Annotated in this window: 45 protein-coding genes; 14 read left to right on the top strand and 31 right to left on the bottom strand. The window is 64.0% G+C overall.

Annotation, left to right across the window (positions count from 1 at the left end):
* The 7 genes from ACXJL8_RS01040 to ACXJL8_RS01010 form a co-directional block, all read right to left on the bottom strand.
* Positions 1–699: hypothetical protein (locus ACXJL8_RS01040; protein ID WP_456684488.1), on the bottom strand; the 699-nt coding region annotated here is incomplete at its 3' end.
* A complete protein-coding gene (locus ACXJL8_RS01035; RefSeq protein WP_456684487.1) occupies positions 696–1,466 on the bottom strand; it encodes a class I SAM-dependent methyltransferase in 771 nt (256 codons plus the stop codon). The genes ACXJL8_RS01040 and ACXJL8_RS01035, both read right to left, overlap by 4 nt.
* Before the next feature lie 114 nt (positions 1,467–1,580).
* A complete protein-coding gene (locus ACXJL8_RS01030) occupies positions 1,581–3,104 on the bottom strand; it encodes an oligosaccharide flippase family protein (RefSeq protein ID WP_456620918.1) in 1,524 nt (507 codons plus the stop codon).
* Between the two features lie 10 nt (positions 3,105–3,114).
* Positions 3,115–3,936: an SDR family oxidoreductase gene (locus ACXJL8_RS01025; RefSeq protein ID WP_456620919.1), complete on the bottom strand. Its 822-nt coding sequence runs from the start codon at positions 3,934–3,936 to the stop codon at positions 3,115–3,117.
* Positions 3,937–3,949: 13 nt separating this feature from the next.
* Positions 3,950–4,651 (bottom strand): acylneuraminate cytidylyltransferase family protein, encoded by a 702-nt coding sequence (locus tag ACXJL8_RS01020; protein ID WP_456620920.1) that lies wholly within the window; start codon positions 4,649–4,651, stop codon positions 3,950–3,952.
* Positions 4,648–5,556 carry a Gfo/Idh/MocA family protein gene (locus ACXJL8_RS01015; protein ID WP_456620921.1) on the bottom strand — a complete coding sequence of 303 codons (909 nt, stop codon included), beginning with the start codon at positions 5,554–5,556 and terminating at the stop codon, positions 4,648–4,650. The genes ACXJL8_RS01020 and ACXJL8_RS01015 overlap by 4 nt, the downstream gene beginning before the upstream one ends.
* Entirely contained in the window at positions 5,553–6,602 is a 1,050-nt protein-coding gene (locus ACXJL8_RS01010) for a nucleotidyltransferase family protein (RefSeq protein WP_456620922.1), read from the bottom strand. Before ACXJL8_RS01010 ends, ACXJL8_RS01015 begins: the two co-directional genes overlap by 4 nt.
* Positions 6,603–6,798: 196 nt before the next feature.
* Here ACXJL8_RS01010 and ACXJL8_RS01005 point away from each other — a divergent pair, with 196 nt between their 5' ends.
* Positions 6,799–7,410, top strand: a complete 612-nt coding sequence (locus tag ACXJL8_RS01005; RefSeq protein ID WP_456620923.1) for an acetyltransferase — start codon at positions 6,799–6,801, stop codon at positions 7,408–7,410.
* On the opposite strand, the gene neuB is transcribed toward ACXJL8_RS01005, so the two are convergent.
* The 7 genes from neuB to ACXJL8_RS00970 form a co-directional block, all read right to left on the bottom strand.
* Positions 7,407–8,477, bottom strand: coding sequence for an N-acetylneuraminate synthase (gene neuB, locus ACXJL8_RS01000; RefSeq protein ID WP_456620924.1), 1,071 nt, complete (start codon positions 8,475–8,477; stop codon positions 7,407–7,409). The two genes, ACXJL8_RS01005 and neuB, sit on opposite strands and share 4 nt — an antisense overlap.
* Positions 8,474–9,652: a UDP-N-acetylglucosamine 2-epimerase gene (gene neuC / locus ACXJL8_RS00995; RefSeq protein WP_456684486.1), complete on the bottom strand. Its 1,179-nt coding sequence runs from the start codon at positions 9,650–9,652 to the stop codon at positions 8,474–8,476. The genes neuB and neuC overlap by 4 nt, the downstream gene beginning before the upstream one ends.
* Positions 9,645–10,829, bottom strand: coding sequence for a LegC family aminotransferase (locus tag ACXJL8_RS00990; protein WP_456620926.1), 1,185 nt, complete (start codon positions 10,827–10,829; stop codon positions 9,645–9,647). The genes neuC and ACXJL8_RS00990 overlap by 8 nt, the downstream gene beginning before the upstream one ends.
* Positions 10,830–10,848: 19 nt before the next feature.
* On the bottom strand, positions 10,849–11,868 hold the full coding sequence (locus ACXJL8_RS00985; protein WP_456620927.1) for an NAD-dependent 4,6-dehydratase LegB: 1,020 nt from the start codon (positions 11,866–11,868) through the stop codon (positions 10,849–10,851).
* Between the two features lie 134 nt (positions 11,869–12,002).
* A complete protein-coding gene (locus ACXJL8_RS00980) occupies positions 12,003–13,205 on the bottom strand; it encodes an HAD-IIIA family hydrolase (protein ID WP_456620928.1) in 1,203 nt (400 codons plus the stop codon).
* 84 nt (positions 13,206–13,289) lie between these two features.
* Positions 13,290–15,794 (bottom strand): hypothetical protein, encoded by a 2,505-nt coding sequence (locus tag ACXJL8_RS00975; protein WP_456684485.1) that lies wholly within the window; start codon positions 15,792–15,794, stop codon positions 13,290–13,292.
* Positions 15,795–15,845: 51 nt separating this feature from the next.
* Complete coding sequence (locus ACXJL8_RS00970) at positions 15,846–16,730, bottom strand: class I SAM-dependent methyltransferase (RefSeq protein WP_456620930.1); 885 nt, start codon at positions 16,728–16,730, stop codon at positions 15,846–15,848.
* A gap of 584 nt (positions 16,731–17,314) precedes the next feature.
* Here ACXJL8_RS00970 and ACXJL8_RS00965 point away from each other — a divergent pair.
* From ACXJL8_RS00965 to ACXJL8_RS00955, 3 genes are all read left to right on the top strand, one after another.
* A complete protein-coding gene (locus ACXJL8_RS00965; RefSeq protein WP_456620931.1) occupies positions 17,315–18,055 on the top strand; it encodes a hypothetical protein in 741 nt (246 codons plus the stop codon).
* Positions 18,056–18,147: 92 nt separating this feature from the next.
* Positions 18,148–18,990: a hypothetical protein gene (locus ACXJL8_RS00960; RefSeq protein WP_456620932.1), complete on the top strand. Its 843-nt coding sequence runs from the start codon at positions 18,148–18,150 to the stop codon at positions 18,988–18,990.
* A gap of 82 nt (positions 18,991–19,072) precedes the next feature.
* A complete protein-coding gene (locus tag ACXJL8_RS00955) occupies positions 19,073–20,212 on the top strand; it encodes a hypothetical protein (protein WP_456684484.1) in 1,140 nt (379 codons plus the stop codon).
* A gap of 74 nt (positions 20,213–20,286) precedes the next feature.
* Here the strand turns inward: ACXJL8_RS00955 and ACXJL8_RS00950 are convergent, their stop codons facing one another.
* Genes ACXJL8_RS00950 through ACXJL8_RS00915 form a run of 8 tightly spaced genes read right to left on the bottom strand, consistent with a single transcriptional unit; the run spans position 20,287 to position 29,628 of the window.
* A complete protein-coding gene (locus ACXJL8_RS00950) occupies positions 20,287–22,356 on the bottom strand; it encodes an acyltransferase family protein (protein WP_456684489.1) in 2,070 nt (689 codons plus the stop codon).
* A 51-nt stretch (positions 22,357–22,407) separates the two neighbouring features.
* Positions 22,408–23,247, bottom strand: a complete 840-nt coding sequence (locus ACXJL8_RS00945) for an SDR family oxidoreductase (RefSeq protein WP_456620934.1) — start codon at positions 23,245–23,247, stop codon at positions 22,408–22,410.
* Between the two features lie 13 nt (positions 23,248–23,260).
* Positions 23,261–24,022, bottom strand: a complete 762-nt coding sequence (locus tag ACXJL8_RS00940; RefSeq protein WP_456620935.1) for an SDR family NAD(P)-dependent oxidoreductase — start codon at positions 24,020–24,022, stop codon at positions 23,261–23,263.
* Positions 24,019–24,867, bottom strand: a complete 849-nt coding sequence (locus ACXJL8_RS00935) for a sugar phosphate isomerase/epimerase family protein (RefSeq protein WP_456684483.1) — start codon at positions 24,865–24,867, stop codon at positions 24,019–24,021. The genes ACXJL8_RS00940 and ACXJL8_RS00935 overlap by 4 nt, the downstream gene beginning before the upstream one ends.
* Positions 24,864–25,628 carry an SDR family oxidoreductase gene (locus ACXJL8_RS00930; RefSeq protein WP_456620937.1) on the bottom strand — a complete coding sequence of 255 codons (765 nt, stop codon included), beginning with the start codon at positions 25,626–25,628 and terminating at the stop codon, positions 24,864–24,866. Before ACXJL8_RS00930 ends, ACXJL8_RS00935 begins: the two co-directional genes overlap by 4 nt.
* Positions 25,621–26,310, bottom strand: coding sequence for an acylneuraminate cytidylyltransferase family protein (locus ACXJL8_RS00925; RefSeq protein ID WP_456684482.1), 690 nt, complete (start codon positions 26,308–26,310; stop codon positions 25,621–25,623). Before ACXJL8_RS00925 ends, ACXJL8_RS00930 begins: the two co-directional genes overlap by 8 nt.
* Positions 26,310–28,229 carry an N-acetylneuraminate synthase family protein gene (locus ACXJL8_RS00920; protein ID WP_456620939.1) on the bottom strand — a complete coding sequence of 640 codons (1,920 nt, stop codon included), beginning with the start codon at positions 28,227–28,229 and terminating at the stop codon, positions 26,310–26,312. The genes ACXJL8_RS00925 and ACXJL8_RS00920 overlap by 1 nt, the downstream gene beginning before the upstream one ends.
* A gap of 22 nt (positions 28,230–28,251) precedes the next feature.
* Positions 28,252–29,628: a GHMP family kinase ATP-binding protein gene (locus ACXJL8_RS00915; RefSeq protein WP_456620940.1), complete on the bottom strand. Its 1,377-nt coding sequence runs from the start codon at positions 29,626–29,628 to the stop codon at positions 28,252–28,254.
* 197 nt (positions 29,629–29,825) lie between these two features.
* On the opposite strand from ACXJL8_RS00915, the gene ACXJL8_RS00910 reads away from it, so the two are divergent.
* Together ACXJL8_RS00910 and ACXJL8_RS00905 are read left to right on the top strand one after the other, a co-directional pair.
* Entirely contained in the window at positions 29,826–31,463 is a 1,638-nt protein-coding gene (locus tag ACXJL8_RS00910) for a carbamoyltransferase family protein (RefSeq protein WP_456684481.1), read from the top strand.
* Between the two features lie 6 nt (positions 31,464–31,469).
* Entirely contained in the window at positions 31,470–33,434 is a 1,965-nt protein-coding gene (locus ACXJL8_RS00905) for an acyltransferase family protein (RefSeq protein ID WP_456620942.1), read from the top strand.
* Between the two features lie 69 nt (positions 33,435–33,503).
* On the opposite strand, the gene ACXJL8_RS00900 is transcribed toward ACXJL8_RS00905, so the two are convergent.
* On the bottom strand, positions 33,504–34,727 hold the full coding sequence (locus ACXJL8_RS00900) for a phenylacetate--CoA ligase family protein (protein ID WP_456620943.1): 1,224 nt from the start codon (positions 34,725–34,727) through the stop codon (positions 33,504–33,506).
* A gap of 80 nt (positions 34,728–34,807) precedes the next feature.
* Here ACXJL8_RS00900 and ACXJL8_RS00895 point away from each other — a divergent pair, with 80 nt between their 5' ends.
* On the top strand, positions 34,808–35,959 hold the full coding sequence (locus ACXJL8_RS00895) for an AGE family epimerase/isomerase (protein ID WP_456620944.1): 1,152 nt from the start codon (positions 34,808–34,810) through the stop codon (positions 35,957–35,959).
* A gap of 60 nt (positions 35,960–36,019) precedes the next feature.
* Here ACXJL8_RS00895 and ACXJL8_RS00890 read toward each other — a convergent pair whose 3' ends face one another.
* The 6 genes from ACXJL8_RS00890 to ACXJL8_RS00865 all read right to left on the bottom strand — a co-directional run bounded on the left by ACXJL8_RS00890 (position 36,020) and on the right by ACXJL8_RS00865 (position 43,161).
* The gene (locus tag ACXJL8_RS00890; RefSeq protein ID WP_456684480.1) at positions 36,020–36,859 is read right to left on the bottom strand and encodes an ABC transporter ATP-binding protein; all 840 of its coding nucleotides are present in this window, start codon (positions 36,857–36,859) and stop codon (positions 36,020–36,022) included.
* A gap of 133 nt (positions 36,860–36,992) precedes the next feature.
* On the bottom strand, positions 36,993–38,276 hold the full coding sequence (locus tag ACXJL8_RS00885; RefSeq protein ID WP_456620946.1) for an ABC transporter substrate-binding protein: 1,284 nt from the start codon (positions 38,274–38,276) through the stop codon (positions 36,993–36,995).
* 47 nt (positions 38,277–38,323) lie between these two features.
* Complete coding sequence (locus ACXJL8_RS00880) at positions 38,324–39,397, bottom strand: branched-chain amino acid ABC transporter permease (protein WP_456620947.1); 1,074 nt, start codon at positions 39,395–39,397, stop codon at positions 38,324–38,326.
* Between the two features lie 2 nt (positions 39,398–39,399).
* Positions 39,400–40,293 (bottom strand): branched-chain amino acid ABC transporter permease, encoded by an 894-nt coding sequence (locus ACXJL8_RS00875; RefSeq protein ID WP_456684479.1) that lies wholly within the window; start codon positions 40,291–40,293, stop codon positions 39,400–39,402.
* A gap of 118 nt (positions 40,294–40,411) precedes the next feature.
* Complete coding sequence (locus tag ACXJL8_RS00870; RefSeq protein WP_456684478.1) at positions 40,412–42,343, bottom strand: AMP-binding protein; 1,932 nt, start codon at positions 42,341–42,343, stop codon at positions 40,412–40,414.
* Positions 42,340–43,161 carry an ABC transporter ATP-binding protein gene (locus ACXJL8_RS00865; RefSeq protein ID WP_456620950.1) on the bottom strand — a complete coding sequence of 274 codons (822 nt, stop codon included), beginning with the start codon at positions 43,159–43,161 and terminating at the stop codon, positions 42,340–42,342. The genes ACXJL8_RS00870 and ACXJL8_RS00865 overlap by 4 nt, the downstream gene beginning before the upstream one ends.
* A gap of 338 nt (positions 43,162–43,499) precedes the next feature.
* Between ACXJL8_RS00865 and ACXJL8_RS00860 the strand changes: the two genes are divergently transcribed.
* A complete protein-coding gene (locus tag ACXJL8_RS00860) occupies positions 43,500–44,174 on the top strand; it encodes a Crp/Fnr family transcriptional regulator (protein WP_456620951.1) in 675 nt (224 codons plus the stop codon).
* Positions 44,175–44,348: 174 nt separating this feature from the next.
* On the opposite strand, the gene ACXJL8_RS00855 is transcribed toward ACXJL8_RS00860, so the two are convergent.
* Positions 44,349–45,191: a uroporphyrinogen-III synthase gene (locus ACXJL8_RS00855; RefSeq protein ID WP_456620952.1), complete on the bottom strand. Its 843-nt coding sequence runs from the start codon at positions 45,189–45,191 to the stop codon at positions 44,349–44,351.
* Between the two features lie 174 nt (positions 45,192–45,365).
* On the opposite strand from ACXJL8_RS00855, the gene purU reads away from it, so the two are divergent.
* Positions 45,366–46,229, top strand: a complete 864-nt coding sequence (gene purU / locus ACXJL8_RS00850) for a formyltetrahydrofolate deformylase (protein ID WP_456620953.1) — start codon at positions 45,366–45,368, stop codon at positions 46,227–46,229.
* 118 nt (positions 46,230–46,347) lie between these two features.
* On the opposite strand, the gene ACXJL8_RS00845 is transcribed toward purU, so the two are convergent.
* Positions 46,348–46,632 carry a hypothetical protein gene (locus ACXJL8_RS00845; protein ID WP_456684477.1) on the bottom strand — a complete coding sequence of 95 codons (285 nt, stop codon included), beginning with the start codon at positions 46,630–46,632 and terminating at the stop codon, positions 46,348–46,350.
* 526 nt (positions 46,633–47,158) lie between these two features.
* Here ACXJL8_RS00845 and ACXJL8_RS00840 point away from each other — a divergent pair.
* From ACXJL8_RS00840 to ACXJL8_RS00820, 5 genes are all read left to right on the top strand, one after another.
* On the top strand, positions 47,159–48,349 hold the full coding sequence (locus ACXJL8_RS00840; protein ID WP_456684476.1) for an ABC transporter substrate-binding protein: 1,191 nt from the start codon (positions 47,159–47,161) through the stop codon (positions 48,347–48,349).
* 134 nt (positions 48,350–48,483) lie between these two features.
* Positions 48,484–49,353 (top strand): branched-chain amino acid ABC transporter permease, encoded by an 870-nt coding sequence (locus ACXJL8_RS00835; protein ID WP_456620956.1) that lies wholly within the window; start codon positions 48,484–48,486, stop codon positions 49,351–49,353.
* Positions 49,354–49,361: 8 nt separating this feature from the next.
* On the top strand, positions 49,362–50,390 hold the full coding sequence (locus tag ACXJL8_RS00830; protein WP_456620957.1) for a branched-chain amino acid ABC transporter permease: 1,029 nt from the start codon (positions 49,362–49,364) through the stop codon (positions 50,388–50,390).
* On the top strand, positions 50,387–51,142 hold the full coding sequence (locus ACXJL8_RS00825; protein ID WP_456620958.1) for an ABC transporter ATP-binding protein: 756 nt from the start codon (positions 50,387–50,389) through the stop codon (positions 51,140–51,142). The genes ACXJL8_RS00830 and ACXJL8_RS00825 overlap by 4 nt, the downstream gene beginning before the upstream one ends.
* Positions 51,135–51,794, top strand: a 660-nt coding sequence (locus ACXJL8_RS00820; protein ID WP_456684475.1) for a branched-chain amino acid ABC transporter ATP-binding protein, incomplete at its 3' end; no start/stop codon positions are given. The genes ACXJL8_RS00825 and ACXJL8_RS00820, both read left to right, overlap by 8 nt.

Raw genomic sequence — 51,794 nt, 5'->3', positions numbered from 1 at the left:
CACCTGCGCGTCGCTCATGTGGCTCTTGAGAGTGTTGCGAAATGCCTTCGACGGCCCGGCCGGGATGAAAGTGAACGGACCGTCGGCGGTGTTTTGCACGTCGGTCAGATAGATGAAGAGCTTGCAGACGCGCTTGTCGTCGTGGTCGAGATGCCACAACTGGGAGAAGCTCAGCGCCTGGTTGGGCGTCGGTTGCGACAACGTCAGCACCACGTCCGACAATTGCGGCAGGTCGTGCATGAAGTCGCCGATGATGCGCAGCGCAGCCGGCTGGAGCGCGTTTCGAACGAAGGGGTGGTCGGTCGCAAAGGCGCCGTTGACGAGGTCTTCGTCGAGCAGGCTGACCCAGAACGATTTGTGCCCTTCCTTCTGACGGCCGACGAGCTCGTTGAGCCGGCTGACCTTGCCGTCGGCGAACGATGCGACGGCTTCCGCGAGACTGCGATCGACGAGCGCAGATACGTCGACATAACCGTCCTGGTCGAGCTTGCGGCTCGCCGCGGCCCATTCGGGCTTTGCGGGAAGCTGCTTCAGGAGCGCGACGCGTTTGGCGCGGGCCGGCAATTGCAGCCCGGTCAGAGCCGCCTTGAGCACCCATCCGAGGTCGGTGCGGTTAACATGCCACAGCAGGCGGCGGAACTGGCTCACCTTCGCCTTCTTGGGGGCAGGTCGATCGGCCGTCGTGTTGATGGTCGTCATGTGGGCTCCCAGCAATACAAAAAACCATCATTGTGGATCGTCGGGGCGAACGGCATCCGTTCACGGGCCAAGATGCGGACGCGGCCCTGTCGCTCGTAATCGTCCAGGGTCGAGAACAGCTGCGTCTGGTAGTCGACCGAACGGATGTAGAGGAAGCTGACGATATCCCGCGGATTTGCCAGGTTCAGGAGCTCTGTCGTCGGCTCGATGTTGATGACGCGCTTCGGCCCCGCCGCGATGATGTTGTCCACCACCTTGCGCACGTCATAAGGAATCTGCTCGATGCAGAAATAGGTGAAGACGACCTGGTCCCTGATCGCGGAATAGCTTGGATCGRCACCGTCGGTGAGGTCGATCCTGTCGAGCGAGATCCGGTCGGACAGGCCAAAGTGCGCGGCGATCTCGCGGCCCGCGGCGATCCCGTTCGGCGCGATGTCGAAGCCGCGCAGCTTCCAGTCAGGATGATTGAGGTGAAGCGACAGCAGGTTGACGCCGCAGCCTGTGCCGAGCTCGACGATCTCCGTGGCGCCGCCCGTGTGGCGCGCCAGCAGTTCGCCGAGGGCTCGAGCGCGATAGCTGTAATAGTCGTCCGCCGGGACCCTGCAGATCCGATTGTCGACCTTGCGAAGCTGTTGCGCGGAATTCTTCGGGACCAGGAATTCGCCGATGCTCGCGGCTTTCGTCCAGGGCTTTTCCGAGAGCATTCGCTGCCAGTGCGTCAGATTGTATTCGGAATCGACGACGTCAGCGGTGCGCACACGGCGCATTGCGAGACGGCCGATGCTCCTGGCCGCATCCAGTGCATACGCCGTTGCCTTGTCCGACAACGATGCCGGAGCGAAATCTGTGACGGCTTTCGTGTCTGTCGCGTGGATGTTCATTCAACTGCTTTTGGATGTCAGTCCCATCAGTTGTCCGACCGCGGGGAATACAGTCCGGTGCCGCTTCTCGAGCACCATAAAGTATTGAAGCACCCAGGTGATTAGACAGAAAACCATGGAACCGAGCGCGAGCTTTAGCACGCTGTCGAACCGAATGTAACCTGCAATTGCTGCTAGAAAAATGCTTGCCAGGACCAGGATTGCGAGCTGGGTTCCGATCGCCCGCGCGAAGCGATTGCGATCGAGATCGAGTGCGCTGCGCAGCTCTCCAAGCTGCCAGGGCAGGACGGCAATGCTGCCGATGACCTGGCCGAGAATCAGGGCGCGTTCTGCGAACAGATGCAATGTCGCGGCGGAGACGAGCGCCCAGATCAGCAGCTGGATCGCCATCAGCGTGTTGAGCCGGGCCTGCACCTCGGGCCGCGTCAGGAAGATCAGGCTGCCGATCGCCACATATTGCGCGCAGATCGGAACCAGGAAGCTCAGGCCCATCCAGAACGCGTAGGGCGCAAGAAGAGGACCGATCCAGATGTTCATGATCTCGGGCGAAAGGATCGCGGTTGCGGCAAGCGGCGGCACCACAAACATCGGCATCATGATGAGGCCGAGGTCGCCGAGGCGCTGGAACGAGGTAGTGCTGCCGCGCTCATCGAGGCGGCTGGCGACAGGCAGCAGGGCGGATGTCAGCAGGCTGACCACGACCTTGGAAACGCGCGACAATCGCACCAGCGCGTCGTAGGTGCCGACGGCCTTGGGTCCGAACAGCAGTCCGATCAGAAACGGTTGAAGCGGCCCGGAAATGCCGCCCATCAGCTTGCCCTGCAAGAGCAGCAGGCAGCGATGCAGGAGATCCCGCCGGACATCAGGGGTCCACGGCAGCAATCGCACGTGCTTGTGCCGCAGGCCGACAAACGCGGCGATCCCGATGACGATCGCGCGGGCTGCAAGCGTGCCGAGATAGACGTAGGCGACCATCTCGAAGCCTGCCGCATTCCACGATGCCGCGAATGTCAGGCCGACATAGGCCGCCGTTGACGTGACCTCCGCCACGCGGAGCAGGTTGTAGCGCTCGAAGCCTTTGACGGTCCCTTCCCACACCAGCGCCGGAACGAAGAGCAGATTCGCGAGCGCCGTGTAGTGCATGATCCGCGTGAACGTCTCCAGATGCGCGGCGTCGACCTTCATCGCACTCACGAGCAGTGGCGTCGTGAGCCAGATGACGGCGCTCAGGATCAAGGCGAGGGCAATGGAGACGATCCCCAGAAAGGTGATCTGGTGGCTCGCCTGCGTCCAGTTGCGATGCTCGCGCGCGCGCGCGACGACCTGGGTGGCGACCTCGGACAGGCCAAGGTCCAGCACCGCCATCATGCCGCCGGGCAGCAGCAGCCGCGAGATGACGATGAGGCCGAACTCGGTCACGCCCCAGGTCCGGATGATCAGCGGGATAACGAGGAGGCCCAGCAACGCGGCCACGCCGAAGGCCAGCGCCGAAATCACCGTATTTTGGACCAGGCGCTTGATCATTGGTATTTTGCTACCAGGCGCTCAGGCCGCCGTCGACGGCGATGTTCTGGCCGGTCACGTAGGACGCAGCATCCGACACCAGGAACAGCATCGTCCCCACCATCTCGTCCGCGCGGGCCATGCGGCCGAGCGGAATGCGGGCGCCGTAGCGCGCCTTGAAGGTCTCGTTCTGCCCGCTCTCCACCCCGCCCGGGGTGAGGGTATTGACGCGAACGCCTTTCGCCGCCCAGTAGGTGGCGAGGTGCTTCGTCAGTCCGATCACGCCAGCCTTCGAGGCCGTGTAGACCGCAGGCGTATTGATGGCGCGGCCGAGATATTCGGAGCCTTCGTAGATGCGCTGGTCGGGGGCCATCAGGCCGTAGATCGAGGCGGTCTGCACAATGGCGCCGTAGCCGCGCTCGGCCATTCGGCCGCCGAACACCTGCGCGACGTTGAACATGCCGTCGAGGTTGACCGCCATGATCTCCCGCCAGGTGTCCAGCGAGAACGTCTCGACCGGCGCAAAGAACGCATCGACATCGCGGGTCTTGCTCGCGGCATTGTTGAGCAGGATGGAGACCGGTCCCAGGTCGGCTTCGATCGCATCGGCCGTGTTGCGCACGGAGCTGGGCTCGGTGATGTCGCAGCCATAACCTCTGGCGCGGACGGCATGGCGTGACGTCACGTCGACTGCCGCCGCATCGGTCGAGGCCTGCTCGAGATCGACGATCGCGACATTGGCGCCGAACTCGGCGAGGCCCTCGGCGAAGCGTCGCCCGAGAATGCCGCAGCCGCCGGTGACGACGGCGGTGCGGCCGGTCAGATCGAACAGAGCCTTGAAGCTCGTGGTCATCGCTTAAGCCCCCTCAGGCCGCCTGTCGCTGGCGCAGCAGCAGCTCCACCAACGCAAAATCGAGATCCGAATCAATATCGATCGACCGCTCTTCCGGCATCTCGAACAGGCGAGTGTCCGGATAGAATACCGCGGGCTGCGCCAGGAACGGCGCGACGCGCCAGACATAGATCGACGCGTTCATGTCGAAGCAGCGCGGCGCATCCTGCCGGCGGGTGATCGGAGGCTCCGCAGGTTTGGAGAGGCCGACGCTGCCGTCGGTGCGCTGCTCGACCAGGTTGAAATAGGGCGAGCGGCGCGCCGGCGCGCCGGTAATGACATTGCGCGCGCCGCTGTCTTGCAACAACGCCACCGCGCCGGTGATATCGGAGGCGAGCCTGAGCGGCGAGGTGACGTCGAGATCGACGAAGATCTCCGGCGTCACGCCCGTTCGCGCGATGGCCTGTTCGAGACAATGGCGGATCGCCGGCAGCTTCGGCGCGGTATCGGTCGCCATCTCGTCCGGACGCTTGACCGCGATGTCGGCGCCGGCCTGCAGCGCCGCGTCGAGCAGGGCGTCCGAATCGCTGCTGAAGGCGATCGCCTGGAACAGGCCGGTTTCGCGCGCCTGCTCGATGCTCCACGCGAGCACCGGCTTGCCGAGGAGATCGCGCGCATTTTTGCCGACGACCCCCTTCGAGCCACCCCGCGCGCAGATCGTGCAGACGAGACTCATGGCGAGATCCACGTCTTGGTGCGCAACGCGCGCTCGCTGGCGTCGATCAGATGCACGACCCCGAGCGCCTCGGGCAGCGAGCAGACCGGCCTCGCGCCACGCATGGCCGCGACATGCATGTCGCGATAGCTTTGGTCGCGCTCGCTGGCGATGTCCGTCGCCTTGCCGTTGACCGCGAGGCGGCTGCCGACGAGATCGGCCTCGATGGTGTCGTCGTCGACATTGACGCGAATGCGGCGGATGCCCTGGCGGTCGAGATAGTCCATGTGGACGTGGACGGATGGCGCCCGCTGCATATCGAGCAGCAGGTCGAGATGGTCGTCGACGTCGATGTCGCGCGCGCCGGAGGCGCCGCCCAGCGCTGCGACGCGATGCCACGGCCCGAACAGCCACAAGAGATAATCCAGTTCGTGGCTGAGATCCCTCAGCACGCCGCCGCCGGCGTCGGCCGTGGCGGAGGCGGTCGCACGATGATCGCGGCCGGGCCGCCAGTCCCTGATGTCCTGGCCGACATAGGCGGCGACGGTGATCACCTCGCGCCCGCGCAATCTCTCGGCAAGTGCCGTCATCACCGGGTGGAAGCGCAGATTGTATCCGACGCTGACATGGGCGAACGGATATTTCGGTGGCGGCGCCGGTGATGCGAACAGCGGCTTCTCGACCAGGACCGTGCCGTGGAATCCGGCCTGGGCGAGCTCTTGCAGATTGTCCGCATGGCGCGCGGTCTCGGTGGCGATCACCGCGTAGTCGGGATGCGCGTCCGCGACAGCCTGTGCGATCGAACCGTAGTCGCCGCCGTCGCGGCGGCTGACGGTCGCGACCTCAAGACCGAGCTCGCGCAGGATCCGCGCATGCCGCGTTCCGATCGAGCCGAGGCCGATCACGACGGCTTTTGTCGAGGTCACAGGAAGACCTCATGAAACTCCGCGTGCGCTTGCTCGAAATCCTCCATGCGGCCGATGTCGAGCCAGTATTCGCGGATCGGGTAGACCGCGACGCGCCCGTCGCTGGCGATCACGCGCTCCAGCACGGTCGGCATGTCGATCCTGACGCCGGGCGGGACATGGCCGAACACGGAGCTGCCGATCACATAGATGCCGGCACTGACGAACCAGCTCTCGGTCGGCTTCTCGCGAATGGTCTGGAGAAACCCGTCCGAGGTGGAAACCACGCCATACGGGACATGCACCTTGTGCTCGCGCACGGCCATCGTCGCTTCCGCCGCTGTCCCGTTGTGGAAGTCGAGAAGCGAGGCGTAATTGATCGTGGTGAGGATGTCGCCGTTGGTGACGATCATCGGCAGGTCCGGCAGCGTCGGAAAGAGTCCGAGCGCGCCGGCGGTCCCGAGGCGCTCGGTTTCGTGCACATACGCGATGTTGGCGCCGAAGGCGGCACCATCGGCAAAGTGGTCCTTGATGATGTCGGCCTTGTAATTGACCGAGATGAAGATGTTGCCGAAGCCCTGCTGCACGACGTTGCGGACGATGGTTTCGAGCAGCGGCCGGCCGCCGACATTGAGCATCGGCTTCGGCACCTCGCGCGTCAGCGCGCCCAGGCGCTCGCCGAGCCCGCCCGCCATGATCAGGACTGGATTCGGATAATGGCGCGGTTCGAGCAGCTCATCGAGCGTCTCGACCACGATCAGATGGCCGCCCTCGTCGACGAGCGGGAGCTGCTTGATCGATTTCTGCCGCATCAGGTGCAGGCGGTCGTCGCGCGGCAGCGTCGCGGGCGCCGACACCGGCGTGCGGTTCATGATGTCGGTTGCAAGTCCGGCGAGCGGAATGCCGCGCAGCAGGCCCCGTCTGACGTCGCCGTCGGTGACGACGCCGAGCAGGCGATTCTGGTCGTCGAGAACGAGCGCAATCTGGATGCTGCCGCTCTCGATCGCGGCAATGGCCTCGCCCACGGTCGCCTGCGCTCCGACGATGGCCTTACGCCAGGATTTCATGGCAATCTGCCTCGTATACGCCAGATATCGGGGGCGGCCCACGGCTGAGTCTGCTATATCGCGGCTGCGAGAGGCGGCGTCAACCCCGGCCGGCCTCCCCGGGCGGGCCCGTTAACCTCAGCGTTTCGCGGCACGAATCGGTGGTTTGAAGACCCGCGGTCCGGCCGTTAGGATCGCCCGGCGCAGGGGAATCGCGATGGACGATCTCATCATCATAGGCGGCGGCGAGCATGCCTTCATGGTCTACGAGGCGGCGCTGTTGTCCGGCCAGTTCAAGCTCGTCGGCTTCCTCGATCGCCAGCCGGGAACGCTCGGCGACATCAGCTATCTCGGAACCGACGCCGCCGCGCCGAACTATCCGAATGCGGCCTTCGTCGTCGGAGTCGGAACGCTTCAGGCGGGGCCTGCGCGACGGCGGATGATCGCCCGAATGCAAGTCAACCGCTGGGCGTCGGTCATTCACCCGCATGCGTTCGTCTCTCCATCGGCGAGGATCGGTGCGGGCGTCGTCATCATGCCGGGTGCGATCGTCAATGCGCGAAGCTGGGTCGGCGATCACTGCATCGTCAACTCGGGCGTCGTCGTCGAGCATGATGTGCGGATTGGAGACTACACGCATCTGTCGCCGGGAACCGTGGTCGGCGGCGGCGCGCAGATCGGCGACGATTGCTTTATTGGTCTCGGTAGCCGGATCAGGGATCATATTTCCATCGGCAGCGAGACGCTCGTCGCGATGGGCTCCGTCGTCACCGCCTCATGCCCGCAAGGGTCCATGCTGCGCGGAATTCCGGCACGGCCACAGAGCTAGAGTGGATCGTCCGGTTCGAGCGCCCGTGGCGCCGCCGTTCCGATCAGCGACCAGTAGTCGATCGGCGGCCGGCCCGCGCCGGGCCGCTTGGCGGTGATGTCGGCCGGGCCGATGGTCTCGCCGGCCTTCAGCGCCCGCGCCGCCACGATGCTCTTGCGCGCGACCGGCACGTTCCTGATCTCGGATTCTTTCGGCGCCTTCACGCCGTCGCCGAGCGCACGTTCCACGTTGCGGATGGCCGCAACCATCTGCTTGAAGTCGTCCGGCTCGAGCGAGGCGGCGTGGTCGGGACCGGGCGCTTTGCGGTCGAGCGTCAGGTGCTTTTCGATTGTCGTGGCGCCGAGCGCAACCGCGGCCACCGAAATCTCGAAACCGTCAGTGTGATCGGAATAGCCGACTGGAAGCTGGAACGCGGATCGCATGGTCGCCATTGCGGCGAGGTTCACGTCGCCGGTCGGACAGGGATATTCGGTGGTGCAATGGAGCAGGCTGACGTGCCGCGTCAGCGCCGCGCGTGCCTCCGGATCGCGCCATGCCGCGCGGAAGGAGGCAATGCTGGCCGGATCGTTGCGCTGGCCGTAGCCATGAGCCAGTACGCCAAGCGCTTCCTCGATCTCGCCGAGCGTCGCCATGCCGGTCGACAGGATCAGCGTGGCGCCGGACCGCGCCGCCGCATGCAGCAACGGCGCATTGGTAAGGTCCCCCGATCCGATCTTGACGCGCGCCAGCTTCAGCGACCGCAGAAAGGCGAGCGAGGCGTCGTCAAACGGTGTCGACAGGAACTCGATGCCCCGCTGCTCGGCGCGCGCAATCAGGGTGTGATGCGCGGCTTGCGGCAGTTCGAGCCGTTCCAGCATGGCAAGCTGGCTCTCGGCGGCGTCCGTGGTGCGTTGCTGGTAGTCTGCCTTCTTCGCCGCGCCGCCCGCCAGCGCCTTCGCATTGAAGGTCTGGAACTTGACGATGTCGGCGCCCGCCTCGGCGGCCGCATCGACCAGCGCCAGCGCCTTCTCCAGGCTGCCGTCATGATTGACGCCGGCTTCCGCGATGATCAGCGTATTCGTCGTCATGTCAGCGCTCCACTTGCCGGAAGCTCGTAAAAGCCCTTTGCGAGAAGCGGCCTGAAATCGGGGATGCCGGCGATGATGTCGGCAAATCGCCGGCTGGATTCGCCGTCGCCGTAAGGGTTGACGGTGGCCTGCCGGCCGCGCTGGAGCGCTTGCGACATGGCGGCGGTGATCGCGCCGCGCTCGGGCGCCGCGTGAAACACCGAGGCCGCGCGCTCGCGTCCCTTCTGACGATCGCCGATGTCGACCGTGGGAACGCCGAATGACGGCGCTTCGAGGATGCCGCTCGAGGAGTTGCCGATCACCACATCGACCTGGCTCATCAGGCTGAGATAGCGGAGCTGGCCGAGCGAGGCGACTGCGATCGTGTTCGGCCGGGTCGCCGCAAAGGCTTCGATCCGGCCGTTCAGCGCACGGCCCTCGGCATCGGCATTGGCGAGCGTGAAGACCAGACCGAAGGCCGGATCGAGCGCCGACAGGGCCGCGAACAGCTCGTCCAGCTCGGCCATCGAGCGGCCGGCCTCGACCGTGACCGGGTGGAAGGTGACGAGCGCATTGCGTTCGCCGAGCGGCATCCCAACCGCGCGGCCAAGGCTGTCGCGGTCCATCAGATCGAGATGCTTGATGGCGTCGATGCCGACCGAGCCGATGGTGTGAATGCGGGACGGATGCTCGCCGAGCTGGGTCAGGCGCTGCGTCGAGCCCTGATTGMTGGTGAAATGCAGATGCGACATCTTGCTGATGGCGTGGCGCGTGGATTCGTCGACCGCGCCCTCGGTCACGTCGCCACCGAACAGATGCGCCATCGGCAGTCGCATGAACATCGCGGCCTGGGCTGCCGCAAACATCTCGAAGCGGTCGCCGAGCACGACCACGAGATCCGGTTGCAGCCGCGCGAAGGCATCGGCAAAGCCGATCACGCCGAGCCCGACCGATTTCGCGACGCCGACGCCGGTGTCGCTGCTGAGCAGCGTCTCGACGCACTCGTCGACCTCAAAACCCTCGTCGCGGATGGCGTCGAAAGTGTAGCCGAACTCCGGCGCGAAATGCATGCCGGTGGCGACGAGCTGAAGCTTCAGGCCAGGCGTCTGGCGGATCGCGCGCATCGGCCAGACCAGCAGGCCGAAGTCGGCGCGGCTGCCGGTAACAAAGCAAATCTTGCGCGCGGCATTATTCATCGCTGACCCTGATGCTGGCGCTGCTGGGCAGGTTGATCAGCCGCCGCTCGATCGATTCGGCGGTCGCAAGGTCGCCGCGCGGGCTTTGGGCGAACATCGGCAGCTTGTGCATCAAGGTCCAGACCGGACGCGCGCCGAAGCCGGCGTCGTTGAGCGCGGCGAGCAAGTCGTCGCGCCGGTCGGCATGGGTTTCGTCGAGCAGGATCGCGTTCAGCCAGTAATTGCTCGTCGTGTCCTTCGGCTCGCGCGCGAAATGGACGCCGGGAATGTCCGCAAAGGCGCGCTGATAGGCCGCAGCGACCTTGCGCTTGCTTGTGAGGAACCCGTCGAGCTGTTCGAGCTGCGCGCAACCGAGCGCGGCGTTCAGGTTCGGCAAGCGATAGTTGAAGCCGACCTCGTCGTGGATGAAGGCCCATTTGTGCGGCAGCTTCGCCGTCGTGGTCAGGTGCTTGGCGCGGCGTCCGAGCTCTTCGTCATTGGTAAGGATCGCGCCACCGCCCCCTGTGGTGACGATCTTGTTGCCATTGAAGCTGAGCGCGGCAAGGCGCGCCCGGGACCCGACCGCATGGCCCTTGTAGGTCGAGCCGAGCGATTCCGCTGCGTCTTCGACCAGCGCGATGTCCCATTCGTCGGCAAGTGCGGCGATCGCGTCCAGATCTACGGGGTGGCCGAACGTGTGCATCGGGGCGATCGCGGCGATGCGCCGGCCGGTTTCGCGGTTGATGGTGCCCGTTGCCGTCTTCTCCGCGATCGCATCGAGCCGCACCGCGAGCGCGCGCGCGTCCATGCCGAGCGTTTCGAGCGAGCTGTCAACGAAATGCGGCGTCGCGCCGCAATAGGCGATCGCGTTCGTCGTCGCGATGAAGGTCAGGGCCGGCGAAATCACCTCGTCGCCCGGCTCGACGCCGGCGAGGCGGAAGCAGGCATGCAGCGCTGCCGTGCCGTTGACGACCGCGACCGCGCGTTTGGCTCCAGTGACCTCCTCCAGCATGCGCTCGAACCGGTCGACGAACGGGCCGACCGAGGAGACGAAGGTGCTCTTGATGCATTCCTCGAGGTAGGCGATCTCGTTGCCGGCAAACACCGGTTCGTGCAGGCCGAGGATTCCGTTCGGCGTTCCCACCGCGCGCCGCACGGCATCGACGATCGTCTTCGGCTCGAAGTCTGATCTGGTCACGGGATTGTCCACCATCTCCTCAGACATTGTAGACATCAGCCTTGTAGCGGCTGAGGTTTGTGGGATTGGTGAACCAGTTCACGGTCTCGACCATGCCACGCCGCATGCCTTCGACGCCGCCGAACTCCGGGCTCCAGCCGAGCTGCTGGCGAGCCTTCGAGTTATCGGCCCAGAGCCGCTCGACCTCGCTGTTGGCGGGACGCAAGCGCGCTTCGTCGGTCTCGATCTCAATCGCCGTCCCCATGACATCGGCGATCATCTGCGCGGTCGCGCCGACCGAGATCTCAAAGCCGCTGCCGAGATTGATGGTCTGGCCGACGACCTGCTCCGCGGGCGCGGTGAGGCCCGCGATCAGGCCACGTGCGGTGTCGGTGACGAACGAGAAATCGCGCGTCGGGCTGACGGCGCCAAGGCGGATCGTCCGCTTGCCGGTTGCGATCTGGCTGATGATCGTCGGGATCACCGCGCGCGCCGACTGCCGCGGGCCGTAGGTGTTGAACGGCCTGATGACGACGACAGGCATGTCGAACGATGCGTGGAACGACAGCGCCATCTGGTCGGAGGCGATCTTCGAGGCCGAGTAGGGGGACTGTCCGACCAGCGGATGGCTCTCCTTGATCGGAACTGTCTGCGCCGTGCCGTAGACCTCGCTGGTCGAGGTCTGCACGAAGCGCCGCACGCCGGCCATGCGTGCCGCCTGAAGCACGTTCACCGTGCCGCGCACATTGGTCTCGACGTAGGAATCGGGCGCGACATAAGAGAAGGGAATCGCGATCAGCGCCGCCAGGTGCAGCACGTCGGTGCAGCCGTTGGCGGCCGCGATCATGAAATGCGGATCGCGGATGTCGCCGGCCACCACCTCCACCGACTTCATGATGTCGGCGGGTACCGTGTCCAGCCAGCCCCAGGAGTTGAAGGAGTTGTAGTAGACGACCGCCTTGACGCGAGCGCCGGCCTTCACCAGTTCCTCGACGACATGCGAGCCGATGAAGCCGTCGCTGCCGGTGACGAGGACGCGGGCGTCCTTCAGATCTTCCATGCCGGACCCCAGAAGGCGATTAAGCCAGTATTCGCAACAGGATGGCGCTATAGCACACTGGCGGTTGCGTGCAACAGAGCGGCCTCGGACATTGGCCAAATGCCGGGCGATTCAGCAGTTTTCGTGACGTGGGCCTAGACTTTTCCGGCCGGGCCCAGCCGTTGTTTCACGAATGCCTCCAGATTCCCGCCTTCGAACAAGTGGCCCGCAACGCCTGCGGCCTGCGCTGCCTCCATGTCGCTCGGCTTGTCTCCGATCACCATGCTGCGCGTCATGTCGACCGGAAAACGCTGCGCAAGGTCGGTGATCATACCCGGCGCCGGCTTGCGCCGGTCGCTCGTGCGGCAATAGCGCGCGACCGTGCCGTCGGGGTGGTCGGGGCAATATTCGAAGGCGTCGATATGCGCGCCGGTCCGTGCCATCTGGTCCGCCATCCAGCGGTGCAAGGCGACGACGTGATGCTCCTCGTAATAACCGCGCGCGACGCCGGACTGGTTGGTGATGACGAAAGCGAAATAGCCGGCGTCGTTGATCGCCTTCACGGCCTCGCGCGCGCCCTCGATCCATTCGAGCTTGTGCGTCTCGAAAGTGTATCCTGAATCATGATTGAGCACGCCGTCGCGGTCGAAAAACACGGCGGGACGCCGCAGCTTCTCCCGCAATTCGCGATCGGCGCGCGCGAAGTCATCGGGGATGCCGATGTCGATGAAATAGCCGCGATAGGCTGTGCCGCGCAGCGCGCCACTGCTGGCGAGGCCGGGGAATACGTCCTGCTCCAGCGAAGCAGGAAGCCGGCTGATGCTGGCGATGACGGACTTGTCGACAACGTACACACCGGCATTCACCGGTCCCGTCGCGCCCGCACCAGGGGCGACGAATGCGTGCACCACGTCTCCATCCATGACGACACGCCCGTAGCGGTCGCCTTCGACCCCGGCGCGCAGCGCCATGTGGACGCCGCCGGCGCCTGCACGCGCGATCAGGTCGAGCAGGTTGAAGTCGAACAGGGAATCGCCGTTGAGCAGCAGGAAACGCTCGTGCAGGAGATGGGCTGCGTGAACCAGCGCACCGCCGGTGCCGAGCGGCTCCGTCTCACGGGACACCACGATCTTCGCCCGGCCCCTGGTCACACCGGCATAATGCGCCTCGACCAGTTCGGCCTTGTGGCCGGCAAGCATCAGAATCTCGTCGAAGACGTCATAGCGGATGAGTTCATCAATCAGCGTGTCGAGAAACGGCCGCCCGCCGATGTCCAGCATCGGCTTCGGAACCAGCTTGGTGCGATCGCCGAGCCGCGTGCCGAGGCCTCCGACGAGGATGACAGCCTGTCTCAGCATGAGGTGCCAGTTTCACAGCTTGGACCGGGGATCCTAACCCCGATCCGGAACAATGCGAGCGTCAATTTCCGTCCCCTTTTCTTGTCAGCGCGTACAGGGAATGCGAACCACCACCGTTTGCTTGTTGGCAAACAGCACCGGAAACGGGCTCGCGCGAAGCGCGTCGACGGTGGCGGGCTCCATCGGCTCCATCGGAGGGAAATAGCTGAGACGCTGGTCGGCCGCCAGATGTGTCCACTCGATCGTCCGGGGCGTGATGATCGCGACCAGGTTCCAGGCATTCTCACCCGTCTCCAGAATGTTCTCGATCGTGGACCTGGCTTCCTCATTCGTCACTTCCGGGATTGCAGCCCCAGTCGCGTCGGAGGGCTCCCCGGCCGATTCCTGCGACGTTGGGCTGCGGACGGCTCGCATGAATCCGCTCAACGCATCGGTCCTTCGCATCTGGAAGTAGGTCTCCGAATTGATCGCCCCCACCAGGGGCATGATCAAGCCGCAAGCGCTTTCAAGCCTGCTGCCTGCCTCGGCCGGCTGGAGGATTGCGTGCAGGACCGATTTTGACCGCTTCGCGACCGCTCCGTTCACAGTATCCAGATTGGAGAACAGATAGGCGGCCGGAGCGCCGGTGATCGCCTGGATCATGCCCAACGTATACGGGTCGGAGAGAATGATCCCTTTTCGCAGATTGTCGTGGAGCCAGCGGGCGACTTCAAGATCGTCGGCGTTGTAGTGGGAAACGACCGTCGCGCTGTCCGGAAGCGCGCCGTAGCTGTAGCTCCTGGTCATGCCGGACAGGCCGGCCCTGTCGACGGCAACGCCCAACCCCATGACGCCCACGAGAGCGCAAATGTAGATCGGTCTCGATCCGGCCAAGGTCAACAACGCGAGGGCCATCAACAGCACGACGCCCGCGAATTCCGTCGGCCGGAGGAACGCCTGGTAACCAGCAAAGGGCAGGTCGGTCCGCCAGGCAAACGCGTAGATCGTAACCACGAGAATGGCCGCAAGCAGGGCAACCGCGGTCGCGACCAGGGCCCGCCGACGCGGGGAGGAAGGAAAGGGATCGATGAGCAACTGACAGAATGTCTCGGTCGCCGTGATCGTGAACAGCGCCAGGATGATTGCGCTGGCGCGGTAGAGGAACGGGAAGCCTGACAGTACGGCCAGGCTCAGACCGCAGCCGGCAATCCAGGACCACACGAGTACCAGGAAGCTTTCGGTCGGAGTTTTGATTGCACCCGATGGATCGCGAAAGACCGGTCGGGTCATCCACCACCATGCAACGCCCAGCGCGATGCAGATGGAGAAAAGTGGGCCGATTGCCCGGCCAAGCTCGATCACGGCGACCTGTGGTCCGGCGCCCAGGAATAGCTCCTCGCCGCCCTCGATCTTTCTGTCCAGGATCAGTCCGGTGATCGAGGAGAACGTCTCGTTGGCGCTCATGGATGGGATGTAGCCGAAGCGCATTCCTGCGACGCAGACGACAATTCCGGCAATGACCGAGGGCAATGCCAAGGACAGAAGTCGCAGGGTCGCGATGCTGCGCGACGGCCACACGGATACCATCTGCATGATGGCGAGGTAGAGAAGCCAGCCCGCCATTACCGTTGGAACGAACAGATAGGATCCGCGGTGTGCAAGCAGCAGCGTCGCCGGCCAGATGCAACCAAGAAAGGAGATCCCTGCATATCTATCGGGGATGCTCGGAATCCTGAGGACCAATAGCCCGGCCATAAGCAACGCAAGCGTGAACGTATTGTTGTTGACGGCGAAAACGAGCAGGAGCGTTGCGCCAGCGCCCGCGGTCAGCAGCACAGCCGATCCCATCGACAGACCGTTCGCTTTCCGGTCCGCATTGCCCATCAGCACGCCGAGAAAGACGACACTGCTGACGACGGCCAGGCTGCCGTTCGTCATCAAGACGACGGCATTGCCGGTCGCGGCGAAGAAGAAGGCAATCCACTTCCGAAGCGAATCGACAAAAATGCCCTGCACGAAGGCGTAGAAAGCCAACAGGAAGAACAGGACCGAGAAGAAGCGATACGTCCAGCTGAATCTCAGGAGGTCCAGGCCGAGCGTTCCGGCGAGAGCGCCTGCGAGCGCCGAACGAAGATCGACATAGGATTGAGCCGCATAGGGATTGATGACGCCGCTATCGGCGTACTCTTGCGCCGTCTTCATCCAGTGAACGTCGGCGCCGATGTCCCCGTAGGGAAAGCTGGAAAATGCGCCGAAAGTCCACCACCAGGTCATGAGCGCAATCGGCAGCGACAGGATGCACCAGGCGGCTGCTGCACGCCTCTCACCGACGTCCGGGCGCCAGTTGGGCCACGACCAGGCAAATCCGAAGCAGGATACGGCTACCATAATTGCGAATTGAAGCCATATGCCGCTTATGAAGAGCGATAGCAGTCCGAGCAGAATGCCAGTTGCGGAGGCGCCGACGGTAAATCCGAGAACGATGAACTGGCTCTTTGTGAGCCGCCACATGTCGACCAGCTTCGCCGGCGCAATGGCCAGAATCGAAAACCCGGTGCCGAGCTGGATCAGGAAGAACAGGAACGTCAGGACAAATGTGGTCGTCCACATTGCGCGATCTCTATCGGGGGCGTCGGCCAAGCAGCCGGGAACTGGCGATCTTCAATTTCCTTTTGACAGGTCGGCCGGGCGGCCAACGATCAGGGAGCCGAGCGTGAACAGATCCTCTTCGGAGAAGCCTCTGAAGCATGGTGCCAGTCGTTCCAGGATATGCTGCTCCGGTGTCCGGCGGTCGGGTTGATCGCTGAGTAGCTCAAACCCGGCCTCTCTAAAGAGCTGCAGATACTCGCTGTGACGCAAACGATTGACGTATTGGAAGCGCGACTGGAAAGGCGCCCAATCCTCCTCGGAATAAGTCAGGAAGTTGAACGAACTGATGGAGGGATCGAAGCCCTTGAAGTGGTCGCCATAGTCGATTTGCATGAGAACCAGTCCGTCAGGACGCATGATCCGTCGCAGTTCCTTCAAGATCGCCGCGATGTCGCCCTTGGGAATGTGCTCGAGCGTTTCGACGGAGACCGCGCAGTCGATCGAACCGGCCGGCAGGCCCGTCGTCCGGGCATCGGCCGGTGCGCGATACTCGATCCGCCACGAACGTTCGAGATCCTCCAGGGAATTCATATCGGGGTGGCTGTTGCCACTGACCCGAGAAATGATGGCGGCGTTGGAGCGGATCAACTCCAGTTTGGCCAGGCGCTCGATGTCGACAGTGATGAACCGCCGGGCCCCGTGCGCGCTGAAGGCCAGCGGAATGATCAGGTCGCGCCCGGCGCCGAACTCGAAGCAGGTCGAATCCCGCAGCGGCCGGAGACTGTACTTCTCGTGGACGTCGAGCAGCCGCTGCGCAAGAGTGTAGATGGATCTGACCTGCTTCTCGGGCCGCGGCAGCCGTCGTGTGACATAGCGCTGCAGGGCGTAGTGGATGTCTTCGCCCAAGGGGATATGCGACAGCACCGAGAACGCTCGCGCCTTTGTTTGCCAGCGCACGTCAGCGGTTCCTTGGTGGAATGGACGTCGTGATTGGACTGATGCTGACGAGCGGTCGTTGAAGCACGGTGTAGGTCCAGGAAAGGCCGATCTTCCGGCTGTTCAGGCAAGTACCAAGTCACGTGGCCGGATTCGGTCATACGGGAGCCGCAGGGGCAATGCAAGGTTCCTGGGACAGGCAGGATCGCGAGCGATCGGCAACGACAATCCACAAGATGATCGAGTTGGCGCCATCCGCGCGCGGGGCCGGCCGGCCTATGCGAAACTGACAATTGCCGAGTGCGACAATGATCGCGAACGGAGCCCCGCGGCCGTACGAGGAGCAGAGCCCGAGCGGAGTGTCGATGCTGCCACGCAGCCGCAAGAGACGGGAGCATGACGATCGTGTTCGGGGCTAGCCGTCGATTTCGAATTGCTCGACGCGGTGCCATTCCAGGTTGATTCCGCTATCGGCTGAGCGTAAATAAGCCCTTGTATTACAGCGACGTTTTAGCATGCGGGCAAGAACATCGCGTATGATCTATGGAAATTCGCCGGTTCGGTCTGCGCCGATCTTCCCTTGCTCTCCCGCTGAGTCTTGTCGAATGTCCGGTGAATTGCAGATTGGCGAGGCTGTCGCAAGGGGCTATCCCCCCGCCGTGCTCTACCTGCGCAACGACGAAACCGTCACGACGGAAGTTTGTGCCTTCAACTATTTCTCCGTTTTCCTCAAGGACCATCCGGATGCGGATGCCCATGTCTGGCTGTTCGACGGCGCGGGCAGGCCGGCAGGATATTTCCACAGGGAGCTCGGCCGCAATGGACAGCTGCAATTGCTGACCTCGGAGCTGTGTCCACGGATTTCGGGGACGGTGGCGATGGCGCTGATTCCGAAGCAGGAGACCAAGCTTCGCCCGGGACGCAAGGTGACGACCGGCTACTACGCGCAATACTATTCGCCGCATGGAGCGATCACGCTGTCGCACGAGCGCGAGCCAGTTGCCGCGGCCCCGTTTCCGACCTCCGCCTGGATGCAATCATATCTCACACGCTTGCTCAGAGAGTCCGGCGTGGTGCTGGTGAACTCCTGCATGGCATCCGAAGGCGCGTCGGTTGGGACGGCACGACTCATGGCGTTGGACGGCAGGGCCCTCGATGAACGCGCGCTGCCGGAGATTTCGCCAATGGGGGCGGTCCGCATTGGCACGCTTGACCTGTTCCCCGACGCCGAGCGGCTGATCGGCCAAGCCGAAGGTTTCGCCCTCGAGTTCAAGGGCACCAACATCGCGAGCCCGTTCAGCTACTATGAATTTGCGAACGGCAAATTCAGCCTGCATCATTTCTAGGGGCGGTGTCCGTGGCACGTTTCTCGTCAACTCCGTGGAAGCCTTACGAGCCCCGATTCACGTTCCCGACGTTTTCGGGAATTGAGAACCGGATGGGCTTCTCGATTCCGGCATGGTACCGCCCGCTCGACGTCAGATATCTCCGCAGCCTCGTCGCCGGCAGCCTGCGCAAGAACTTTCGCGAAACGGTCAAGGATCTCGTTCCCGAGCTCGCCAGCCTGGTCGCCTCGGGCTTCAGCAAGAAGCTCAGGTTCAGGCTGCATATCCTGTCGCGCGACGGCGACTACCGGGCGACCTACGAGTTTCCGGAAAATTATGCGCCTGGCGCCTCCGTCGAGATCGAGCTGTCGCGTCTTTTCGCCTCGCTCGGGCTGCCGCAGGACGACTATCTCGTTGTTGCCGTGATGTCGCGCGGACGCATGGACGGCTTTCGCTCTTCCCCCGCCAGCTATTCGATGACCTATGTCGACCAGGACAATGTCGCGATCTACCGCACCGGCGCATTCGCCCGGCCGCTGAACGAGGGCAGGCTCAAGGCACATGTCGGGTTCACCGGGATCAATCCGAAGATCATTGCGAACCAGGACATCGTCAGTAGCCTGATGCTGATCAACCACTCCTCCGATCCCGAATACGCTCATGCCGCCCATCCGACGTCGAAGCTGATCCGCGAGGACGGCGAGCAGATCGAGGGCGACTTCGGCGTGATTCCGCCGCTCGGGGCGCGCGAGATGTCGGTCGTCGACATGTTCGGCAGCCGCGTGTTCGATTTCCTCAAGCCGTTCGGCGGCCGCGGAACCACGGTCACCACCTGCACCGGTGTCACGCTGGCGAGCCTGCACCTGCAACGCACGAACGACAACCGGCGGACGCTGCTGGGTATCGAGCATTCGCGCCCTGCGCACATGAATCTCGCCGGCATTTTGCAGCATTAATTGAGGACATCGATTGTCGGAGCACGGGGGAATGCTGTCATGGTCCGGCGGGCTTGGCCGCTTGCTGAAGTTTGACGAGCATATGAAGACTCCATCCCTCGGCCTCGTGCTGGGGTTCTGGGCCATCTCGAACGTTCTGGTCATCGCCTGGTGGTGGGTGAATTTATCCGACAGGTATCTCCCGGGCGTGCTGCGGTACGTCGGAATTGCCTTCTACGTGGTCGTCGCGCTCGTTCCGCTCGTGCTCCTGTTCAAGGTCCGAAGGAGCTTCTTCAATCCGGTCACGCTGGGACTGCTCGTGAGTTGTTGTCTCGCGCTGTCGATCACCGCGCACGAGGCCAACCTGCTGCGCGAGCAGCTGCAGTTCAGCCTCGATCACGAGCGCGAGTTTGCCCATATGGACGCTGTGGAAGGCGTCATGCGGCCGTTGCTGGCAAAGATCACCGAGGCCTACGTCCAGATCCTCGGCGACGACCGCACCAACGGGGGTTCGACGTTCCACACCCACATCGTCGCGAACTACCTGTTCGATTCTCTGTCGTTTCTTGCCGTGTTTGCGCTGGCGACGCTGCTTCTGTCGCCGACTGCGACGTGGCTCTGCCTGCTGACCTTTGCGTTCTATACGCAGATCGCAATCTACCCGGGACGCATGGCCCCCGTCTTTATCGCGGGCGGGTTGTTCTGGCAGCTCTTTCTGCTGGCATCGCGGCGATATCCCGCCGCGATCATTTCCGGACTGATCATCAGTTTCGGGCGTACCGACGTCGTGTTCGCGTCGGCGTTCTCGCTTCTGGGCCTCGCAGCTTTCGAGCGGCGATGGCCGACACCGAAGGAATGGGCCGTGTTCGCCGCGCTGGTCGGCCTTTCGGTGGCAGTGCCGAAGATGCTTATCTGGATGCATCCCGGAACCGATTTCAGGTCATTCCTGGTCACGAATGGCGATTTCAGCAAGCTCGTCGTCAATCTTCAAACCATGAAGCTTGTGGTGGCCATCGCCAGTCCCGTGCTCGCAATCATTGTCGTGAGGACGTTTGCGCTGAGCYGGACGATCGCCGTGGTCGTTCCGGCCTGCTTGATCCATGTGGGGCTCGTCTTTTTCATCGCCGATTTTTCCGAGACGCGACTGATCATACCTGCGCTGGGTGGGCTCGCCTTCGTGGCCAGTGAAGCGCTTGGAAAGCTGCTGGAAGGCGAGCGCGATGCGCAAGCCGGCAGCGGCTGAGACCGGGCCCGGATTGCGCCCCGCCAAAGCGGGCGGTCCGGTTCAAAAATTGATGCGTTAGAGGTCGCTCGCGATCACCGGCCCACGGACGTGTATCTCGGAAGAAGCGCCTTCAGGTCTTTTCCGATGATGCTTTCCCCGCAGACGCTGAGATGATCGGAATCCCTGTACATCAGGCAATCGCCGTTCAGCAGGCCGATTGCATCCTGGTTGATGACATCGGAGAACGATATGAACCGGAAGTCCCTGGGTTGCAGGCCAATTTTGCCGCGAAGGTGCTTGTCGAGCGCGGAAAAGATGTYCACCGTCGGAGGATTGAGATGAAATCCTGCGCGCGCAACCCGTTTCATGTTTTCGAGGTCGCGGAAGTCCATTCTCGATTCGACAAAAGGACCGAGCCAGATTGTCCTGGTCATTTTCGACATGGCTTGCAGGTAATCGATCGTCATGGCGATCGGGCGTTCGTTGAAGTGGTACTTGCCTCCAAATCTCAGCACATCGGCAGGCTCCTGCCGGTCATGTTCGTCGACCACGAGGTGAGATCCGGAGAAATGCAAGATGACCGTCCCCACGACCTCTCGATGAGCGTCCCTGAAATTGTCGAAGCCAATATAGGGACATTCCGGAATCCTGGCCCAGGGCCGACATCCCGGGCCGACCAAGCCAACGACGAATTTGCCGTAGTTGTTCCTGAACAGTGCATTGTAGATGTTCATCGCGTGGGAATCCCCGAGAACAACGGTCGCGGGTCCGAACCTTTTCGAGCAATCGATGAGCCGGCCCCATACGGCAGGCTCGAACTGGTTCGTCCAGAACACGCAATCGCCGTCCGAGCCCATGTCGCGCATGAAGTCGCCGCCCGTGTTGCGCTCGAGCAATTCATAGAGACGGCGGGTATCGTCGCTGCTGAAGTAAAGGCCTTGCTTTTCGAATCCGTTGGTGGCGATCGCAACGATGCTGGTACTGGCCAGACAACCCATCGCGAGCGAGCAAAGCGCAATCAGGGCCGGCCTTCCCAACCACTTGCGGTCTCTGGCCGGCTGCTCGACAAAGCGATAGGTCAAGGCGGCCAGCACGAGAGAAATCGCCGTCAGCGCGAATGCCACGCCAACGTTCGGCCGGTCGAAGCCGTTCAATCTGGCGAAAACGAATACCGGCTGGTGCCATAGATAGGCGCCGTAGCTGATGAGGCCGATCGATACGGGAATTCGACTTCCGAGGAGCTTTCCGGTCCGCGTCCGTGCGCTTGCGAATGCGATGACAAGGCAAGCGCCAAGCACGGGCGGTAGAGCGCGGAAACCAGGGTATCGGATTTCGCCGTGGTCCAGCAGGCCATAGCCGATGAGTCCGATTCCGATCAGAACGAAAATGTCGAGCGCCGAATCCGGCAGTTCGGCCCTCAACTTCGTCGCCGGCCATAGCGCCAATAGGGTGCCAGCGAGCAACTCCCAGAGCCGGCTTGGTATCAAATAGAAGGTGGCCTCCTTGGTCTGGGGGCCCCATTGGGCATAGGCGATGCTTGCGACTGCAATCGCGGCAAACAGTACGCCGGCTCGCTTGCGACCAAATCGCAGGGCGAGCATCAGGAGGACGGGGAAAACCAGGTAGAACTGCTCTTCGACACCAAGGCTCCACGTATGCAACAGCGGCTTCAGTTCGGCCGCTCTGTCAAAGTAGCCACTCTGCGCCCAGAAAAACACATTCGACGCGAACACGCACACGGCGATGACGCTCTTCGAGAATTCCAGCACCTCGCGTGGAAGCATGAAGATGAGAACGAAGGGAACGCAGACCAGTACAACGACAATGAGTACTGGCAGTATTCTTCGCGCCCGCCTCTCGTAAAAGGCTGCGAATGTGAATTTGCCCGATTCCAACTCGGTGCTGATGATGGAGGTTATCAGATAGCCACTGATGACGAAGAAGATGTCGACGCCGAGATAGCCGCCGGGAATCGCATTCAATCCCGCGTGGAAGAGGATAACCGAGAGAACGGCGATGGCTCTAAGGCCATCAATTTCGGGGCGATAATCCACTTGGCTCGCAAATTTGAAGCGTCGAATGATCTTACGTGAGAACGTCAACGAGGCAAGGGCAAGCCGCCTCGATGATGATGCCAATTGATCGCGGACCAGCGATGGCATCGCCAAGACGATCGTCCGCCGCGACCCGATTTCTGCTCGGGTCTGACGTGGCTACCAGACGCTTCTGCCGCCGTCCATCACCAGGTTCTGTCCGGTCATGTAGCTCGATGCATCCGAGCAGAGGAACTGCACGGCCGCGCGGTATTCGTCGACATCGGCCATGCGGCCCATCGGGATCAGGCGCGTCAGTCGCTCCACGAAGGCGGGATCCTGGTTGTTGAAGACGCCGCCGGGCGAGATCGCGTTGACGCGCACGCCGTGATCGGCCCAGTAGGTCGCCAGGTATTTCGTCAGTCCGATCAGGCCGTGCTTGATCACGGAGTAGGTCACGGGCTTCACCGGCTGTTCCTCTTCGCGCGTCACCAGCGGCTGCCGGTAGAGCCGCTGGTCCGGCGCGATCACGCCGAGATCGGAGGCGATATTGAGGATCACGCCCCGACCGCGTTTGGCCATCTGGCCGCCGAACTCCTGCGCGCACAGCATCGCACCGGTCAGACCCACGGCGATCTCGGTCTGCCATTGCGGCACCGGAAACGCTTCGAAGCGCGAGGAGTGCATGACGCCGGGGCTCGACGTCACCTTCGGATCGATGGCGGCGTTGTTGACGAGGATGTCGACGGTGATGCCGCGGCCGGCAAGCTGCTCGTTCGCGGCGCGCACCGAATCCTGCGAGGTAACGTCGATCGCGATCGCGACCAGATCGGCGGACGGTGCGTTTTGCCCGAGTGCGGCGACAGCCGCTTCGGCTTGCGCAAGCCCGACGTCGGTGACGACGACGCGCGCGCCCGCCTCGGAGAGCGCGGCGACATGCTGCCGCCCGAGCAGACCGCCGGCACCGGTCACGAGAGCGGTGCGGCCGGTCAGGTCATAGCGGGAGGAGGGGTTTGCCATCGAAGGCTCCTGTTCAGCTTCTGAGCTGGCCGCCGTCCGCGACCATGACGCTGCCGGTGATGAACGCCGCGCGAGGCGAGGCGAGGAAGGCGACGAGGTCGGCGACCTCTTCCGGCTTGCCCAGCCGGCGCAGCGCCACCTCCCGCACAAGCATTTCCTCGACCGCAGCGCTGTTCTCCGCGAGCTTGCGCGCCCAGGTGCCGTCTGCGGCCAGGATATTGCCCGGCGCAACCGCGTTGATGCGAATGCCTTCGAGCGCCAGCGGGCGCGCCAGACCGCGCACGGTCGCATTCAGCGCGGCTTTCGCGGCGTAGTAAGTGACGGGCGCGCCAAGCGCCGCCATGCCTGCAATCGAGGAGATGCAGACGATGGCGCGGTCACCGCTGCCGCGCGCCATCAATGGGCGCGCGGCCTCGATGATATTGGTCGTCGCAAAAAGATTGAGGTCCATGACCCGCAACCACTCGGCCGCGGTTTCCTTCCCCGGCGGCACGGATGCACCGCTGCCGACGTTGCAGACCAGGATATCGAGCTGGCCCCATTGCTTCTCGACATTCTCGACCAGCGCTTTCGCAGCATTGGGATCGGTCGCGTCGGCGACATGGACGGATGCGCTGCCGCCAATGGCCGCACGCGCGGCATTCAGCGCATCGGCGCCACGCGCAGCGAGCGCGACCTTGGCACCTTCCGCGGCGAGCGACGTCGCGATCGCAAGCCCGATCCCGCGGCTGGCGCCGGTGACGAGGGCGACGCGATCGTTCAGCTCGAGCTTCATCGTGCGGCGTCCTCGATCCAGCCGATCGTCATGTCGCGATATTGCGCCAGCGCACCGGCATGATCGCCGTCGGCGGCGCGCGCGGTTTGCAGGATGTATTGTCCTTTGTAGCCGGACCGCTCGATCAGCCGGATGGTGCTGGCGAGGTCCGCGTTGCCGGTGCCGAGCGGCACGGTGGTGCCGCCGCGAATGCGGTCCTTCACATGCACATTGAGGATGCGCGACGCGTAAGCGTCGATCTCCTCGCCGCTGTCATAGCCGAGCGAGGCGCTGTTGCCGCTGTCGTAATTGATGCCGAAGACGTCGGCCGGAAAGGCCTCCATGAACCGGGCGAGCTCTTGCGGCGGCAGATCGGATTCGAACACGATCTTGACGTTCCGCCGTGCAAGCTGCTCGCAGCGTGCGAGCAGCACGCGCTTCAACGTATCGCTCTCGCTCTTGCGTTCGATCTTGCCGTTGTCGACCAGCGGGATCACGACGAATTCAATGCCGATCCGGCTGCAGGCGGCGATTAGGAGATCGAGGTCGGCGACGAGCGCGTCGCGCACGACGGCGTCGACCTTCCAGAACGGCGCCTGCATGAAGCAGTCGCCGGTGAGGCTCGGGATTCGAACGCCGTTGTCGCGTGACAGCGCGAGTATCTCCTGCTGTCCCTGCTCGGTCGTCAGCGGGTTCTCGCGCAACCGCTCCTGGTCGATGGTCCATTCCATCCGCGTCAGGCCGAGCGCCTTCGCGCGGGGAAATTCCTCGCGCCATTCATTCCACGGGAACGCCTGGATCTTGCCGTCGACGAGAGCCGACAGGCGTCCCTGCATGAAGCCGATGCGTTGCAGCGTTGCAGTCACGATTTGCTGTCCGAACTGATTGCGAGGCCTTTTGTGGTCCAGCCGCCGTCGACAAAGATCTCCTGGCCGGTCACATAGATCGAGGCAGACGAGGCCAGAAAGATCGCGGCGCCCACCATGTCGGCGGGCTGTCCCCATCGGCCGAGCATGGTGTGGCGGCGCCTTGCCTCGTGCATGACAGGATCGGCGAAGCTCGCTGCCGTCATCTCGGTCGCCACATATCCCGGTGCGAGCGCGTTGACGCGGATGCCGTCGGGCGCATAGTCGGCCGCGAGCGCGCGCGTCAGCCCGGCGAGTCCGGCCTTGGCCGCCACGTAACCGGGATTGCCGGGGAAGCCGCGCACCGAATTGATGCTGGTGACGTTGATGATCGCGGCGGAGCCCGCATTCTTCAAGAGCGGATGAGCGGCAAGGATGGTGGCGTAGACGCCGGTGAGGTCGGTCGCGACCGTGGCGCGAAAGCGCGCGAGCTCGCTTTCGGCGCTCTGGGCCGGAAGACTGATGCCGGCGGCGTTGACCAGCGCGTCGATGCGGTCGCCTTGTGCGGCCACGGTGCGGAATGCGCTCTCGATCGCCGCGTCGTCGGAGAGATCGCAGGCAATCGCGGTCACGCCCTGAGGCGCGGTCCCGGAACGGCTGAGGCCGAACACCGTGGCCCCCGCGTCTTGCAGGCCGGTCGCAATCGCAGCGCCAATGCCGCGCGAGGCGCCGGTCACGACCGCGATCTTTCCTGCGAGAGAGAACGCGCTGAGGTCAGGCATAACCGTAACTGCGCATGATGGCGGCACAGAGCTTGACGTCTTCCGGGCGGTCGATCTGGAACATCTTGTGACGCTCCATCACGTGAAAGCCGATCTTGCCGCCGAGACGATTGCTCTGCTCGCGCAGGAGTGAGGGGATGAGAACGTAGAACGAGCCGTTTTCGAGATAGCGCTTTTCGATCTGCTGCCGCATGCGGCGATTGCGAAAGTCGTAGTTGATCGGCTCCGGGCCGCTCGCGCYGATCCGCCAGTTGAAGTAATCCTCGACCTCGCACACCGAAAGCAGGCTGTCGAGATGCTCGCGGTCGAACGTCTCCAGCGCCCGTTCGATGTCGACGGATTCGCGGATCGGCGAGGTCGCCTGGAGCGCGACGACGCGGTCGAATCGGCCCATGCGCGCGTCGACGGAATCGAGCGCATGCAGCCAGGCGGATTCGGAGGAGGCGAGGTCGCCCGAGATGTCATCGGGGCGGCGCACGCCGACGGCACCGGCCGCTTCGGCCGCGGCGAGGATATCGTCGCTGTCGGAAGAGACCGCCACCACGTCGACGCCGCGCGCCGCGCGTGCCTGCTCGACCGTCCAGGCGATCAGCGGCTTGCCGCAGAGATCGAGCAGGTTCTTGTGCGGAATGCCCTTGGAGCCGCCGCGCGCGGCGATCACGGCCAGCGTCTTGCGCGCCATCAGATGTGCCCCTCGAGACGCTCAAGCGCGGTCCAGAAGCCTTCGCCCATGTTCTTGTGGCCCTGCCAGATCTCGGGAATGAACGACGCGGTCGGCGCATGCTTGCGCAGCACCTTTCCGATCTCGTCGAAATCGATCTCGCCGTCGCCGACCTGGAGGCCTTCGCCGTCGAGCCCCTTGGCGTCGCCGAAATGCAGATGCGCGGTGTGCGGACCGAGCTGCGCCAGGCCTTGCGCAAAGTCGAAGCCGAAATGGTTGGCGGCGAGCTTGGTGTGGGAGATATCCACGCACATCCGCAGATCGTGCTTGGCGCAGAAGGCGGCGGATTCCTCCGGGAAAATGAAGATGTTCTGGTGGCGCTGCCCGCCGAAATGCCAGGGGAACGGCGCCATGGTCTGCGGCGTCAGCTCGACACCCGCCATGTCGAGCTCCTTCAGGCTCTGCGCGAAGATGCGATAGCGCTCGGCCTTTTCCTCCGGCGGCAGCGGCTCGTCCATGGTGAAGCCGCCGATATTGGCGACGATGGGCGGGCGCCTGGTCTTGGGAAAGAACTTCTTCAGGCCGCGGGTGATGTCGATCACCGCTTGCGTCTGCTCCAGCGAATAGCGCCTGAGCGCCTCGTCGGGCGTTGCGAGGTCCATCAGCTTGGAGCCGGCAAACAGCTCCGGCGCATGCACCACGAAGCCAAGATCATAGGTGCCGGAGAGATAGGCTGCGGGATCGCGCTCCATGTCGCTGTAGCTGAGATGGAATTCGATGATGTCGGGCTCGCAGATCTCCAGGAAGCGCTCGGTGTCGTGGTAGCGCACCGGTACGCCCCAGGGCCGGTCGAAGCGGTAGCGCCGCGCCTTCGCCGCGCCGTCGGCGATGTCGCTCTGGAAGAAATAATCGTCGGCTGCCATCGTCCGCGACAGCTTGCGGCCGAGCAGCGCCGGCATCTTCAGCGGCGACAGACCCTGTCCCGGGCTCTTCACGGCGATGTCGCTTTCGGAGATCACGGTGCCGGCCGGAAGCTCGCGCGCGGCCACCAGGCTCTTGGCGAGATTTTCGCGATTGATCAATTCGCCCTGGCTCAGCGCGCGCTCGGCGAGTTTCTCGCCGCGCGCCGCCTCGACCTCGCGGATGCCCGCGACCAGCGCCTTGAATTCCTCGGGCTCGAGGCTCGCGGCATGGTCCGGGCCTTCCATCTCGCGGTCGAGGGTGATGTGGCGCTCGATAACGATGGCGCCGAGGGCCACCGCGGCCGTCGAGACGGCGATACCGCGTTCGTGGCCGGAATAGCCGACGACGGGGTGGATCTCGCGGAGCGTTTCCATGAAACGCAGATGGATGTTGTGGAGCGCGGCGGGATAGGTGCTCTGGCAGTGCAGGAGCACGTAGCCCGCATTGCGCTCGTCGAGGAATTCTGCCGCGGTCTTGATCTCGGCCGTCGTGCTCATGCCGGTCGACACGATCAGCGTCTTGCCGGTGGCTGCGAGCTTGGCGAGCAGCGGCAGATTGGTGAGGTCGGCGGATGCGACCTTGTAGGCCTGCACGCCAAAGCCTTCGAGCACGGCGACGCTGTTCGCGTCCCAGGGCGTGCAGAGATACTGGATGCCTTTCGCCGCGCAGTAATCCGCGATCTTCTTTTGCTGATCGGTGGGCAGCTCGAAGCGGCGCAGGAGATCGAGCGTGTACTCGACGGCGAGGTCGTCGTCCTTGCCGGAGAGGCTGGATGCGCGATATACCTCGTCGAGCTTGCGCATCTGGAATTTCGCGCAGTCGGCGCCGGCCGCGACCGCGGCATCGACCAGCGCGATGGCGCGATCGAAGTCGCCATTATGGTTGTTGCCGATCTCGGCGATGACGTAGCAGGGCTCGCCATCGCCCAGAAGGCGGTTGCCGATGCGGACCCGGGCGATCTGTTTGGGCGGAGTCATCAACATTCTCGTCTCACATGGGTCAGGCGGATCGCGAGGGAAAGCGCGATTTCCACGTCCGCAGACCATTCTCTTCGAACATGATGCGCGAGCAGCCATGCCCGCGCTGTTCCAGCGCCGCGATCAGCTGGTAGCGCTCGAACGGACGCACGAAGAACATGAAATAACCGCCGCCGCCGGCGCCCAGCAGCTTGCCGCCCACCGCGCCGTGCTGCTTGGCGAAATCGTAGATCGTATCGAGCTCGTCCGACGAGATCTTGGAACTCAGCTTCCGCTTGGCGTGCCAGGCTTCGTCGATCAGCCGGCCGCATTCCAGGAGCTGGCCGCGCAGGAGATGCCGCCTTATATCGCGCGTCACTTCCTTCTGCCGGGCCGCTGCCGCGACCGCGTCGCTGGTCTCGTGCTGGGCCTTCTGGTCACGATGGATGGCCCCGGAATCGCGGCCTGAGCCGGTGTAGCAGAGCACCAGGCTTTCTTCGAGCTCAGCGATGATGTTGGGATCGAGACGAAGCGGCACGATGGTGTTCTGGTCGGAGAAGAACTCCATGTGATTGAAGCCGCCGAACACGGTGGCGTACTGATCCTGCCAGCCGCCGGGGATATTGAGCATCAGCCGCTCGGCCTGGAACGCCATCTCGGCGACCTCATGGCGGTCCCACTGATCGCTGCGGAATTCGTTGAAGCAGCCGATGATGGCGGAGGAGACCACCGCCGAGCCGCCGAGGCCGGAACCCACCGGGAAGTCGGCGGAGACCTCGAGCTCGAATCCGTAAGCCGGCTTGATCAGGCGCACCACCGACTTGATCAGCGCGAGATCGCCGCCTGTGCCGAGGTCGGCGAGATCGTCGGCCTCCACCGTGCGGCGGAAATCGTGCGAATAGATCCTGATGCGGGCATCGCTCCGGCGCCGCAACGTCGCATGGGCGTACATCTTGATGGTGGCGTTGATGACCGCGCCGCCGTCATTCGCCACGAAGTAATGCGTCAGATCGGTGCCGCCGCCGGAGAAGCTGATCCGCACCGGCGAGCGGGCGCGCGCGAACACCTCGCTCTCCTCCGAGAGGTTGAACAGCTCGCGGCTGAGCACGTCGACCAGCCGTCCCTCGCCATCGAGAATCGGCACGACGTGCACACGCTGGTCGAGCAGCTTGAGGATCTGCTCACGCGGCCCGCCGGCCCTCGCCCAGACGAAGTTGCGATTGATGCAAGGCGCAACCAGGTCCTGGATCGTGGTGCCGGTCAGCATGCGCCTGCGGATGTCGCCGTCGGTCACCGCACCGACGATTCGTCCGCTCGCGTCCTGCGCGAACAGGATGCCGAGCATGTTGGCATTCAGGCGCCGGAAGGCTTCCTCAATGGTCTCGGTCTCGGCGATGGTGACGAGGGTTCGTTCAAGCACGTTTTGGGGTCCAGGAAGGGCCAATTCCAGGCCATATCGTAGCAGGGTTGGTAATACGGGAGCAGCAGGGGCGATGCAAGGTTCCTGGGCCCGCGGCGTCGCGCCAAAATGGCCGCCGTCAAGCGCCTCCGCCGTGGCCGCGGCCGATTTACATTGGCCGCGGTTTCTGTAGAAGGCTCCCAAGGGGTCTACACGACATGTATGTGATCGGAATCAGCTCGGGGATCAAGCACGGCCACCACGACGGTGCGGCGGTGCTGCTGCGCGACGGCGAATTGATCGCCGCGGCCGAGGAGGAGCGCTTCACGCTGGCGAAACATGCGCGCGGCGAGCTGCCGCGCGGCGCAATCGGCTTCTGCCTGAAGCAGGCCGGCATCACCATGCGCGACGTCGACTGGATCTGCTCGCCGCTGAAGACCTACACAAACTACACGCAGCGCCTCACCGAATACTTCAGGTATCAGTTCGGACACAGCCCGAAGATCGAGCTCTACGACCATCACCTCTGTCACGCGGCGAGCTCGTTCTACGGGTCCGGTTTTTCCGAGGCGACCGTCGCCTGCTTCGACTTTTCGGGCGACTCCAGCTCCGGCCTCGTCGCGCATGCGCGCGGCAACGACTTCCGCGTGCTGACGCGGTTCGGCCGCCACAACAGTCTCGGTCTCTATTACGGGATGCTGACCCAGTATCTCGGCTACCAGATGACCAATGACGAGTACAAGGTCATGGGCCTGTCGTCCTATGGCAGCCCGGAMTATCTCGACAAGTTCGCCAAGCTGCTGCGTCCCAATGGCATCGACTACGAGCTCGATCCCGAGCTCGATAAGCGCCGGCGCGACGCCGAGATCTTCACCAGCGATTTCTCGACGCGGCAGGAGCGCATCTTCACCGAGAAGATGGAAGAGATTTTGGGCCCGCGGCGGCTGCGCGGCCAGCCGCTCGACCAGCGGCTGACCAATATCGCCGCGAGCGGCCAGAAGCAGCTCGAGATCGTCACCACCGAGGTGATCCGTTCCGCGATCAAAGAGACCGGCTGCGGCGATGTCTGCATCGCCGGCGGCGTCGGGCTGAATTGCAAGATGAACATGGAGATCGCGGCCGAGCCGCAGGTGAAGCGCCTCTACGTTCCGCCGGTGCCGCACGACGCGGGCGTGGCGCTGGGCGCCGCGATGATGAAATGCGCGGAGGCGGGCCACGCGATCGCGCCGCTGACCCACGCCTATTGGGGCCCGGAATATTCCAACGACACGATCAGGGACACGCTGGACAAGATCGGTGCGCGGTTCGAACGGCTCGACGATCCCGTGTCGCGCTGCGTCACCGATCTGACGGAGCAGAAGACGGTGGGCTGGTTCCAGGGGCGGATGGAGTATGGTCCGCGCGCGCTCGGCAACCGCTCGATCCTGGCCGATCCGCGCCAGGCAAGCATGAAGGACCGCATCAACCTCACCATCAAATATCGCGAGGAGTTCCGGCCGTTCTGCCCCTCGGTGCTGTACGAGCGCCAGGCCGAGTATTTCGAGGACACGTTCGACGCGCCGTTCATGGTGGTGACGTTTCCGGTCAACGGGAAGGTTGCCGAGACCATGCCTGCGGTGGTCCATGTCGACAACACCGCGCGTATCCAGAGCGTCCATGCGGACAGCAATCCGCTCTACAGCCGCCTGATCGGCGAGTTCGCGAAAGCGACCTCGCTGCCCGTTCTGATCAACACCAGCCTCAACATCAACGAGCAGCCGACCGTGAACGCGCCGCTGGAGGCGCTGCACACCTATTTCTGCTCGGGGCTGGACGTGCTCTATCTCGGCAATTATCGGCTGTCGAAATCGAACTGAGCCTAGGTGGAATATCGCCCCGAAATAGATGGTCTTAGAGCGATCGCCGTTCTCTCGGTGATCCTCTTCCATGCGGGCATCAAGGCGATTCCCGGCGGCTATCTCGGCGTCGACATATTCTTCGTCATCAGCGGCTATCTGATCACCTCCATCATCGGCCCCGAGATGGAGCAGGGCCGGTTCACGTTTGCGGCCTTTTACGAAAGACGAGCGCGGAGAATATTGCCGGCGCTCATCGTGGTCGTGCTGGTCTGCATCCCCCTCGTTGTCCTGCTCATGCTTCCGCGCGAGGTGCTCGAATTCTCGCAGAGCGTGATCGCGGTCTGCCTGTTCGTGTCGAATGTGTTTTTCTGGTCGCAGAGCGGCTACTTTGACCGGATAGCCGAGCTGAAGCCGCTGTTGCACACGTGGAGCCTCGGCGTCGAAGAGCAGTTCTATCTCGTCTTCCCCGTTCTCCTGATGGGCGCGCTGAAATTTGGTCGAAGATGGGCCGGGGTGCTGCTCGCCGCGATTGCGGTTGCCAGCATCAGCTATGCCCAATGGGGACCCCAGACCAGGGAAGCCACCTTCTATCTGATCCCAAGCCGCCTCTGGGAGTTGCTCATGGGCGCTGTTTTGGCTTTGTGGCCCATGACGAAGCTGCGGGCTCGGCTGTCGAACGCAGTGCTCGACACCATGGTGCTCGTTGGAATCGGGCTTATTGCCTTCGGCCTCTTCGAGCACGGCGGGTTCAAATATCCCGGTTTTCGCTCTCTCGCCCCCGTGCTCGGAGCCTGCCTCGTCGTCGCATTCGCAACCACACGGACGGTAACCGGCAAGCTGCTCGGAAGTCGGATTCCCGTCGCAATCGGGCTCGTCAGCTACAGTGCCTATCTATGGCACCAGCCGGTGTTCGTCTTCGCCAGATTGAACGGCTTCGACCGCCCCAGTATCGGCGTGGCGTTTGCGCTGACGGCGATTTCTCTCGTGCTTGCCGTCTTGACCTACCGCTTTGTCGAACAACCGGCCAGAGATCGCAAATGGCTGAGAAGGCCGGCGCTGATCGGGCTTTGCTCACTCGGAATATCCTGCCTGGCCGGCGCCGGCATCGCCGGGATCGCCACGAATGGATTCGAGAAACAGGGCCTTTACTTCAGCGGCGACGATAGCCGCCGTCTCTACCAATTGCTCGTGCGCAACACGGGGGGCGAGCTGACGCGCGACATGGGCACGGATGGCGATTGCGTGTTCTGGATGACGCAGCTCGAGCCCGCCGCATGGGACCGGCTCGTCGATTGCTCGAAGAGGTTCGGACCCGGGACCGTCGTGCTCGGCGATTCCCATGGGATGAACATCTACAACGCTCTGTTCAGGAACAACTATGGCAAATTCGTCGTTGGCCTGATCAACCCTGGCTGTCGCCCCTGGCGTAACACGAGACGCGAATGTCCCTATCTCGGCTTCGACGAATTCTTGGCCGCCCATCGAGAGGCCGTCGGGACGGTCATCCTGCATTTCTCCGGATCCCATCTCGTGCTCGACGAAAATGGTCGGGAGGAGCCTGGCGATTTGCTGAGATTTGGCGGCAAATTCCACTTCGACGATGACGCGATCGCCCAGACGATGGCTTATCTGCAAGCCATGTCCGGGATCACCAGGGCGATTTGGCTGGGTCCTTTCGTCGAACCGAGGATCAATTTCGGCGACTTTGAAGGCATGAAGAAGGTTGCGCGAGAAGGGTTTCCGATCAATCCCGTGACGGTGGACATCTTCCTGGCGCTTGAGAAGCACTTGAGCGGCGCCGTCGGCCTGCAGCGCAGGGACTTCGACTATGTATCGTTCTTCGACGTCATCAAGCCGGGTGCGATGAATCTGCTGAACGGCGATTGCCTGATGTACAGGGATTTCGATCATCTCAGCGTTTGCGGCGAGACCATCGTCGGCAAGGATTTGAAGGCACGTCTTTCGCGATACGCCTCGCCGGGGCGGTGAGCGAAGGGGAGCGCCTTCGGGCGGCTTGTCAAGCTCAGCCGGACCGGCCTTCGTCATTCGCCACGGGCGCTATCTCTCGTCCGCGATCACCTTGCCGTCGTTCGGCAGTGCGCCGGGGCTGACCAGTTCGACGCTTCCGCCGAGTTTCGTCACCGCGCGCAAGGTGCCTGCGATCTCCTCGCGCAACGCTTCGCTCGCCGCCCCGGTTTCCACTCTCAGCGTCATCGCATCGGTCTCGCCCTGGCGCGTGACGACGAGGCGCAAGCGCCCGAGCGCCGGATGGCGCTTGCCGATCTCGGCGACCTGCTCGGGACGGACGAACATGCCCTTGACCTTGGTGGTCTGGTCGGCGCGGCCCAGCCAGCCCTTGATGCGCATGTTGGTGCGCCCGCACGGGCTTGGGCCCGGCAGCGCCGCGGTGAGGTCGCCGAGCGCGAGCCGGATCCAGGGATGGTGCGGGTCCAGCGAGGTCACCACGATCTCGCCGACGTCGCCCGGCGTGACCGGATCGCCGGTGCCGGGCTTGACGATCTCCATGATCAGATCCTCGTTCACGACCATGCCGTCGCGCGCCGCGGTCTCGAAGGCGATGAGGCCGAGATCGGCGGTGCCGAAGGCCTGATAGGCGTCGATGCCGCGCGCCTTGATCTCGGCCTGGAGCGAGGGCGGGAAGGCGGCGCCCGACACCAGCGCGCGCTTGATCGAGGAGACGTCGCGCCCCGAGGCTGCTGCGGCATCGAGCAATATCTTCAGGAAGTCCGGTGTGCCGCTGTAGCCGACCGGCCGGTAGGCCTCGATCAGCTCGAACTGCTGTTCGGTGTTGCCGGGGCCGGCTGGGATCACCGCGCAGCCGAGCGCGCGTGCCGAGGAATCGAAGATGAAGCCGCCGGGGGTGAGGTGGTAGCTGAAGGTGTTCAGCACCACGTCGCCCTCCCGGAACCCGGCCGCGAACAGCGCCCGTGCGCCGCGCCAGGGATCGGTCTGCCGCCCCTCCGGCTCGAAGATCGGACCGGGCGAGGTGAAGAGCCGGGCGAACGACCCCGGCGCCGCYGCCACGAAGCCGCCGAAGGGCGTGGAGGCCTTGTGCAGGGCCGGCAGTTCCGACTTGCGCAGCACCGGCAGGCCCGCCAGCGCCGTTCTGGAGGCCACGGTGGCGGGGTCGCAGCCCTTGAGGCGCTCGGCATAGGCGGGCGCGGTCATCGCGCTGCGCAGCACGTCGGGCAGGCGGGAGAACAGCTCGGCCTCGCGCGCGGCTTGCGCGCGCGTCTCGAGGGCGTCGTAATGGGCGGTCATGGCTGATCTTTCCGGGTTGGTTGCACGCCGCCGCTGGCATGGGTATCAGACGGCCATTGTCGGGGCGTGGAGAGAGCGCGATGGCGGACGAGCGAATCATTGCGGCGGACGACACGGCTGACGTCGTCGCGCGCCTGAAGCGACGCATGATCGACGAGGCGATGCCGTTGTGGTCGACCATCGGCTGGGACCATGCCGCGGGCGGCTTCATCGACCGGTTGCACCGCGACGGCACGGCGGACGTGGCCGCGCCGCGACGCGTGTTCGTGCAGGCCCGCCAGATCTATTGCTACGCCAAGGCGGCGCAGATGGGCTGGTATCCGGACGGCCGCGCCATCGCGCTCAGGGGGCTGGAGCATCTGCTGGCGAAGGCGAAGGCGCCCGACGGCCGGCCGGGTTTCGTGCACCGGCTGACACCGGAGGGGACGGTGCTGGACGCGCGGCGCGACGCCTATGACCACGCCTTCATCCTGTTTGCGCTGGCGACCGTCTATGCGCTCGACAAGGACGCGCAAATTCGCGCCGAGATCGATGCGCTGCTGGGCTTCCTCGACGGCCATCTGCGCTCGCCGCATGGCGGCGTCCACGAAGGTCTGCCGGTCTCGCTGCCGCGGCGGCAGAATCCGCACATGCACCTGTTCGAGGCGATGATCGCGTGTTTCGACGCGACCCACGATCTGTCGTTCCAGAATCGCGCCGGCGAGTTCTTCGCGCTGTTCCTCGCCAGTCTCTACCACAAGCAGAAGCGCGCGCTCGGCGAATATTTCGAGGAGGACTGGTCGAGGATCGAGCCGGTCAGCGTCGAGCCGGGCCATCAGGCGGAATGGGTCTGGCTGCTGAAGGGTTTTGAGCGCATCACGGGCTGCCCGACCGGACAGCGGCGCGCCGAACTGCTGGCGACGGCGCTGCGCTATCGCGACGAGGCCACCGGCTGCCTCATCGACGAGGGCGATGACACCGGCAACATCCGCCGCGGCACGCGCCGGCTGTGGCCGCAGACCGAGATCGCGAAGGCGTGGATCGCGCAGGCCGAGTCCGGCGAGCCGGGCGCGGCAGACGAAGCGCGCGCGGCGTTGGTGCGGCTCGAACGGCATTATCTCAGCCATCCCGTGCGGGGCGGCTGGTACGATCAGTTCGATCGCGACGGCAAATCGCTGATCGACACCATTCCTGCGTCGTCGTTCTATCATGTTCTCTGCGCAGTCACCGAAGCGGAGCAGGTGCTGAGCTAGGAATCTGTTGTTTTGACGCGTTGTCTTCACGCGAACCGGTTCCCACTTCGCTTCAAAACGCTATAGCCAGCGCTTGCGCCGCTTGAAGCTCTTGAGGTTMTTGAAGCTCTTGCGCTGGTCGCCGGCGCCGCCGAGATAGAATTCCTTGACGTCCTCGTTGTCGCGCAGCTCGTCGGCGGTGCCGTCGAGCACGACCTTGCCCTGCTCCATGATGTAGCCGTGGCTCGCCACCGACAGCGCGGCGCGCGCGTTCTGCTCGACCAGCAGGATGGTGACGCCGAGGTCGCGGTTGATCTTCTGGATGATCGAGAACACCTCTTTCACCAGCAGCGGCGACAGGCCCATCGACGGCTCGTCCATCAAAATCATCTTCGGGCGCGCCATCAGCGCGCGGCCGATCGCGAGCATCTGTTGCTCGCCGCCGGAGAGATAGCCGGCGAGCCCCGTGCGTTCCTTCAGGCGCGGGAAATAGTTGAAGACCATGTCGAGATCGGCACCGACCTCGCGATCCCTGCGGGTGAAAGCGCCGAGCTTGAGGTTTTCCAGCGACGTCATGTCGGCGACGATGCGCCGGCCCTCCATCACCTGGAAGATGCCGCGGCGGACGATCTTGTCGGGATCGATGCCGTTGATGCGCTCGCCCTCGAACAGGATATCGCCGCGCGTGACCTCGCCGTCCTCGGTCTTGAGCAGCCCCGAGATCGCCTTCAGCGTCGTCGACTTGCCGGCCCCGTTGGCGCCGAGCAGCGCCACGATCGCGCCCTTGGGCACGTCGAGGCTGAGGCCCCGCAGCACCAGGATGACGTCGTCATAGACGACCTCGATGTTGCGCACGCCGAGCAGGGGCGGCGCGGGCACGATGCTGGGCGAGGGGCGCTCGATGTGAGCCGCTTCAGTCATTGTCAGCTACTCTTTCGATGTCGTCACAGCTTCATCCCGTCATTCCGGGGCGGTCCGCAGGACCGAACCCGGAATCTCGAGGTTCCGGGTTCGCCTCTTCGAGGCGCCCCGGAACGACGAACGGACTAGTCGCTCACCACCCCAGCAATTCCGGCTTGCGCGGCAGCTCGACGGTCTTGACCTTCTCGAGCTTGATCGCGCCCTTGGCCATGAGGTCGTTGAGGTCGCCGTCGGTCGCACCCGCGATCTTGGTGCGATAGAGGTCGACCTTCAGCGTGCCGCGGTGGTCCTTGTCGGTCCAGGTCGAGGGATTGCAGACGCCTTCCATGCCGGCCGGCACCCAATCCTTCCTCTGGTAAAAGCCCTTGGCCACGTTATCGCCGGTGGCGCCGCCGTTCTTGGCGGCCCAGTCGAGCGCCTCCTTCATGTAGAGCGCCGAGCAGACGGCCGCGATGTAGTGCACGGGGCGATAGACCTTGCCGGTGGGGTCGGACATCTTCGAGATCTCCATCACCGTCTTCATGCCGGGCGCATCGCCGCCCCAGCTCACCGCGGTGCGCAAGGGGAAGATCACGCCGTCGGCGGCATCGCCTGCGGTCTTGGCGGCGTTCTCGTCCATGCCCCAGACATTGCCGAGGAACTGGATGTCGACGCCGGCGGTCTTGCAGGCCTTCAGGACCGAGATGTTGGAAGCCGCGGTGTTGCCGAGATAGGCGTAGTTGGCACCCGAGGATTTCAGGCTCAGGCACTGCGCGCTGTAGTCGCCCGGTGTCAGCGCGAACACCAGCGGCGGCAGCACCTCGAAGCCGAGCTCCTGCGCCATGGCTTCACCCGCGGCCTTCGGCGCGTTCGGATAGGGGTGGTTGGCGCCCATGTGGACGAATTTCGGCTTGCCGGGCTTGCCCTTGGCCTTCCAGTCCTCGGCCGCCCACATCAGCATCGCGCGCAGCGAGTCCGAATAGCTCGGGCCATAGAAGAAATTGTACGGCGCGGGCTTGGCCTTGCCGCTGACGCCCTCGGGATCGGTGAGGGCGGCGGCGTAGGAGCCGGACATATCGGGGATCTTGTCCTGGGCGAGGAAGCCGGTCAGCGCCTCGGTGTCCGCGGTGCCCCAGCCCATGATCGCAGCGACCTTGGAGTCCGGCGCCGACCATTTCTTGTAGAGCGCGATCGCGCGCGGCACCTGGTAGCCGTAGTCGTTGGTGTCGACATTGACCTGCTTGCCGCCGACGCCGCCATTCTTGTTGACCCAGGCGAAGGTGTCGGCGACGGCCTGGCCGTAGGGCGTGCCGACGTCGGAGGTGCCGCCGGAATAATCGGCGAGATGCCCGATCGCGATCTGGGCCTGCGCACCCGCCGAGAATGCGGCGATCGCCAGCGCGAGCGATGCGGTGCTCAAAAGCGATTTTGTCTTCATGGGTTGCCTCCTCCTGTTTTATTGGTTGGTTAGCGAGTCGCCCGTGCTCAATGCGAGAACGGGTAGAGTTTCCAATAGGCCTTGATCTGCCGCCAGCGATGGGCGAGCCCGTCCGGCTCGAACATCAGGAACGCGATGATGATCACCCCGATCGCGATCTCGCGCAGGAAGGTGATGTTGTTGTTGAGCGACAGCGCCTTGTCGATCGCGCCGCCCTTCAGGTAGAGGCTGAGGAATTCCATCGTTTCCGGCAGCAGCACCACGAAGGCGGTGCCCATCAGCGTACCCATGATCGAGCCGGTGCCGCCGATGATGATCATGGCCAGGAACAGGATCGAACGCTCGATGCCAAAGCCTTCCTGGGAGACCACGAGCTGGTAATGCGCATAGAGCGCACCCGCGATGCCGGCAAAGAACGCGGCGAGGCCAAACGACAGCGTGCGGTATTTGGTGAGGTTGATCCCCATGATCTCGGCGGAGAGATAATGGTCCCGGATCGCCACCAGCGCGCGGCCGTCGCGCGTGCGCATCAAATTGGTGACGAGGACGTAGCTCGCGACCACATAAGCCAGCACGACATAGAAATATTGCCCGTCGCCGCGCAGGGTGAAGCCGAAGATCGAGAACGGATTGGCGCTGGCCGGCACCGAGCCGCCGGTGAACCACTCCGCGCGGGAGAAGAAATCGAGCAGGATGTATTGCGCGGCAAGCGTCGCGATGACGAGGTACAGCCCCTTCAGCCGCGCCGCCGGGATGCCGAAGATCAGCCCGACCAGCGCTGTCACGACGCCCGCGAGCGGGATCGCGAAGAACACCGGGATCGGTGCGTTGTTCGAGATGTAGGCCGAGGTGAAGGCGCCGAGCAGGAAGAAGGCGGCGTGCCCGATCGAGATCTGGCCGGTGAAGCCGACCAGGATGTTCAGGCCAAGTGCCGCGATCGAGAAAATGCCGATCTGGATCAGGATACTGAGCCAGTATCCGCCGAGGAATTGCGGCACGAGGCACAGCGCCAGCACTCCGGCGATCGCAAAATTGCGGCTGGTCGTGGTCGGGAAGATGGTGGTGTCCGCCGCATAGGAAGTGCGGAAATCACCAGCGGGGATGAGGGCAGGGCCGGCCATGGTCAGATCCGCTCGATGTCATGGGTGCCGAACAGGCCATACGGCTTGATCATCAGCACGATGATGAGGACGTAGAACGGTGCGATCTCGTAGAGATTGCCCCAGTGCAGATACTCGCTGTCGACATATTGCGCGATGTTCTCGAGCAGGCCGATGATGATGCCGCCGAGCACGGCGCCGCCGACGGAATCGAGCCCGCCGAGGATCGCCGCCGGAAACACCTTGATGCCGTAGGCCGCAAGGCCCGACGACACGCCGTTCACCACTGCGACCACGACGCCCGCGACCGCCGACACCGTGGCCGAGATCGCCCAGGCCATCGCGAACACGCTCTTGACGGAAATGCCGAGTGACTGGGCCACCTGCTGGTTGAACGCTGTGGCGCGCATCGCAAGACCGTATTTCGAGACGCGGAAGAACCAGGCCATGCCGATCATCATGGCGACCGACACCACGAGGCTCATGACATAGACGGTCTGGATCTGAAGTCCGAACAGGCTGACCGACTGGCTCTCGAACACGCGCGGGAACGGCTGCGGATTGACGCCGAACATCCATTTCAGCGTGGCCTGGAGCACGGTCGACAGGCCGATCGTCACCATGATCACCGAGATGATGGGTTCGCCGATCATCGGCCGCAGGATCAGGACCTGGATGGCGATGCCGAACGCGAACATGAACACCAGCGTCATCGGCATSYCGATCCAGAACGGCACCTGGTATTTCGCGAGCAGGGCCCAGCACACCCAGGCGCCGACCAGCAGCAATTCACCTTGCGCGAAGTTGACGACCTGCGTCGCCTTGTAGATCAGCACGAACGACATCGCGACTACGCCATAGAGCGTGCCGACCACGAGGCCGTTGACCAGGAGCTGGATGAGGAAGGCGGTGTTCATGTCGACTGACCCAACTCGTCATTGCCGCGCTTGACCCGGCAATCCATCAATGTGGACGGAAGCTTGTTCGGAAGAAGATGGATGCGCGGGTCAAGCCCGCGCATGACGATTACGTGTTTCACTCCGCCGCCTCCGCCAGATGTCCGGGGCCGCCCAGATCCACCACCCGCAGCGTCGTGCGCACGCGCTGCGTGGTGCCGTCCTGGAACCGGATGACGGTGTCGACCGGGATGTCGGCGTCGCCGCGGTAGATGGCGTCGATGATGCCGGCGTACTTCTCGTTGATGACGCTGCGGCGAACCTTTCGCGTACGGGTGAGCTCGCCGTCGTCGGCGTCGAGCTCCTTGTAGAGCAGCAGGAAGCGCGAGATGCGTTGTGCCGGCGGCAGCGTGGCGTTGACGGTCTCGACTTCCCTGCGGAGCAGGGCGTAGACCTCGGGACGCGAGGCCAGGTCGCTGTAGGTCGTGAACGAGAGCCGGTTCTTCTCCGCCCATTTCGAGATGATGGAGTAGCGGATGCAGATCATCGCGGCGAGCGCGTCGCGGCCCGCGCCCAGCACCACGGCTTCGGCGAYATAGGGCGAGAACTTCAGCTTGTTCTCGATGAATTGCGGCGAGAAGCGCTCGCCGCGCGAGGTCTCGGCGAGATCCTTGATGCGGTCGATGACCACGAGCTGGCGGTTCGCGTTGAAGTAACCGGCATCGCCAGAAAGCATCCAGCCGTCCCTGATGTCGGCAACGCTGGCTTCCGGGTTCTTGTAGTAGCCGAGAAACATGTTCGGATGCCGCACCACGATCTCGCCGACGCCGTGAATGTCGGCATTGTCGATGCGGATCTCGACGCTGTCGGCCATCGGCACGCCGGTGGTATCGGGATCGACCTTGCCCTCGGGATGCAGCGTGTAGGCGCCGAGCAACTCCGTCTGGCCATAGAGCGTGCGCAGCGGCACGCCCATGGCCTGGAAGAACTTGAAGGTATCGGGCCCGAGCGCCGCGCCGCCGGTCGCAGCCGAGCGCAGGCGGGTGAAGCCTAGGCGGTCGCGCAGCGCGCGGAACAGGATCGCGTCGGCATAGCCCGAGCGCTTGCCTTGTTCGAGTGCRGCGAGGCCCGTCTTCATTCCCACATCGAACAGGCGCTGCTTGAAGGGCGTCGCATCCATCACCTTGGCGCGGACGTCGGCCGCGATGGATTCCCAGACGCGTGGTGCAAACAGCACGAACGTCGGCGCGATTTCGCGCAAATCGTTCATCATGGTCTCGGGCTCTTCGACGAAGTTGATCTTCATCCGGCACAGCAGGCCTTTGCCGAGCACATAGACCTGCTCCATGATCCAGGGCAGCGGCAGCACCGAAACATATTCGTCGTCCGGCCCCTTCGGATCGAAGGCGAGATAGGTCGCGCAATGGCCGAGCACGCGGCCGGCGGCGAGCATCGCGAGTTTTGGATGCGAGGTGGTGCCCGACGTGGTGCAGAGGATCGCGACGTCCTCGCCCTTGGTGGCGTCGACAAGCCTGTCGTAAAGCTCCGGCTCGCGCGCGGCACGCGCACGGCCGAGCTCGGCGAATGTTTCCGCCGACATCAGCCGCGGATCGTCATATTTTCGCATCCCGCGCGGATCTGAATAGATGATGTGCTTCAGCCTCGGCACCCGTTCGGCCAGCACCAGCAGCTTGTCGACCTGCTCCTCGTCCTCGGCGAAGACGAGCTGCGCCTCGCCGTAATTGAGGAGGTAGGAGGCTTCCTCGTCCAGCACGTCACGATAGAGCCCGAGGCTCAATCCGCCGATCGCGTGGGCGGCGATTTCGGCCGCGACCCAGTCCGGACGGTTGTCGCCGATGATGCCGACGACGTCGCTGCGACCGAGGCCGAGCTCGACGAGGCCGAGCGCGAAATCGCGCACCCGCGTGTGGTAGTCATTCCAGGTGAACGGGCGCCACAGCCCGAGATCCTTTTCGCGCAACGCGATCTCGTTGCCGTGCTCCCTGGCATTGAGCCGGAGCATTTTGGGATAGGTATCCGCCTGCGCGACGCGGCCCGCATAGTCCATCATGCCGCGCTCTCCTGCGCCGGCGGCGCATCGTCGGGATCGACCAGCACCTCATCCTCCTCGCCGAGATAGGCGCGCCTGACATGGGGGTCGGCAAGCACCGCGGCCGGATCGCCCTCGGCGATCTTGCGGCCGAAATCGAGCACCATGACGCGGTGGGAGATGTCCATCACCACGCCCATATCGTGCTCGATCATCACCACCGTCATCCCGAACTCCTCGTTGAGGTCGACGATGTAGCGGGCCATGTCCTCTTTCTCCTCGAAATTCATGCCGGCCATCGGCTCGTCGAGGAGAATGAGGCGCGGCTCCAGCGCCATGGCGCGCGCCAGCTCCACGCGCTTGCGCAGGCCGTAGGAGAGGGTGCCGGCTTGCGCCTTTCGCACCGACTGGAGATCGAGGAAGTCGATGATTTCCTCGACCTTGCGGCGATGCTCGAGCTCCTCCTTGCGCGCGCCGGTCAGCCAGTAGAGCGAGCCCGTGAAGAAATTGTTCCTGAGGAGGTGATGGCGGCCGACCATGATGTTGTCGAGCACGCTCATGTGGTGGAATAGCGCGAGATTCTGGAAGGTGCGGCCGATGCCGAGCGAAGCGCGGGCGTTGGGCGTGAGGCCTGTGATATCGCGGCCCTGATAGAACAGCTGGCCTTCGGTCGGCTTGTAGCGGCCGGAAATACAGTTCACGATGGAGGTCTTGCCGGCGCCGTTGGGGCCGATGATCGAGAACAGCTCGCCATCCTTGATGGCGAAGCCGACATCGGTCAGCGCACGGACGCCGCCGAACCGCAGGGACACGCCGCGCACTTCAAGACTGGTAGCCACCAAACAAATCCCTCCCCGGTGATGGCGCTTTCAGTGGCGCTCTTCGTCGGTTGCTGTCGGGCGATCCTAGTACGGTCGTCCCGGTGAGGCCATGCAGCTATTGGTCTCGACCGGATCCCGCGCCACTCTCGTTCCCGGTCGGGATCAAAAGCCGCATCGCCCAAGGTGGCCCTCAATAGGGGAAAGCGCTATTTAGGAATGTCTCCCGCCTGACAATTCGGCGACAAAGTTTTTCGGGCGGCAGCGCCATCCTCTTTCGTCGGGTGGCGGCTGAAACGATCGTGTTGCAGTGCAGCAGAAGGATGGAGTGACGAAACGGTGCGGCTGGCTTCGGGATCATGATTTCAGAGGATCAACTGAAGCGCATTGCCGCCTGGTCGCGCGAGCTCACCGAGCGGGAGATCGAGGTCGCCCGCGCCGGAATCACGGAACGGTCCTACGGCACCGGTGAGACCGTCTTCATGCGCGGCGACAGGTTCGGTTATTGGGCCGGCATGGTCTTTGGCCTCGCCCGGATGGGCGGGGTCTCGCGCGACGGCAAGCAGACGAGCCTCGCGGGACTGACGGCCGGCGCCTGGTTCGGTGAGGGCAGCGTGCTGAAGAACGAGCCGCGCCGCTACGACGTGGTCGCACTTCGCGACAGCCGCATCGCGCTGATGGAGCGCTCTGCCTTCATGTGGCTGTTCGAGAACAGCGTCGGCTTCAACCGTTTCCTGGTCCGCCAGCTCAACGAGCGGCTCGGCCAGTTCATCGGCATGCTCGAGGTCAACCGCACGCTGGATGCCACGGCGCGGCTCGCCCGCAGCATCGCCTCGCTGTTCAACCCGATCCTCTATCCGGAATCGACCGCGCATCTGGAGATTACCCAGGAGGAGATCGGCGCGCTCTCGGGGATGTCGCGTCAGAACGCCAATCGCGCGCTGAACCGCCTGGAGAAGGAGGGACTGCTGCGGCTGGAGTACGGCGGCGTGACGATATTGGATATCGATCGGCTGCGCGGGTATGGGGATTAGCGACGGCTCTCTCCGTCGTCCCGGACAAGCGCAGCGAAGCGGAGCGTAGATCCGGGACCCATAACCACAGGATTGAGTTTGGCGAAGACTAGCGGTTACCAGCTTCGGGCCATGACCTCTCCCTGGGGTTWTGGGTCCCGGCCTTCGCCGGGACGACTCGGGGAGGAAGTTCGGTCAATTCGCTGCCGCCTTCGACCGCTTCTCCGCAAGCGCGCTCGCCATCGCCGAGATCAGCGGCCGCATGAAATAGGCCTCGTCGGCCGGCGAGATATCCGTCCGCAGCCCATGCGTGGCTAACTCGCCGGAAACCGCCGGACCCACCGACGCAATCAGCGTCCGCTCCAAGCCAGCGCGCAGGCGCGCCTCGCTGCCATGCGCCTTTGCGGCTTCGATCAGGCGGCGGACCTGGCCGAGATTGGTGAGCGCGATCGAATCGATCCGCCCGTCCGCCATGGCGTCGATGGCGGCGACGATGTTGGCGTCCGCCGCCTTGGCGTCGTAGACGTAGGGCAGCACGGTATCGACATCAGCACCTTGTGCGGCGAGCGCGCCGGTCAGCGCGCCGTGATCCTTGTCGGGATAGAGCTGGAGGCCGACACGGCGGCCCCTGAGATCGAGCCTTGCCAGCATCTCGATGACGCCCTCGGTGGTCGGCTTCTCCGTGGTCTGCTGTGGTTCGAGCGAGACCTCGCGCAGCGCTTTCCCAGGCTTTGGTCCGCGGGTGAATTTTCGTGCCTTGGCAAGTACCGCGACAAGAGCCTGGTCGATCCCGTGCGCGCGCGCGAGCTTCATGATTCGCCGCAGGCCTTCGCCGGTCATCAGCACGAGGTCGTCAAAGGGCTTGTCGATGGCGCGTCGGATCCAGGCCTCGACCGGGGCCGGGTCGGGCGCATCCTGGATGGTGAACATCGGGCACTGCACGACCTCGGCGCCTTGCTCGGCCAGAAGCTTCGAAAACTGCGCCTCCTCGCGCGTTTCCAGGATCAGGATACGGTAGCCGTTCAAGCGGTCGGCCATGGGCGTGCTCCGGTCAGTCAATCGCAATGGTACGTTCATCCTGACTCCGGGCTTCATGTTGAAGCAAGTCTTGGAATCAAGTCTTGGGATTGGCGCAAGGGTGGGGTCGGTGATAGAGCAGGACGCAAATCGCAGGTAGTTCCGCACCCGCTGCCCAAACCTTCATCAAGGCCCATGCCCGATCATCAATATGTCCTGACCCTGTCCTGTCCGGATCGTCCCGGCATCGTCTCGGCGGTGTCGACCTTCCTGGCTCACAACGGACAGAACATTCTCGACGCCCAGCAGTTCGACGACGTCGAGACCAAGAACTTCTTCATGCGCGTGGTGTTCACCGCGGCAGATCTCGCCGTCGAGCTTGCGGCGCTCCAGACCGGCTTCGCCGCGATCGCGGAACGTTTCGGCATGCAATGGCAGATGCGCGACCGCGCCGCGCATCGCAAGGTGATGCTGCTGGTGTCGAAATCCGACCATTGCCTGGTCGACATTCTCTATCGCTGGCGCATCGGCGAGCTGCCGATGATCCCGACCGCGATCGTCTCCAACCATCCGCGCGAGGTCTATGCCGGGCTCGATTTCGGCGGAATCCCGTTCCATCATCTGCCGATCACCAAGGAGACCAAGCGCGAGCAGGAGGCGCAGATCCTCGACCTCGTCGCCGAGACCGGCACCGATCTCGTGGTGCTCGCCCGCTACATGCAGATCCTGTCCGACGATCTCTCGGCCAAGCTCTCCGGCCGCTGCATCAACATCCACCACTCGTTCCTGCCCGGCTTCAAGGGCGCAAAACCCTATCACCAGGCCCATGAGCGTGGCGTGAAGCTGATCGGCGCCACCGCCCATTACGTTACCCGCGACCTCGACGAGGGCCCGATCGTCGACCAGGACGTCGAACGCATCAGCCACCGCGACACGCCCGAAGATCTCGTCCGCAAGGGCCGCGACATCGAGCGCCGCGTGCTCGCCCGCGCGATCCGCTACCATCTCGACGACCGCGTCATCCTCAACGGCCGCAAGACTGTGGTGTTTGTGGATTGATCCGGAGGTCATTCCGGGGCGCCTCGAAGAGGCGAACCTGGAATCTCGAGATTCTCAGGTGCGCAATTGCGCACCATGGTTCGCTGCTGACGCATCGCCCCGGAATGACGGCTATCCCTCAGCGCACTGCGCCGCTCGACGTGGTGCCCGTCGCGCCCTTCTKCGCCTGCTCTTCCTTCTCGCGATCCGCCGCCGGCAGCAGCCGCTTGCGCTCGCGCTCCTTCATGTAGGCCTCGTATTGCGGCGTGCCGACCCGCGGTGGGGCGTCGGCCGGCAGGCCGCCGGCCCATTGCGGGACGTAGTCGCCCATGCCGGCCGAGAGCTTTTCGTTGACCGTGCCGCAGCCGGACAGCCCCGCGGCGAGCGCGAGGAGGGCCAGGAGGGACCGGAAAGGCTTGGACATTGTGTGGGCGCGCGGGTTCGGTCTGGTTGGACGCCGGGTCAGGCTGGCGCCGTGAGAGTAGCCTTCAACAAGGTAAAATAGACTTATTCGAGGTAGGTATTTAATTACCGAGTTGCGGCCAGCCAAGGTCTCGCCGATGTACAAATTCTGCAAAAGAAAGACGAAATCCTCCATCCCCGCGGCCGGTCGCGTTTCTAGACTGCGGCCCGGGGCTCGCGACAAATTGGCTTGGTCGGCGAGGGGGCTTTTTCGTTGACAGGTCCATTTTATTTGTACAATCGTACAAATAGAAGCAGCCAAGGTCGCGTGCTCGGGGTCACCCCGACGTAACCGCGACATAGCTCTCCGCCGCGGAAATCGGGATGCTCGGCTTGCGCCGAATGGTCGCCAAACGTCCGATTGACAAGGGGGGCGCGAAGGACGCCATGTGACGCGCGATAGGGCTCGTGCGTGAGCTAAGGTGAAGCAAGGACCGGGCACTCGGTTCGGCGCACAAGAGGTCAGGAATGAAGGGGAGGGACATCTGATGTTCGAACGTAAGCAGCTTTCTTGTAAGTTCTCTTGGGCCGCCGCGGTGGCAGCCGTTGCCGGCCTCGTGGCCGTCGCGCCCGCCAAGGCCGAGGACACCGTCAAGGTCGGCCTGATCCTGCCGATGACGGGCGGCCAGGCCTCGACCGGCAAGCAGATCGAGAACGCGATCAAGCTCTACATGCAGCAGAAGGGCGACACCGTCGCCGGCAAGAAGGTCGAGATCATCCTCAAGGACGATGCTGCGATTCCGGACAAGACCAAGACCGCCGCGCAAGAGCTGATCGTCAACGACAAGGTCAATTTCATCGCGGGCTTCGGCGTGACGCCGGCGGCGCTCGCGGCCGCACCGCTCGCGACCCAAGCCAAGATCCCGGAAGTCGTGATGGCCGCCGGCACCTCCATCATCACCGAGCGCTCGCCCTATATCGTGCGCACCAGCTTCACGCTGGCGCAGTCCTCGACCATCATCGGCGATTGGGCGGTGAAGAACGGCATCAAGAAGGTGGCGACGCTGACCTCGGACTATGCGCCGGGCAATGACGCGCTCAACTTCTTCAAGGAGCATTTCGTCGGCGGTGGCGGCGAGGTGGTCGAAGAGGTCAAGACGCCGCTCGCCAATCCCGACTTCGCGCCGTTCCTCCAGCGCATGAAGGACGCCAAGCCCGACGCGATCTTCGTGTTCGTGCCGGCCGGCCAGGGCGGCAACTTCATGAAGCAATATGCCGAGCGCGGCCTCGACAAGGCGGGTATCAAGGTGATCGGACCGGGCGACGTCACCGACGACGATCTCCTCAATAACATGGGCGACGCCGTGCTCGGCACGGTTACCGCCCACCTCTATTCCGCGGCGCATCCCTCGCAGATGAACAAGGATTTCGTCGCGGCCTACAAGAAGGCGTACGGCACCCGTCCGGGCTTCATGGCGGTGAGCGGCTATGACGGCATCCACCTGATCTATGAAGCCTTGAAAAAGACCAATGGCGATACCGACGGCACCAAGCTGGTCGAGGCCATGAAGGGTCAGAAGTGGGAGAGCCCCCGCGGCCCGATTTCGATCGACCCCGAGACCCGCGACATCGTGCAGAACATCTACATCCGTAAGGTCGAGAAGGTCGACGGCGAGCTCTACAACGTCGAGTTCGCAACCTTCGAAGCCGTCAAGGATCTCGGCAAGACCAAGAAGTGACGCGCGAAAGCGCGTCATCCCCGAGCGCGCTTAGCGCGCATCGGGGATCTCGAAATTGCTGAAACGAGATTCCGGGTTCAGCGCTGCGCGCTGCCCCGGAATGACGAAAGACCGCCAGGATCAACCGACCCTCGATGACCTCTATCCTCACCAACCTGTTCGATGGCGTTGCCTACGGCATGCTGCTGTTCGTGCTCGCCTGCGGGCTCGCGGTCACGCTGGGGCTGATGAACTTCGTCAACCTGGCCCATGGCGCCTTCGCCATGGCCGGCGGCTATGTCTGCATGGTGCTGGTCAACCGGATGGGCTGGCCGTTCTTCGCGGCGCTGCCGCTCGCCTTCGTCTCCGCGGCAGCGATCGGCATCGCCCTCGAACGCACGCTGTACCGCCACCTCTATGCGCGCAGCCATCTCGACCAGGTGCTGTTCACGATCGGCCTGACCTTCATGTCGGTCGCCGCCGTTGACTACATCCAGGGCTCGTCGCGGGTCTTCATCAATCTGCCGGCCGCGCTCCAGGGCCAGTTCGACCTGTTCGGCGTCGGCATCGGCCGCTACCGGCTGATGATCATCGTGATCTGCGGTCTGCTCACCATTGCGCTCCAGATGGTGCTGGCCAAGACCCGTTTCGGCAGCCGCCTGCGCGCTGCCGTCGACGATCCCCGCGCCGCGAGCGGCCTCGGCATCAACGTGCCACAGGTGTTCGCCTTTACCTTCGCCTTCGGTTGCGGGCTCGCCGGCCTTGGCGGTGCGCTCAGCGCCGAGATCCTCGGGCTCGATCCGTATTTCCCGCTGAAGTTCATGATCTACTTCCTGATCGTGGTCACCGTCGGCGGCTCCTCCTCCATCACCGGCCCGTTCCTGGCCTCGCTCCTGCTCGGCATCGGCGATGTCGCCGGCAAATATTACGTGCCGAAGATGGGCCCCTTCGTGATCTACACCATGATGATCGTGATCCTGATCTGGCGCCCGAACGGCCTGTTCGGCCGCACGGCTGCGCGTTGAGTTCGCCGATGAGCGCTTCTTCCGACGTCGGTCATCACGCCCAGCGCCAGGCGCGCTGGCACTACGGCGAAGCCGCCTTCTGGCTCGTCGTGCTGGCCTGCGGCTTCGCATTTCCCACGCGCTATCTGATCATGACCGACATCCTGCGGCTGGCGCTGTTTGCGATGTCGCTCGATCTCATCCTCGGCTATGCCGGCATCGTCTCGCTCGGCCACGCCGCCTTCTTCGGCGTCGGCGCCTATGCTGCGGGGCTTCTCGCCTTGCATGGGATTATCAACGAGCCTGTGCTCGCGCTCGTGGCCGCAGGCCTCGCCGCGATGGTGCTCGGCTTCGCCACCAGCTTCCTGGTGATCCGTGGCGTTGATCTCACCCGGCTGATGGTGACGCTCGGCATTGCATTGCTGCTCGAGGCTCTCGCCGAGCGCTTCTCGAAAATCACCGGCGGCACCGACGGCCTGCAAGGCATCGAGATGCAGCCGATCTTCGGGGAAATCCCGTTCGACATGTTCGGCAAGACCGGCTTCTTCTATTCGCTGGCCGTGCTGTTCCTGCTGTTCCTGTTCGCTCGCCGCGTGGTGCATTCGCCGTTCGGACTGTCGTTGCGCGCGATCAAGAACAATCCGCTGCGGGCGGCCGCGATCGGCATCCCGGTCAATCGCCGCCTGATCGCGATCTACACGCTTGCGGCCTTTTATGCGGGTATTGCCGGCGCACTCTTCACCCAGACCACGGCGATCGCCTCGCTCGACGTGTTCGCCTTTGAACGCTCAGCCGACCTGATGCTGGTGCTGGTGATCGGCGGCACCGGCTATCTCTATGGCGGACTGGTCGGCGCTGTGATCTTCCGCATGCTCCAGGAATTGTTCTCCACCATCACCCCGCAATACTGGCAGTTCTGGATCGGCCTGGTGCTGGTCGTGATCGTGCTGGTCGGCCGCCAGCGCCTGCATCGCTGGGTGCTGTACGTGCCGAACCTCGTGATCAAGCAGTTTGCCGGGCGCAAGGCCGTCGTCGCCGTGCCGGAGAGCGACGCATGACCATCGCGCTCGAAACCCAAAACCTCGAAAAGCAGTTCGGCGGCCTTCGCGTCACCCGCGACCTGTCCCTGAAGATCGAACAGGGCGCCCGCCACGCGCTGATCGGCCCGAACGGCGCCGGCAAGACCACGGTGATCAACCAGCTCACCGGCGTGCTGAAGCCGAACTCGGGCCGCATCCTGCTCGAAGGACAGGACATCACCGACCTTGCCGTGCACAAGCGCGTGCTGCGCGGCCTGTCGCGCACCTTCCAGATCAATCAGCTCTATCCCGACCTGACCCCGCTCGAGACCATCGGTCTCGCCGTCTCCGAGCGCCTCGGCCATGGCGGCGAGTGGTGGCGGCGGATGGGCACGCGTAGCGATGTCAATGGCGAGATCGCCGATCTGCTGACGCGCTTCCATCTGCTCGACGTCATGAACGAGCAGACGGTGACGCTGCCTTACGGCAAGCAGCGCCTGCTCGAGATCGCGGTCGCGATCGCGGCCAAGCCGCGCGTGCTGCTGCTCGACGAACCCGCCGCCGGCGTGCCCGAAAGCGAGCGCCACGATATTCTCGCGGTCGTAGGCAGCCTGCCGCGCGACGTCACCGTGCTGCTGATCGAGCACGACATGGACCTCGTCTTCTCCTTCGCCGACCGCATCTCGGTGCTGGTCTCGGGCGCGCTGCTCACCGAAGGCCCGCCCGAGCAGGTCGCGCGCGACCCGCAGGTCAAGGCCGTCTATCTCGGCGAGGAGGCGGTCAATGTCTGACCTGCTCGCGATCGAATCCCTGCGCGCCGGCTATGGCGAGGCAGTCGTGCTGCCGAACATGTCCCTGCGTCTCGCCGAGGGGCAGGTGCTGGCGCTGCTCGGGCGCAACGGCACTGGCAAGACCACGCTGATCAACTCCATCGTCGGGGTCACTCGCCGCTTCTCCGGCTCGGTCGCGCTCGGCGGCACCGACGTCACGGCCTTGCGGCCCGACCAGCGGGCGCGCGCCGGCATCGGCTGGGTGCCGCAGGAGCGCAACATCTTTCGCTCCCTGACGGTCGAGGAGAACATGACGGCGGTGGCCCAGCCTGGCCCCTGGACGGTCGAAAGGGTCTACGAGATGTTCCCGCGGCTGAAGGAGCGGCGGGGCAATTTTGGCAACCAGCTCTCCGGCGGCGAGCAGCAGATGCTGGCGATCGGCCGCGCGCTGACCCTCAACCCGAAGGTCCTGCTGCTGGACGAGCCGACCGAGGGGCTTGCCCCCATCATCGTCGAGGAGCTCCTGAAGGCGATCGGCACGATCACCCGGGCGGGCGGCATCTGCTCGATCATCGTCGAGCAGAACGCGCAAAAGATTCTGGGGCTCGCCGACCGTGTTGTGATATTGGAGCGCGGAACGATCGTCCACGACGCCCCGAGCGCCGCGCTGAAG

This window comes from Bradyrhizobium sp. P5_C11_2 (assembly GCF_054049755.1).
This window is presented reverse-complemented; position numbering and strand designations above follow the sequence as displayed.

Bases quoted from the DNA above. Each gene is read 5' to 3' on its own strand.
- ACXJL8_RS01030 (WP_456620918.1), bottom strand. From the start codon at position 3,104: ATGATCAAGCGCCTGGTCCAAAATACGGTGATTTCGGCGCTGGCCTTC.
- ACXJL8_RS01025 (WP_456620919.1), bottom strand. From the start codon at position 3,936: ATGACCACGAGCTTCAAGGCTCTGTTCGATCTGACCGGCCGCACCGCC.
- ACXJL8_RS01020 (WP_456620920.1), bottom strand. From the start codon at position 4,651: ATGAGTCTCGTCTGCACGATCTGCGCGCGGGGTGGCTCGAAGGGGGTC.
- ACXJL8_RS01010 (WP_456620922.1), bottom strand. From the start codon at position 6,602: ATGAAATCCTGGCGTAAGGCCATCGTCGGAGCGCAGGCGACCGTGGGC.
- ACXJL8_RS01005 (WP_456620923.1), top strand. From the start codon at position 6,799: ATGGACGATCTCATCATCATAGGCGGCGGCGAGCATGCCTTCATGGTC.
- neuB (WP_456620924.1), bottom strand. From the start codon at position 8,477: ATGACGACGAATACGCTGATCATCGCGGAAGCCGGCGTCAATCATGAC.
- ACXJL8_RS00985 (WP_456620927.1), bottom strand. From the start codon at position 11,868: ATGGAAGATCTGAAGGACGCCCGCGTCCTCGTCACCGGCAGCGACGGC.
- ACXJL8_RS00980 (WP_456620928.1), bottom strand. From the start codon at position 13,205: ATGCTGAGACAGGCTGTCATCCTCGTCGGAGGCCTCGGCACGCGGCTC.
- ACXJL8_RS00975 (WP_456684485.1), bottom strand. From the start codon at position 15,794: ATGTGGACGACCACATTTGTCCTGACGTTCCTGTTCTTCCTGATCCAG.
- ACXJL8_RS00965 (WP_456620931.1), top strand. From the start codon at position 17,315: ATGTCCGGTGAATTGCAGATTGGCGAGGCTGTCGCAAGGGGCTATCCC.
- ACXJL8_RS00960 (WP_456620932.1), top strand. From the start codon at position 18,148: ATGGGCTTCTCGATTCCGGCATGGTACCGCCCGCTCGACGTCAGATAT.
- ACXJL8_RS00945 (WP_456620934.1), bottom strand. From the start codon at position 23,247: ATGGCAAACCCCTCCTCCCGCTATGACCTGACCGGCCGCACCGCTCTC.
- ACXJL8_RS00940 (WP_456620935.1), bottom strand. From the start codon at position 24,022: ATGAAGCTCGAGCTGAACGATCGCGTCGCCCTCGTCACCGGCGCCAGC.
- ACXJL8_RS00930 (WP_456620937.1), bottom strand. From the start codon at position 25,628: ATGCCTGACCTCAGCGCGTTCTCTCTCGCAGGAAAGATCGCGGTCGTG.
- ACXJL8_RS00920 (WP_456620939.1), bottom strand. From the start codon at position 28,229: ATGACTCCGCCCAAACAGATCGCCCGGGTCCGCATCGGCAACCGCCTT.
- ACXJL8_RS00895 (WP_456620944.1), top strand. From the start codon at position 34,808: ATGGCGGACGAGCGAATCATTGCGGCGGACGACACGGCTGACGTCGTC.
- ACXJL8_RS00885 (WP_456620946.1), bottom strand. From the start codon at position 38,276: ATGAAGACAAAATCGCTTTTGAGCACCGCATCGCTCGCGCTGGCGATC.
- ACXJL8_RS00880 (WP_456620947.1), bottom strand. From the start codon at position 39,397: ATGGCCGGCCCTGCCCTCATCCCCGCTGGTGATTTCCGCACTTCCTAT.
- ACXJL8_RS00860 (WP_456620951.1), top strand. From the start codon at position 43,500: ATGATTTCAGAGGATCAACTGAAGCGCATTGCCGCCTGGTCGCGCGAG.
- ACXJL8_RS00855 (WP_456620952.1), bottom strand. From the start codon at position 45,191: ATGGCCGACCGCTTGAACGGCTACCGTATCCTGATCCTGGAAACGCGC.
- purU (WP_456620953.1), top strand. From the start codon at position 45,366: ATGCCCGATCATCAATATGTCCTGACCCTGTCCTGTCCGGATCGTCCC.
- ACXJL8_RS00840 (WP_456684476.1), top strand. From the start codon at position 47,159: ATGTTCGAACGTAAGCAGCTTTCTTGTAAGTTCTCTTGGGCCGCCGCG.
- ACXJL8_RS00835 (WP_456620956.1), top strand. From the start codon at position 48,484: ATGACCTCTATCCTCACCAACCTGTTCGATGGCGTTGCCTACGGCATG.
- ACXJL8_RS00830 (WP_456620957.1), top strand. From the start codon at position 49,362: ATGAGCGCTTCTTCCGACGTCGGTCATCACGCCCAGCGCCAGGCGCGC.
- ACXJL8_RS00825 (WP_456620958.1), top strand. From the start codon at position 50,387: ATGACCATCGCGCTCGAAACCCAAAACCTCGAAAAGCAGTTCGGCGGC.